We start from the raw sequence: 57,671 nt of genomic DNA on the forward strand, positions 1-57,671 counted from the left end.
TCGGCTATTGTCAAAGCCAGTAGCGGAAGCCACGAGGTCTTTCTGGGATATCGTTTGAAACTCGACCTGTCGGACAAGAACAAGAACAAACATAAAAGCATACGCATAATGTAGCCTATGAAAAAGATAATCGTGTATATCACACTCGCCATTCTCTTGGCATCGTGCTCCCCCTCGTCGCGCCACAGCGGCGAAGTAACAGGTGTGGGAGGTACGGCATGGAGTGAGCCCACCCCCTACGGCATGGTACTCATCTCCCGCGGCTCGTATAAGATGGGGCCCGCCGAGAAAGACACGGTTTGGGGAACCCAGCAGGAGCCCCGATCGGTTTCGATCGACGCCTTCTGGATGGACGAGACCGAGATTACCAACTCGAAATACAAACAGTTTGTATTCTGGGTGCGCGACTCCATCATTCGCGAGCGTCTGGCCGACCCCGCTTATGGCGGAAACGAGGTGTTCAAAATCGAGGAAGACCGCGAAGGTAATCCCATCAAGCCCCGCCTCAACTGGGACAAGGCCATCCCCTGGCGCAACCCTACCGAGGATGAGGCACGCGCCATCGAAAGCGTGTATCGCATCAACCCCATCACCGGCGAGAAACAACTCGACGCCTCGCAGATGAACTATCGGTACGAAGTGTTTGACTACACCGAGGCCTCGAAGCGGAAAAACCGCCTCGACCCGGCCATGCGCGACCTCAATACCGACCACACTCCCAACTACGACGAAGTGGTGATGATATCGAAAGACACCGCCTATATCGACGACGACGGCCGCATCATCCGCGAGACCATCACCCGTCCGCTGGGCAGCGAGTTTGACTTCCTCAACACCTACATCGTCAACATCTACCCCGACACTACGGTGTGGGTCAACGACTTTGAAAACGCCTACAATGAACCCTATGTGCGACTCTACTTCTCGCATGCCGGCTACAACGACTACCCCGTGGTGGGTGTGTCGTGGGAACAGGCCAATGCCTTCTGTGCCTGGCGCACCTCCCTGCTCAGAGGGTCGCTGGGCCGCAATGCCGTGGTCATAGAGCCCTATCGACTCCCCACCGAAGCCGAGTGGGAATATGCCGCACGCGCCGGCAAGAGCGAAAACAAATATCCCTGGGCCGGCAACTTGCCGATGGCCGAAAAGGGATGCTTCTATGCCAACTTCAAACCCGACGACGGTAACTATGTGAAAGACGGCAACCTCATCACCTCGCCCGTGGGCTCCTACTCGCCCAACGAGTTCGGTCTCTACGACATGGCCGGCAACGTATCGGAGTGGACTTCGACGGCCTACACCGAAGCCATCTCGCAAAATACCAGTGACCTCAACCCCGAGTACAAGTACAACGCGGCCAAGGAAGATCCCTACCGCATGAAACGCAAGGTTGTGCGGGGCGGTTCGTGGAAAGATGTCTCCAACTTTATCCGTTCCGATATACGCATGTGGGAATATCAGAACGAACATCGCTCCTACATCGGGTTCCGCTGCGTGCGCTCCCAAATCGGGTTTGCCAAAGCTCGCCGATAATTCAAAACCCACCTATAAAAAACCAATCAGTCAAGGATCATGGGAAAGTACAAAAGATATAAAAACAGCATTGAAAAGTTCCTGTCGAGCGACAAGGGACAACGCTTTTTCAATTTTGCATACAGCTTAGGTGCCGCAGTCGTTATCTGGGGTGCCCTGTTCAAGATTCTGCACCTCCCCGGCGGCAGCCTGCTGCTGTCGATCGGTATGGGTACCGAGGTGCTCATGTTCATCCTCTCGGCCTTCGATACCCCGCCCAAGAGCTATCATTGGGAAGAGGTATTCCCCGTGCTGAACAGCAAGGATCCCGAAGACCGCCCCGACTTCTCGGGCGGCAAAGGCACCGTCATCATTGGCGGTAGCGGTAAAGGCGGGAACGGAGGAAACGGAGGAAACGGAGGAAACGGGAGCAATGGCGACCAGGGTGGATATGCCGGCGACAGCCTGCCCGACGTATCACCCTCGGAGGCCCGTCGAGCCGTGGGTATCCCCGAAGGCCTCAACCTGAGCGAAGCCGACACCCAAAGCCTCACCGAGAGCATCCAGAAGATGTCGGCCGCTGCCGACCAGCTCTCGCGTATGGCAGAACTCACCGACGCTACCCAGCAATACCTCACCCAACTCTCGGGTATCGCCGAGCAGATGGACCGGTTGCGCCAGACGACCGAAAGCCTCACCGCCGTATCGAACACCCTGTTGCAGTCCTACCGCAACATCACCGAAAACTCCGAGGGCATCTCGGACACGTCGCAAGGCTACGTTACCGGCATGGAGACACTCAACCGCAACATCAACGGCTTGAACACCATCTACGAAATACAACTGAAGAGCATCAGCTCGCAAATCGACAACATCGACCGCGTGAACACCGGTCTGCGCAACATACGCGACATGTACGAACGCTCGGCATCAGACAGTACCCGCTACTGCCAGGAGGCCGAAAAGATGACTCAATACATACAACAACTCAACTCGGTTTACGAAAAGATGATCACCGCCATGACCATCAACATGTACCGGCCCATGGGAGGCGCTCCCGCACCCGACCTGACCGAAAAACCGAAAGACGACACCGAACAAAAGTAACAACATGGCATCGAATAACAACAGACTTTCACCCCGGCAGAAGATGATAAACCTCATGTATATCGTCCTCACTGCCATGCTGGCTCTCAACGTGTCGTCCGATGTGCTCAACGGATTCAAGCAAGTTGAAGACGGATTGGAAAGATCTACCTCGAATGCTTCGCTCCAAAACGAGGCCCTCTACCAGAAGTTGGCCGCGTTCAACAGCCAGAACCCCGAAAAGGGTGGCCAGTGGTACCAGAAATCACTGGAGGTCAGACGCCAGACTGCAGAGCTGTACAACTATATCGATTCGCTCAAGACTCTCATCGTCAAGAAAGCCGACGGCAAAGATGGCGACGTGAACAATATCGAGCGTCAGGACGACCTCGAAGCCGCCTCCTACATCATGCTGTCGCCGGCCCAACGGAACGGTGTGAAGCTGAGAGAGAAGATCGACGAATACCGCACCCTCATCTGCGAATTCATGACCGACTCGGTGAAACGAGCCACCATCGAGAACTACCTCTCGACCTCGATTCACTCGGGGAAGACCCGCATACACAACCCGTCGTTGTGGGAGACCACCATGTTTGAGAATATGCCTGTCATCGCCGCCGTCACCATCCTCACCAAAATACAGAGCGATGTGCGCTACGCCGAAAGCGAGGCCCTGCACACCCTCATCACCAACATCGACGAGGGCGATGTGCGTGTGAACCAGCTCAACGCCTTTGTCATCCCCAACTCGAAGAACATCATACGGGGCGGTAAATACAGTGCCAACATCGTGCTGGCCGCCATCGACACGACTCAACGCCCGGCCATCTATATCAACGGCAAGCGCCTGCCCGACGAGAACAAGGGACTCTACGAAACCTTCTGCGGCAGCACCGGTATATTCGACTTCCAGGGCTATCTCGAAGTTCCCCGGGGCGACGGCACCATGACCCGCCACGAATTCTCATCGTCCTACACCGTGGTAGAGCCCAGTGCCACCATATCGGCCACGCTCATGAACGTGCTGTATGCCGGTATCGGCAACCCCATCAGCATCTCGGTACCCGGCATCCCCAACCACGCCATTCAGGCCACGATGACCAACGGCTCTCTCACCCGCCAGGGCGACAACTGGATTGCCAAACCCTCCCGGGTGGGACAGAACGCCGTCATCACCGTAACGGCTACCATCGACGGCCGTTCGCAAACGGTAGCCAACACCGAGTTCAGGGTGCGCCAACTGCCCGACCCCATGCCCTATATCGCCTACAAGGACGACAAGGGATATGAGCAGAAGTACAAGGGAGGCAAACCCTTCCCCAAAACCCGGCTTCTCGCCGCTCCCGGCATACAGGCTGCCATCGACGACGACCTGCTGAATGTATCGTATCGAGTACTGAGTTTCGAAACCGTATTTTTCGACTCGATGGGAAATGCCATCCCCGAAGTTTCCGACGGGGCCAACTTCTCCCAACGACAGAAAAACTCTTTCCGACGTCTGTCGAGAGGCAAGCGGTTTTACATATCAAGAGTGCGGGCCGTGGGTCCCGACGGTATAGAACGCGACCTCTCGCCTATCGAAGTAATTGTAAACTAAGGCTAACATCATGACATACAATCCAGCACATATGAATATCCTGATAAAAAGCTGCCTGACCCTCGGCCTGCTGCTCTCGACCGTGGGCGGTCATGCACAAGTAGTTAAGAAAAGCGATACCGACGACAGCAAGAAGACCAACAGCCAGCTGAGCGTGCGGGCCCAATCGCTCTACGACACCCAGGACGCATCGGATGCCGACATCCCCTGGATGCGGGTGATCTATCGGCAAATCGATCTCACCAAAGAGAAGAACCTGCCTCTCTACTACCCCGAAGAGTCCACCGAAAATCAGGAGAACCTCTTCAGAATCATCATGAAGCTACTGGCCAACAACCAAATAGCTGCCTATGAATACCTCGACGGGCGCGAAATCTTCACCGACGAATACCGCATCAAGGTACGCGAGATGTTCGACCGCTTCCACATACTCTATTCCGAGGCTAAGGGCTACTCCGAGAAGAATCCCCGCTTTACCATCGAAGAGAGCGATATCCCCTCCAACGAGGTCCTCTCGTACTACATCCTGGAGCGCTGGAAGTTCGACCGCCGCACCTCGCAGCTGAAACCCTCGATCGAGGCCATCTGCCCCGTACTGCACCGCACCGGCGACTTTGGCGGCGAAGCGGTAAGATACCCCATGTTCTGGGTCAAATACAACGATATACGCCCCTACATTGCCCGCCAGTATATCCTGGCCAGCAACGAGAACAACATCGCGCAGTACAACTACGACGACTACTTCCAGATGCGCATGTATGACGGAGAAATCTACAAGACTCAAAACCTGCGCAACCAGTCGCTCATGCAGATGTATCCCAACGACTCCATCCGCAAACAGGCTCAAGACAGCATCGAACTGCAATTGAAAAACTTCAACGACAACCTGTGGGTGCCCACTCCCGAAGAGCTGGCTAAAGCCCGCGAGGAACAAGAGGCCAAAGAGGCCAAGGCCAATGGCGAAGAGGTAAGCGCCGACAGCAAACAGGAGAAGGCCAAAAGCTCCTCTCGCTCGTCTCGAGCCAAACGGCAAAAAGAGGCCAAAGCCAAGAAACAGAAACAACCCAAGCAGCAGAAAGCCTCCTCGGCTCCTGTGCGATCGGTTCGTCGAACTCGCTAAGACACGATTTCATATATCGAGAGTCGCCTCCACTCGGGGGCGGCTTTTTTTATGGATTTCAATTTGTTCAGAACTTTTATCAACATTCGCCCATCACCCCGGCTCAAATCGGTTGCACGGCTCGAAGAGATGCCTTATCTTTGTAGGAAATAGAGTTTTATATGCAAATCGCTCCAAAAACAATCGATGCAATGCCCGATAACCAACTCCGGCAAGAGGATATTCCCATCTCTTTCGACGAGCCCGTCGCCAACGACGATGCCAGCCTTGGCATCTCGCCCGACCAGCTCACGGTTATCCTTTGCACACAAGGGAGAAAAAGCATACAAATCAACTTCTCGGACTATAGCCTCACCCCCGGAAGCCTTACGTTTCTTTACCCCAACTCCATGTGGCGTCCGCTCAAAACAAGCGACGACTTCAAGGCCTTCTACTTTTCCATCAAGGGAACCTCGGCCAAAGAGTGGAACGCCTTTATCGATCTCGATACGGTATTCTCCATCAGCTCCTACATAGCCAAGCATCCCTATACCCTGCTCTCGCCCGACGAAACCCGGGTAATAGAACAATACCTCACTCTTTTGAAAAATCGTCACGAGGCACAGGCCAATGCTACAATCATACGCTTCATTCTGTCGGCTTTTACCCTGGAGCTCAACAAGATATTTACCCTACGGGAAAAGAGCAACCGCTCCAAGATATCGCGTCAGGAAGATATCCTGTGGCGATTTCTCACCCTGCTCAAGCAATATCACAAGGAGGAACGAAGCGTCAACTTCTATGCCGACAAAATGTGCATATCGCCCAAACATCTCTCGGTGGTCATCAAGCAGATGAGCCACAAAACGGCCCATGAACTTATTGCCGACTTTGTAACCATGACCGCCAAACGGCTACTGAAAACCACAACCCTGAGTATCCAGGAAATTGCCTACGAACTGAACTTTGCCAACCAATCTTTCTTTGGTAAATTTTTCAAGCAGAACACCGGGCAATCACCCTCGGAATACCGTCGCAAATAATTGCAACATGATTAATCATCATTCACAAAAACAGATAATTATCCACATGAAGAACATGGCTTTGCTTCTATCGGCTATCTCCCTGCTTTCAGGCTCGACCTGGGCTCAAGAGCAGCAAAACCGGTTTGCCGAACTCACCAATCCCCGGCTCCTCGACATGGGCAAACTGCCCCCTCGTGCAACCTTTACCTCATATCACAGCGCGGCTTCGGCTCTGGCTGGAGACCGCGAGCAGGGCAGCGACTACCTGTCGTTGAATGGCAGTTGGCAATTCCACTATACCGAGCGTTTCGACGAACGTCCCACCGACGTCATGCAACCCGGCTACGACGCATCGGGCTGGGGCCATATCGAAGTCCCGGGTAACTGGGAGATGCAGGGATTCGGCGACCCCATCTATGTGAACATAGGCTATGAGTTTGTGTCGCCGGGATTCCCGCCTTATCTTGAGGCCCCCAACCCGCCGCTGGTACCCGAGTCGTGGAACCCCACCGGGAGTTATCGGCGGGAGTTCGACCTTCCTGCCTCGTGGCAAGGGAAACGCATCTTCCTCTGTGCCGAAGCCGTGAAAGGGGCTGCCTACTTTTACCTCAACGGAGAGTTCATAGGCATGTCGAAATCGGGTAAGGTGCCCGTGCAGTTCGACATCACCAACCAGGCACGCCCCGGCAAAAACTGTCTGGCCGTGCAGATGCACCGATTCTCCGATGCCACCTACCTCGAGGGGCAGGACTTCTGGAGGCTCACCGGCTTCGAACGCGACGTCTATCTCTATGCCCAACCACAAACCCGGGTGACCGACTTCGAAGTGTTGTCGCCACTCGACAGCACATACACCCGAGGACTGTTCCACCTGGACATAACCTTGCAAAACGACCGGGAAACCGCACAACCGATAACCGTCACTTATCAACTGACCGACGACTCGGCCGGCACTCCCCGAATCGTGGCCCAGGGCGAGCAAGCTCTCACCCTGGCAGCTCGCAGCTCGGGCCAAATCGACTTCGACACCACCATCGCCCCGGTCAAGGCCTGGACCGCCGAGACGCCCAACCTCTACACGCTACTCATTTCGACCCGCGACAATGGCGGCGAGAACAGCGAATACATCCCCTCGCGGGTTGGGTTCCGCACCGTCGAAATCAAGGACAAACAGTTGCTCGTCAACGGCCAGCCCATTCTCGTCAAAGGGGTGAACGTGCACGAACATGACCCTCGCACCGGCCACTATGTGACCGAAGAGACCATGCTCAAGGACTTTGAGCTCTGGGAAAAATACAACGTCAACACCCTGCGCACCTGCCACTATCCGCAGCAAAAGCGCTTTTACGAACTGTGCGACGAGTATGGCTTCTATGTCATCGACGAGGCCAACATCGAGTCGCACGGCATGGGATACGACCTGCGCAAGGGAGGTACCCTGGGCAACAACCCGCTCTATCTGGCTACCCACCTCGACCGGTTGCAGGATATGGTCGAGCGCGACAAGAACCACCCCTCGGTCATCATCTGGTCGCTCGGCAACGAGGCCGGCAACGGATACTGTTTCTACCACACCTACCTGTGGCTGAAGCAGCGCGACCCCTCGCGCCCCATCCAGTACGAACGGGCTCAACGCGAATGGAACACCGACATCTATTGCCCCATGTACACCTCGCCCGAGGGCATTGAGCGATATGCCCTCGACCCGACGGCCACACGGCCCCTTATCCTGTGCGAGTATGCCCACGCCATGGGCAACAGCCTGGGCAACTTCCAGGACTACTGGGATATAATCGAGAAGTACGACCTGCTGCAAGGCGGCTGTATCTGGGACTGGGTCGATCAGGGACTGGAGAAGACCAACGCCCGGGGCGAGAAATTCTGGGCCTACGGTGGCGACTATGGGGCGACCGGAACCCCCTCCGACGGCAACTTCTGCATCAACGGCATCGTCTATCCCGACCGCCGCATCAAACCCCAAACCATCGAGATGGGCAAGGTGTACCAGAACATCAAGTTCCTCAACTTCGACCCCGAGGCCGGGACTATCGACGTGAAAAACGAATTCTTCTTCACCCCGCTCGACAAATACGACTTCGTCTATACGGTCAAGGGCAACGGCAAGACTCTGAAGACGGGACGGTTTGCCCTGTCGCTGCCACCCCGCCAGCAGAAGACCGTCGCCCTGAAGGGATTGCCCGCCATGAAAGAGACTTCGGTCGATTACCGCATCGAGTTTGAAGCCCGGCTGAAAAAGGCCGAGCCTTTCCTGCCACAAGGCTATGCCATAGCTCGCGAGCAGTTGGCCGTGAAAACGGCCGTGAAACCTGTGGCCAAACCCTCAAACGAAACAATCACTCAAAGCGAGAGTGGCAACGAAGTGCGCTTCTCGGGCAAACAGTTCGATATCACCTTCGACAAGACCACCGGTCTGATGACCTCCTACCGCTACAAGGGTTGTGAATATCTGCTCGACGGTTTCGGTCCCCGCCCCAGCTTCTGGCGAGCCCCCACCGACAACGACTACGGCTACAATTCGCCCCAACAGCTGGGCACCTGGAAAGAGGCATCGCAACAGGTTCCCGAGGCCCGGTCGTTCACCATCGAACCAGGCGACGGTAACCACCCGCGCATCATCACCCGATATGCCTATGCGCAAACCGGGGCCGAATGGACTACCACCTACACGCTGCTGGGCAACGGTGTAATCAAGGTCGATAATACCCTCACGTTTGACAATCCTCGCGCCCCCATGATTCCCCGGGTAGGCTTGCGCATGCAACTGCCATCCTCATTCACTCACCTCGAATACTACGGCCGAGGCCCGTGGGAGAACTACATCGACCGCCGCACCAGCTGTTTCGTGGGTCGCTACCAGGCCGAGATTGCCGACCTCTACGAGCCCTATGTACGGCCACAGGAGAACAACCACCGCACCGACGTGAGCTGGCTGGCCCTCTCGGGTGACCCTGGTAAACTGCTTATCGTGGCCGACTCGCTTGTCGAATTCAATGCTTCGAACTATACCCTCGAATCGCTCGACAGCGGCAACTCCCGCGACGATGGACGCCAGCGTCCCGAGAACCCGCAACAACGCCACTGCTGCGACCCCAAGCCGGCACAACTCGTCGATCTCTTCATCGACTACCGCATGATGGGCCTGGGAGGCGACGACTCGTGGGGAGCCAAACCGCACAAACGCTACCAGATAAACCCTGCCGACGGAACGATTACCTATGGGTTTACCCTCGTCCCGCTCGCCAAGAACGCTTCGATAGACCGTGCCATCAAACAATATTAAACCATACCGGTCGCACTTGGGAGAATCTGCTCCCGAGTGCGACGCCCTAAAAAGAATCAAAAAGGAATGAATCGATTGACCTATCTGCTTTTAGCACTCTCGCTCCTGCTCGTCAGCTCGTGCAGCCTGTTCAAAGAGTTAAACCTCACCTCCGACGATGTAACCCGCATGACCTCCGAATGTTTCGACGACGACTACGACCTGGTCTATTACTCGACCCTGTCGCTGCTCCAGGCCGAACAGTTTACCATTGTCGAGGCCAACAAAGAGAGCGGTATCATACGAGGCATGCAATATACCGAGCGCGACGATGTGGAGTGGAACCTGAAGGCCTTTGGCGAAGCCACCGAACGCGAATCGACCGAGGCGGTATTTCTCGTGCTGCCTCTCCCCTCGAAGCAAACCGAGGTGAAACTCTCGCTCTACCGCAACGCACTGGTCGTCACCCGCAAGAACGGTCATAACCAAAAGCAGGACTCCCGCACCATGCTACTCACCGAATCGACCTATCACAAGTGGCTCAACAAACTGAAAGCCGAAATCAAACGACGCAAACGACTTTCGTAAAAACAGCGCGCAAACAACCCTGAATATAATATCAACACAACGTTATGTCTAATCTATTTGAATTAAACAAATACGAAAGTCAAGTAGATACCCATGTCACTATCTGCTTCATCCTGTCGGCCCTGAGCGACTGGGCTTCGCCAATAGCTTGGATAGGACTGGCAGCCTGCACGGTACTGCTCTGCCAATTGGTCTATTATCCCTTCTGGTGCAAGCGAAACGACGAATCCCTGTTCGTGCCCTGGTGGATTCTCTCTCTGCTTTACTGGTGTGTATTCGTTTATTGGACAGGACATCTTTTAATTCCATAGTATGAAAAAGAAAAGTAAATCGGTTATCCGCCTGAAATATATCGAACTGATTGCATTTGTCGAGACGGGATTTGCTTGCCTCTGCCTCATCTTGGGACACTCGTGGCTCATTGCCCTGTCGATAGCTCTGTTTCTGATACCGCTGTGGGGCCTCATCACCCATCGCCGCTGGTGCCGGAAACACAACGAACCCTATTCCAACTGGGAACTGCTCTATACCGTCGTTGCCTGGGTGGTATATGTATGTATAATCCTGGTCATCTATTTCCGCTTCGTCGAATAGGAGAGAGACCCGATAAATACCCCATCACTACTTTTATCACTCAGACTTGGTGTTTCCACAAAACGACCCGAAATAGCTCTCCCATCAAATGAGGGGCAACCGGGTATAATCTCGAGTGCAAGGAGACTCCCCATGGTCATTCCTCGTTACGACGCGGAATCCAGAGATACCGACAAAGGGTCGGATAGAGTACGGAAAACAAAAATCGCCCGATAGAGGATTCTCTATCGGGCGGTTTCATCTGGAGCGGAAGACGAGGCTCAAACTCGCGACCCTCAGCTTGGAAGGCTGATGCTCTATCAACTGAGCTACTTCCGCAGGCTTTTGGTGGGCAAAGATGGATTCGAACCACCGAAGGCGAAAGCCAGCAGATTTACAGTCTGCCCCATTTGGCCACTCTGGAATTTGCCCTAAAAGCGTGTGCAAAGATAGTACGCTTTATTTTAATTTGCAAACGAAATCGTGCATTTTTATCGCTGCCACGGCAGCCTCGTCGCCCTTGTTACCCAACCGGCCACCGGCCCGGTCGCGTGCCTGCTCCATGGTATCGGTGGTGAGTACACCAAAGATGAAGGGTATCCCAAAAAGGGTATTGAGGTGGGTGATTCCCTGCGTGACGCTTTGGCACACATAGTCGAAGTGCGGGGTGTCGCCACGCACCACACAGCCAATGGCAATGACGGCATCGGGTTGATAAAACTCGGCCATCTGCTGCGAGGCAAATGTCAGCTCGATGGTTCCCGGCACACGGGCTACAAAGATATTCTCTTCTTTCACGCCGTTGCGCATGAGGGTATCGACTGCCCCTTTGAGCAGGGCATCGGTAATCTCGGCGTTCCACTCGGCGGCGGCAATAGCCACTTTCATGTCCGACGCATCGGGCATGCTGTTGGCATCATAATCCGATAAGTTGTGATAGGCAGTAGCCATAGGTAAATCTTCTTTTTTGAAAATAAGGCCGCCTTTCGTGTGGAGAGACGGCCTTATTTATAGGGTTAATAGATTGATTACTTGTTTTGGATACGCTCGATATAGCGATCGATGCTGCGGGCCTCGTTTGAGGTAGGATATTTGTCCTTAATCTCCTGGTAGAGTTTCAGGGCAGCCTCTTGGTTACCCAGCTTCTCATACACGGCAGCAGCCTTTTTGAGGTAAACGGGGCTGAACACGTCGTTGTCGGAAGCCTTGGCAGCTTTCTCGAAATAGCTTACGCTCTCTTCGTATTTGTCCATATCGACCAGGCAGTTACCGATAGCAGCTGTCATGGCAGGAGCAAGAACCGATTCGTCGGCACTGAATTTGGCGAGATATTTCTGAGCCGTTTCGTATTCGCCTTTTTCGTAATAGGCCAGACCCAGGTAGGCATTGGCCAGATTACCGGCATCCGTCGAACCGTATTGATCGGCAACGGTCAACAGGCCGTCAAATTTTTCGTTACCATTGATTGCCAGGTCGAGCGAGTCGTTTTCAAACGCCATCACAGCCTGATACATTGCGGCTTGTGCCTTGTCTTCGCGGGGCAACAGGTAGAAGTGACGCACACCCAGTATGGCACCAATCACAACCACTACAATGAGCAGGCCCCACAGCAGGGGGTTCTGATACTTTTCAACAAACTGTTCCGACATCGAGAGAGCTTCGTTCATTTTCTCAAGCTCGTCTTTTTCTTTTTCTGCCATATTTTTCTTGTCTTTTAATTATTTTTTATCCTCATGCAAACCCTTATAGGGGAATTTGAGTGACAAAAGTAACTTATTTCTTTTTATAAATAAAATTTCATCTTCATTTTTTTGTGGCTGAACCGCTAATAGCGTGCATGAAACCTGTTTTTCGACGCATATCGCCATCGGAGTCCTACTATTTCGCCATCGGTTTTGTGTGCGAAAAAGAAAAAGTTTGCGTATGTTTGTAGAAACAAAACGATAGATTCGACATGATTCTCTCCCGATTATCGATAGTCAATTTCAAAAATATTGCTCAGGCCGATTTGCACTTCTCGCCCAACGTCAACTGCTTCCTGGGCAACAACGGTATGGGGAAGAGCAATCTGCTCGATGCCATCTATTACCTCTCGTTTTGCAAAAGCTACACCCGCAACCCCGACTCGCAGAACATTCGCCACGGCGAGGATTTCTTTGTCGTGCAGGGATACTACGAGCGCAACGGCAACGACGAGGAGTTGTATTGCGGCATCAAGCGCCGGCAAAAGAAGACGTTCAAGCGCAACAAGAAGGAGTATGACCGCCTGTCGGACCACATCGGGTTTGCCCCGCTGGTGCTCTCGACCCCCTCAGACCAGGAGCTGATTCTGGGCGGGAGCGAAGAGCGGCGCAAGTTCATCGACCAGGTTATCAGCCAGTTCGACAAGCCCTACCTGGGCTCGCTCATCCGCTACAACAAGGCTCTTGAGCAACGCAATGCGCTGTTGCGGCAGGAGTGTACCGACGAGATGCTCTACGACATCTGGGAGGTGCAGATGGACAGTACCGCCGCCGAAATCTACGAAAGCCGCCGGCAGTTTCTGCAAGCCTTCATCCCCGTGTTTCGCCGCTTCTACGGTGAGATTTCGTCGCAGAACGAGGCGGCCGACCTGGTCTATACCTCGCATCTGGCCGACGGAGCACTACTGCCCCAGCTGAAAGCTTCGCGCCAGCGCGACCTCATCCTGGGCTATACTACCCGGGGCATACACCGCGACGACATGGAGATGATGCTGGGCAACTATCCCATGAAGCGCATCGGCTCGCAAGGGCAGTGCAAGACCTACCTGATAGCCCTGCGGCTGGCTCAATACGATTTCCTACGCGGACAGGGCGACACCGTCCCGCTGCTGCTGCTCGACGATATCTTCGACAAGCTCGACGCCGAGCGAGTGAAACAGATCGTCCGGCTCGTATCGTCGGAGCACTTCGGGCAGATATTCATTACCGATACCAACCGTCAGTATCTCGACGACATCATACAATCAATAGGTTCGCAATACAGCATCTTCTCGGTCAACCGAGGGGAGTTTGAAGTTTTGGAGGGAAACGCATCATGAAAAAACGAGAACCGCTCTCGATTGGAGAGATTATCGGCCAGTTCATTGCCGAGAACAAAATGGGACAAAAACTCGACGAGACCCAGGTCATGCGTCTGTGGCCCCGCATCGCCGGCGAAACGGCAAATGCCTACACCCAGTCGATGTATGTGCGCAACCGCATCCTCTATGTGCACCTCACCTCGGCCGTGCTGCGCAACGAGCTGATGTTGCTGAGGAGCGAACTGTTGCGTCGCTTCAACGACGAGTTTGGCCACCCGGTCATCGACAACATCATCTTCAGATAAAACCCATACGCGCCATGGAACAAACAGAGACTCCCATATTTCACCACACCCTCCCCCTGCAACTGCGATTCAACGACGTCGATCTGTTGGGGCACGTCAACAACTCGATCTATTTCTCGTTCTACGATCTGGGCAAATCGCGCTATTTCGAAGCCGTGAAGGCCCAAAACATCGACTGGAAAAAGGCCGACGTGGTCATCGCCAACGTCAATGCCGATTTCGTATCGCCCATCTACCCCAGCGAATCGATTGCCGTGCAGACCTGCACCACCGAAATCGGGCACCGCAGTTTCAAATTGTTACAACAGATTGTCAACACCGAGACCGGCCAGGTAAAAGGGGTGTGCCGCACGGTCATGGTAGGATTCGATGTCAAAGCCGGTACGGCCGCCGCAGTAAGCGACGAGTGGAAAGATGCCATCTGCCGTTTCGAGGGGAAAGAGCTGCGAAAAAAATAGGCCGCACGCCTCTACAATCTCATCGTGATTTATTATTTTTGTAACAATTTTATAGCTGATGTTTCACACCAATCTACTATGAATATGAATTTCAACGAAAAAATACAGGATATCCTGCACAAAGAGGCACAGGCCATTCTCGATATCCCCGTCTCGGACCAGTTTGAAAAAGCAGTCAACCTCATTGTCGAGCAAGTTCACCAAAAGGGCGGCAAACTCGTGACCAGCGGAATGGGCAAAGCCGGACAGATTGCCATGAACATCGCCACCACCTTTTGCTCGACCGGCATACCGGCCGTATTCCTCCACCCCAGCGAGGCCCAACACGGCGACCTGGGTATTCTGCAAAAGAACGACCTGATGCTGGTCATCTCGAACTCGGGAAAAACCCGCGAAATACTCGAGCTGTTGCAACTGGCATCGACCTTGATGCCCGAGTTGAAATTCATCGTCATCACCGGCAACAACCAGAGCGAGCTCGCCCAACGGGCCGACGTATGCCTCTTCACCGGTGCTCCCGGCGAGGTGTGTCCCCTCGGGCTCACCCCCACCACCTCGACCACCCTCATGACGGTCATCGGCGACATCCTGGTAGTAGGAGCCATGGAGGCCACCCACTTCGACGTTCACCAATATGCCCTGCGTCACCACGGCGGCTATCTGGGAACCCGTTCCCGCGAGCAGAGCCAACAGAAAAAAGATTAATACAAAAACAACAACCATATGCGTAAAATCATAGGAATAGGCGAAACCATTCTCGATATCATCTTCCGCAACCAACAACCCTCACATGCGGTTCCGGGAGGCTCTACGTTCAACACACTCATCTCGTTGGGAAGACTGGGTGTCCCCACCACCTTCATCAGCGAAGTAGGACAAGACACCGTAGGCGATATCATCCTCGATTTTATGCAAAAGAACCATGTAGCCACCGAGAATCTCGACATCTTCTGCGAAGGGAAAACCCCCATCTCACTCGCCTTTCTCGACGAAAAAAACGAAGCCCGCTACATGTTCTACAACCAGTTCCCGCAAGACCGGCTCAACTTTGTATGGCCCCGCATCGACCATGACGACATCATCATCTTCGGATCCTATTTTGCCCTCAACCCCGCCCTGCGCGACAAGGTGTGCGAGTTTATCGAGTTTGCCAAAGACCGCAAGGCCATCATCTACTACGACCCCAACTTCCGCAACGCCCACGCCCATGAGGCGGTAAAACTCATGCCTGCCGTACTCGAGAACCTCGAATATGCCGATATGGTGAAGGGCTCGACCGAAGACTTCAACAACCTATTCCACGTCACCGACCCGCAAAAAATCTATACCGATCACATCCAGTTCTACTGCCCCAACTTCATCTGCACCCAAGGGGGCGCAGGTGCCGAACTCTTTTGCAACCAGGGCAACCGCCACTTCGAAGCCACGCCGGTCACTCCCGTCAGCACCATCGGGGCAGGCGACTCGTTCAACGCCGGCATCCTCTTCGGATTGTTCAAACACGACGTTACCCGCGAACGCCTATACACCCTCACCCCCGAGGAGTGGGCACCCATCATCGGGTATGGCATGGACTTCGCCTCGGCCGTGTGCCTGAGTATGGACAACTACATCGACCCCGATTTTGCCTCTCGCTACACAGGAGCCAAATAGTACAAATTCCCTATAAATATTCTAAAATAAAACAAACCCACGACACGCTAACTGTCGCATAGTCTTATCTTTGCACTAAATCTTCATCACTCGACAGATATGCGTTATCTACAATTTTGTTCTCTGCTCCTCGCATTGAGCGCTTGCGCCACGCACAGCGCCGATATCGATGTGGCTTGTGAAATCGACCAGCGAAACAACTATTTGTTGAAGTGGGAGACGACTCCGAAAATCGAAGGCGAGGTACAAATTTACCAATCGACCGACCCCGAACACTTCGATACCGATAAAAACCCGATAAAGACAACCAGCATCCAAAACGGATACATCCTCATCCCCGACACACTGCAAGCCCAACGTTCCTACTTCCTGCTGCGGTTCAACGGGAACGACGACCATGTTGTGGGAGCCCGGGCCGAACGGCTGAAATACATCGAAAACTTCAGAGACCTGGGTGGCTATACCTCCAAAAACGGCAAACAGTTGCGATGGGGAAAAATATTCCGCTCGGGCGAGTTCAACACCTTGACGGCCAGCAGTATAAACCGCATCAACAACATGGGCATCAAAACCCTCATCGATTTCAGAGACAGCGAGGATGTCATCAAGCCCAGCCCCGAGCTCAAGCTCGACAACGTCATCAACCTGCCGGGAGCCCTTCACTATCGGCAAAACCTGTTGCCTCGCCTCCAGAAAGAAGAGCTGCGACGAGGCGATGCCAACCTCTTCATGCAAGACCTGTATGTAGCCATGGTATCGGGCTCGAAACGGGCTTTCAAGTCGATGTTCAACCAGTTGCTGGTCGAAGACAACTATCCCATCGTGCTCAGTTGTGTGAATGGTAAAGACTATACCGGCTTTGCCGTGTCGCTGTTGCTAAGTGCTCTTGATATGCCCGAAGAGGTGATCATGAACGATTACCTCCTCTCCAATCGTTACTTCGACAAACGCCGCACCTCATTCGACCCCAAAGATTGTTGCGACGGTACCCAAGAGGCCCTCTCGCTCATCCAAACGGCCGACAGCCGCTTCCTCTCCTACGCCCGCGACTACATTCGCCAAGAGTATGGCTCTATCAACAACTACCTCGAGCAGGAGCTGGGCGTAACCCCCGAGAAGCGAAAACAGCTCAAAGAGTATCTGTTACGCTGATTCTGTCACAGGGAATCACCCCGCCAACTCAACACACTCCCCCGCACACATCACACCCGAGTGGAATCGAAGAGACGACCCGCCCTTCGCAATATATCGCATTTTTTTCGTACCTTTGCCGGCGTAAATCAAACTCGTAGCGTACGACAAGTTTTTATTCACCCTCTCCCCTTAGCCCTGTTTGAGGACGAAAAAGGCCTTGTGCCCCTGCGATAAAGCCCAAATTTGACAATCACACCGATGAAGACATTTCAAGAATTAGGTATCTGCGACGAGATACTGAGAGCGATTACCGAGATGGGATATGAGAATCCCATGCCCGTTCAAGAGCAGGTAATCCCCCACCTCCTGAACGAAGAGACCGACCTGGTAGCTCTGGCTCAAACCGGCACGGGCAAGACTGCTGCCTTCGGCCTGCCCGTGATACAACGCATCGACCTCGACCTGTGTCAGCCCCAGGCCCTCATCCTCTCGCCCACTCGCGAACTGTGCCTGCAAATTGCCGGCGACCTCACCGACTATTCACAATATATCGACGGACTGCGCATCTTGCCCGTATATGGAGGCTCGAGTATCGAGAGCCAGATACGCACCCTCAAGAAAGGAGTTCACATTATCGTAGCTACGCCGGGACGTTTGCTCGACCTGCTCGAGCGGAAAACCGTACGCCTTGACCACGTCTCGACCGTCATCATGGACGAGGCCGACGAAATGCTCAACATGGGATTCCTCGACAGCATCAACGCCATCCTCGCCCAAGTGCCACAAGAGCGCAAAATGCTGCTCTTCTCGGCCACCATGCCGCGCGAAATCGAACAGATCGCCCGCACCTACATGCACAACCCCCAAGAGATTGTCGTGGGCAGCCGCAACGAAGGAGCCGAGAATGTGCGTCACGTCTATTACATGGTACACGCCAAGGACAAATACCAGGCTCTCAAACGCATCGCCGACTACTACCCCAACATATACGGCATCATCTTCTGCCGCACCCGCCGCGAAACCCAGGAGATTGCCGACCAACTTATCGCCGACGGGTATAACGCCGACTCGCTGCACGGCGAACTGTCGCAGGCCCAGCGCGACGCCGTGATGCAGAAGTTCCGCCTGCGCAACCTGCAACTGCTCGTGGCTACCGACGTGGCTGCACGGGGGCTCGACGTGACCGACCTCACCCACGTCATCAACTACGGTCTGCCCGACGATATCGAAACCTACACCCACCGCAGCGGCCGTACCGGCCGGGCCGGGAAGTCGGGCGTGTCGGTGGCCATCATCCACAGCCGCGAAAAAGGCAAGATGCGAGCCATCGAGAAGATTATCGGCAAGAAATTTGAGCGAGGTATGGTACCCACCGGCGCACAAATCTGCGAGAAACAGCTCTTCAACCTGGCCGACCGTATCGAGAAGGTGAAGGTGAACGAAGAGGAGATTGCCAAATATCTGCCCAACATCTCGCGCAAACTGGGGTGGCTCAACGAACAAGACCTCATCAAACGCATCGTCTCGCTCGAGTTCAACCGACTCATCGACTACTACCGCGACACCCCCGACCTCGACCTGCCCGACGAGAACACCCGCAAGCCCAAAGAGGGGAACTCGCCCAAAGAGGGGCGCAAGACTCGCGACAAGGACAGCCGCACGGCCGAAGAGGGATTTGAGCGCATCTATATCAACCTGGGCAAAGCCCACGGTTTCTTCCCACCCAACCTCATCGAGATGATCAACTCGCTCGTGCCCGGGCGGGTAAATATCGGACGCATCGACCTGCTGCCGGCCTACTCGCTCTTCGACGTCGAAAAGGGTGCTGCCAAGAAAGTAGTAGGAGCCCTGAAAGGATGCGAATTCTACGGCCACCGCATCTATGCCGAGATTGCCACCGACAAGGACTATGCAGCCAAAGGCAAGAAGAGAGGCAAAGAAAACGACAGCCGCCGCAAGGGCGACAAGCACTATGGCCGCTCTCGCAAAGGCGGTGATGACAGCCGCTACAAACACGAGCGCCGCACAGGCAACTCCCGCAAGGAACGCCGCAAATAAACGCCACCGATACACGAGACCCGCACCCGCCACGGGTTACAAAAGCATCAGGCACCCCCGATATCCATAATCAACCATCGGGGGTGCCTCCTTTTTTCTCCCCCACATAACCGGTCGCCCTCCAACCCACGACTTTCACCCCTGGAGAAATAACAGCCCGGCCCAAAAGATAATACCCCACGAAATAACAACGGCCCCAAAATTTGTGTATATTTGCCCCAAGGAACCTTAATAAATCTATTCAATGCACATCAACCCGGTTAAAAAGGCAGCATAGACATGAAAAGAATTCTTGTAATCGGATCGACCGGCCAAATTGGGTCGGCTCTAATGACGAAACTCCGCAAGGAGTATGGCAGCGACAATGTCGTAGCCGGATATATCGAGGGCGTGCCCCTGAGCGATGAACTGAAAAACGGCGGCCCCCTCGAAGTAGCCGACGTAACCAACGCCGCCCAGATTGCAGCCATCATCGACAAATACAAAATCGACTCTATCTACAACCTGGCAGCCATACTCTCGGCTCAAGCCGAAAAGAAACCCCTGCTGGCCTGGAACATACAGATAGGCGGTGTGCTCAACCTGCTCGAAATTTCGCGCGAAAAAGGATGCTCACTCTTCACGCCCAGCTCCATAGGCGCCTTTGGCGACTCGTCGCCCAAGATGAAAACCCCGCAAGAGACCATCCAACGCCCCCGCACCATCTATGGGGTGAGCAAGGTATCGTGCGAGCTGTTGAGCGACTACTACTTCTACCGCTACGGCGTAGATACACGTTCGGTACGTTTCCCCGGGCTCATCTCCTACGAGACCCTGCCCGGCGGCGGCACCACCGACTATGCCGTAGAGATCTACTACGCCGCCGTCAAAGGCGAGAAATTTGAGATTCCCGTCAAGGCAGGCACATATATGGACATGATGTATATGCCCGATGCCCTCAAAGCCATGGTCATGCTCATGGAGGCCGACCCTTCGCGACTGAAACACCGCAACTCGTTCAACATCGCCTCGATGAGTTTCGATCCCGAAATCATCTACCACGAAATCAAAAAATTCTACCCCAACTTCGTGGCCGAATACAAAATCGATCCCGTGCGTCAGCAGATTGCCGACTCGTGGCCCGACATGCTCGACGACTCCTGTGCCCGCGCCGAATGGGATTGGAAACCCGACTACGACCTCGAGTCGATGTCGGTCGATATGATTGAACACCTCAAAAAGAAACTCCTTAAATAAACGCCTATGTTCACACAAATGAAAGAGCACCTGGCCAAACAGCTCGCCGAGATCAAGGCCGACGGATTGTACAAAGAAGAACGTACGATCATTACCCCACAAAGTTCGGCCATCAGAATTGCCGAAAAAAGCGGTACAGTACTGAACTTCTGCGCCAATAACTACTTGGGTCTCTCGGATAATCCCCGGCTCATCGCCGCTGCCAAGAAAGCGATGGACACCCACGGATTCGGCATGTCGTCGGTACGGTTCATTTGCGGCGCACAAGACCTGCACCGCGAACTCGAAAAAGCAATCGCCCGCTACTTCAAAACCGAAGATACGATTCTCTATGCCGCCTGCTTCGATGCCAACGGCGGTGTGTTCGAACCCCTCTTCACGGCCGAAGACGCCATCATCTCCGATGCCCTCAACCACGCCTCGATTATCGACGGTGTGCGCCTGTGCAAAGCCAAACGCTACCGCTATGCCAACGCCAACATGGAAGAGCTCGAGCACTGCCTGCAAGAGGCTCAGGCCCAACGCTTCCGCATCATCGTAACCGACGGCGTGTTCTCGATGGACGGCAACGTAGCTCCCATGGACAAGATATGCGCCCTGGCCGAGAAATACGATGCTCTGGTCATGGTCGATGAGTGCCACTCGGCCGGAGTCGTAGGTCCTCACGGACGCGGCGTAAGCGAACTCTTCAACCTCTACGACCGCATCGACATCCACACCGGCACACTGGGCAAAGCCTTCGGCGGAGCCATCGGCGGCTTCACCACCGGGCCCAAAGAGATTATCGACATGCTGCGCCAGCGGTCGAGACCCTATCTCTTCTCCAACTCGCTGCCCCCTGCCGTCGTAGGCGCCGGTATCGAAGTGTTCAAGATGCTCGACGAGAGCGACGAGCTCCACACCCGCCTTGTGGAAAACGTCAACTACTTCCGCGACAAGATGCTGACCGCCGGATTCGACATCAAACCCACCCAATCGGCTATCTGCGCCGTTATGCTCTACGATGCCAAACTCTCGCAGACCTTTGCCGCACAAATGCTCGACGAGGGTATCTATGTAACCGGTTTCTACTATCCCGTAGTGCCGCAAGGACAAGCCCGCATACGCGTACAGCTCTCGGCCGCACACACCCGCGAAGAGCTCGATACCTGCATCGCAGCCTTTATCAAAGTAGCCAAGAATCTGGGCGTACTCAAATAGAAATTTTATTTCCTCCATACCCACAAGACGTCTCCCTTCTCCCGAAGAGAGGCGTCTTGTTTTTTCAGACCTAACATCACATGCAAGAGAGGCGCGAGAAATCAAATCTCATCTTTAGACTGGGTAAAACAAACAAAGGCGAGACCCATCATGAGTCTCGCCTTTGTCGTTTCGTTGTGGTCCCACTTGGGCTTGAACCAAGGACCCCCTGATTATGAGTCAGATGCTCTAACCAACTGAGCTATAGGACCGGCACGGATATTTCCGTAAGCGAGTGCAAAGATAGCGGTTTTCGCAGAAAGGCACAAATATTTTGCCGTTTTTCTTCAAAATATGGCACTGGTGATGGGCTCTCGAAGAGCGCTCGACAAGGCTGTAGGGGAGTGGACCGCACGAGCTGCCGGCCCCTGATTGTACTAAAATCTCTTTACAAATACCCGATAGCTGCACAAATTTCGCTACTTTTGTACCACTTAACTGGAGATGGCATGGAAACTTCGTTGACGGGTATCCGCAATTTGTTATTCGATTTGGGTGGTGTCATTATCGACCTCGACCAACAGCGGTGTGTCGATGCTTTGGTGGCTTTGGGTGATACCCGGGCCGGCGAGATGCTGGGCCTCTATGGGCAACAGGGCGAATTCAGGAAACTGGAGGCGGGCGAGATATCGGCAGCCGACTTCCTCGGTTATATGCGTCGGCGCATCGGGCGTGACGAGGTATCGGATCGCGAAATCGTTGATGCCATCAACGCCTTTCTCATAGGGATTCCCGTCGAGCGGTTGCAATTGTTGCGCAAACTCCGCGGCCGCTTCAAGGTAATGATGCTGAGCAATACCAACCCCATCATGTACGATACGAAAATCGCCGACTTTTTTGCCCAGGAGGGGTTGACGGTCAACGATTATTTCGACGAAATCTTTCTCTCCTATCAATTAAAGGCTTGCAAGCCCGATGCCGAGATTTTCGAGAAGGTCATCGAGGCTTCGCACATCGTGCCGCAAGAGACGCTCTTCTTCGACGACTCTCAAAAGAACCTCGACGCGGCTGCCGCACTCGGATTCAAGACTCATCTTGTTACGGCCGATAGCGGCATAACCTCTTTTTTCAACGATTGCCGATGACAGCAGTTCCTCACGAAACATCGACCACTCGTCCCCTCTTTGCCGCCCTTGGCGTGTTCGACGGCGTGCACCGCGGCCACCGGGCTGTCATTGCCCGGGTCGAGGCCGAAGCGGCTGCCCGGCGACTCGATTCGGCCGTGATTTCGTTTCGCACACACCCCCAGCAGGTGCTGCATCCCGAGGTACCCTTCCGCATGCTCACTTCGCCGCAGGAACGAGAGGCCCTGCTACGCCAGACGGGTATCGACCGGGTTGTTTTCCTCGACTTCACGCGCGAGATGTCCCAGTTGTCGGCCTTCGAATTCCTCCAAATACTATCGTCGCAACTACAGGTAAAGGGGCTCATCATCGGCTACGACCACCGTTTCGGCCACAACCGGGCCGAAGGGTTCGACGATTACGTGCGATATGGGCAGCAACTGGGTATGGAGATTCTCCATGCCGACGAGCTGGTGACCGACGACGGACCTGTGAGCTCGTCGATTATCCGCAAGCTGCTGTTACAAGGCGACCTGACTACAGCCAACCGACTGCTCTCCTACCCCTACACGCTGCACGGTAAGGTGGTGAACGGGTTTCATGTGGGGCGCGAACTGGGATTCCCCACGGCCAATATCGACATGGACTATCCCGACAAACTGATTCCGGCAAACGGGGTATATGCCGTGCACATTGTCTTGGGCGATGGCCGGCGCTACGGAGGCATGCTCAACATAGGCAACCGCCCTACGCTGAACCGGCCCAACGATTACAGCATCGAGGCCAATATATTTGATTTTTCGGGCAATCTGTATGGCGAGAATCTGGCTGTCGAGTTGGTACAGTACATACGCCCCGAACGGACTTTTGCCAACACCGAGGCTCTACGCACCCAACTGGTGGCCGACGAGGCGGCTATCCGTAAAATCTTAGTGTAATCTCCCCTATAACGAAACCTGGTAGTCCTGCTTGTTCAGCTTCGGGTTGCAGCAGACAAACCCCACGTTTTTCATGTCGATGGTCACCCGCACCCGCTCGTCCTTGAGGAGAGCCTCCCACCACTCTTTCACGGCACTGTTGCGGCGAATACCGTCAATCACAAGCAACGAAGGTTTGTCGAGTACCGGGTCGAGCAATTGAGGTAAGGCCCGATATTGAGCCTTGGGCAGACGATTCACCACCACATAGAGCCCCTCTCGCTCACGCTCCAAATAGGCCGGGATAGAGAGGGCATAAGGTTCCCGCACAAAATCGACCTGCTCACCTACCCGGGTAAACAGCGTTTGCGCAAAATCGCCAATCTCGACGTTTGGTTCGATCACGGTCAATCGGGCCGACCGCTCGGCCAGCCGCAGATAGAGCGATGAGATGCCCCACGAGGAACCAATCTCGAGAATATCGTCGGGGCGGAAGAAATTGGTGAGTCGGAACAAGAGCCTGCCTCTACTCTTCGAAATGAGCTTGCGCTGCCGTTTCTGCCGCCGCTGCAGAGCATCGACCACATGGGCACGCGCTATCGTCTCTACATCGTCATAGGCATAATAGCGAGCCTTCTCGCGTATCACCTTCGTGATGAGACGAAAGGCAAAAGGCGAATGGATACCGAAGCCCCATGCCTGACGCATGCGGCTCATCGGCGAAGTATATTCTTTCCAGAACTTCTTCTGCATAGTCCCCAACGGTTTATCTTAATCTTGCGGTACCGACTTACGCCGCCTCCAATACTCGATGCCTGTAACCACAAAGGCGGCCAGGATAAGGAAAAGCGACACATAGGCAATGGCCTCGGTAGTGTGTACCGACTGCGGATCGAAACGGAATATCACCTCGTGTTCACCGGCCGGCAAATTGACAGCCCGCAATACATAGTTTACACGCGCCATATCGACCGATTTTCCATCGACAGTCACTTGCCAGCCCCAGGGGAAATAAATCTCGGAGAAGACCGCTAAACCACCTTGTTGCGAACGATAGCGATAGGTGAGCTCGTCGGGCTTGTAGGCCGTCTCGTAAATGGTGTCGCCGGCTGCGGGAGGTACCACCTTATCGCCAATCTCCCGGGCAAAGCGACGATCGGCCACCGCCGTGTGCGACGGGTCGAAGTCGGTAATGGCCGCCATCTCGGCATCGGCATTATCGACCCACTTCACCTCCGACACAAACCAGGCATTGCCCAGTGCTCCAGGATTGCGCACAACGGTCACGTTGCCATCCTCGAGTGGTTGTATGATATAGCGGGTATTGAGCATATCCAACACATTCATATTCATATGCACGAGTTGCCGTTCGATGAGGTCTTGATACCGGCGCAATTTGGCGGCATGATACCCACCTATCGACTTGTGGTAATACGAAGTGCGAGGCTCGTTGAAGCTGGCCTCTATATCTCCACCGGTAGCGATATTGAATACACGGTAGTTCATATCCTTGTCTTGCAAGATATAGCGATCGGCATCGGTCATGGGGAAGGGATTGGTCTTGCGGGCCGGTGTCACGAAATTGCCACTGTTGAGGTAACGCTTGTTTACGGGATACATATCGCCCACGAGAATCACCGCCAAGGCCACCATGGCCACGGTAGCACTCACTTTCTTCTCACGCAGCAGCCACAATACGGCAAAGCCCAAGGCTACAATAATAAACGAGCGCCAGGCGTCGGCCGTAAATATTGCCTTGCGGGCCTCGATGATATAGGCAAATATTTCGGCATAACCGGGTTCCCCAATAGCCTTCCGTTCATACTCTTTCAAGAAGGTATCAAACAAACTGGGAACAAGAGCAGCCAACAGGGCGATACCACCTACAATGGCTCCACTCACATAGAACCAGCGTTTCTCGCGCGAGAGAATCGATGGATCGTCAAATATCTTCTTCAACGCCAGCACAGCCAGCAGCGGCATACAGAACTCGGCCACCACCAGGATACTCGATACCGTGCGGAACCGGTTGTACATGGGGAAATAGTCGATAAACCAGTCGGTAAGCCACATCATGTTCTTGCCCCACGAGAGCATAATCGTCAGAATCGTGACTACCAGCAGGGCCCATTTGAGCGGTGTGCGCACAATGAAGCAACCCAGCACGAAGAGGAAGAAAATGAGGGCTCCTACATAGACCGGGCCCGACGTGCCGGGCTGGTCGCCCCAATAGCGATCGAATTGCGACAGGTAAGGCCGTATCTCGGGATTGGCAGCCTTTACCGCCCGCTCACTCTCGGAGAGACGGCCGCTGGCACCACCCTTGCTGTCGGGAATCAAGAGGGTAAGGGTCTCCATCTTGCCATAGCTCCATTGGGTGATGTAGTCTTTGTCCAGCCCTTTACCGGCCGATTTTTCAGCTTTATCGGCATCATCGGCATCGAGCGGGGTCAGCTCGGTATGGCCTCCACGCATCGATTCTTTGGAATATTCATAGGTGTGGTACAGATTCGAGGCATTGGCCCCAACTGCCAACAGAGCAGCTACCACCAGAACCCCGGTCGCCTTGAAGAAACGGGGCATCGTGTGCGCACGGTAGTGCTCCACCCCATAGGCAACGACAAAGGCACAGATAACAAAGAGGAAGTAGTAGGACATCTGTACGTGATTCGACATAATCTGCAAGGCTCCGAAGAGAGCGGCCAGCGCTCCGCCCAACAGATATTTACCCCGATAGGCCAGGATAATACCGGCTATCGTAGGCGGTATGTAGGCCAGGGTCGTAAACTTCCAGATGTGACCCGCCGCAATAATAATAAAGAAGTAGGACGAAAAGGCATAGGCTACCGCTCCGAAGGCGGCCAGATACCACCGCACATTGAGCGTGAGCAACAGAATATAGAAGCCCAGCATCATGATAAACACCAGCGACACGGGCGACACCAGCCACAGGTTATAGACCTGTTGCAATCCCTTGAGCGGGGCATTGCTCGAGTAGGCAGGCGCTATCTGGAAGGTAGGCATACCCGAGAAGAGCGAACCGGTCCAACGAGGTCTCTCGCCTGTTTGCTCGGCATAGGTTTGGGCTTCGTGACCGATAGCCAACCCTTGTTGGGTATCGTGTTGAAACAAGATCTTACCCTCAATGACATCGGGCGAGAAATAGACAAACGACAGTATGACAAACAACAGTACCGGCAACAGGGCCCAAAGGTTCTTACGACTTTTCATTGTTACGAATCTGTATTTTTTTTGCAAATGTACAAGTTTAACCGTAATTATCACGCTCTCAGACCGACAATCTGAAACAAAAACCACGATTGTCCCCTGCTTGTTTAGCCTCAGGCTCCCGCACTCGACCTTGCCGCCCGAGGCCAGGCGATGACACCTTGGCCCCACTACAAAAAAAAGAGGGCCGGGATTGACATGCAACCCCGGCCCTATGATGGTCTATTTATCTGCTAACTTATTTTACCAGCGAAGCGATATCGAATTTGGCAAATTCAAGATCGGTAGCGGCTTGTTGAGCTTTTGCAGAATCCATGCTGATGGATTTCTTCAGGTTCGAAACAACCATTTGTTCGTTGTTGGTACGAGCACCCAGAACAGCCATCAGATAGTACGTATTGGCATTGGGATTTTCAACACCGGCCAACGTAGCTTTTGCCTTGCTGTAATCTTTTACCAAGATTTGAGCCAGAGCGGCATTGTTCGATTTAACATCGCCAAATGCTTTTACAGCTGCATTGTAGTCGCCTTTCTTCATGTAGAATACACCCAGAGCTTCGTTGAGTTCCTCAACACCAGCCGATTTTCCAAAAGCTTGTTCGGCACTTGCATAATCGTTGTTGGAGAGGGCGATCAAACCTTGGTTCATAGCCACCTCGGGAGTATTGGGAGCAATGCGAGCAGCTTTCTCGAAGTTTGCTTTGGCAGCAGCGAGGTCGCCTTCTTCGTATTGAACCATACCCAAGTTGTTGTAACCACGATAGTCGTTAGGATAGATTTCTACAACTTTGGCATAGATATCGGCTTTCTCTTTGTTGGTCTTTACCAGCGTAGCGGCATAGAGCAATTCGTCAACCGAGAGAGAATCGGGATTCTCTTGAGCCAGTTTCGAGATCTCTTCGTCCGATTTACCAATTACGTTAACCGAAGCCGTGATTCTCGAATAACGCAGTTGCGGGAGGATCTCTTCGGCCAGTACTTCGAATACCGACGACATGTTCTTGATTTCACGCTCGCGTTGTTCGGGATCGGAGTACATCGAGAGTACGTTCAGGATGAGCTCTTTGTCTTGGATGTTCGATTTCGAAACCAATTCCTGGAAACCTTCCCAGTCTTGAGCCGTAAATTCGGCGGTCATGTCGGCTTCAACTTTGTCTTTCTTCAAGCTCTTCTTCATGTAGTTAACCGTATTTTTCTCACGGTTTTCGGCCAGTGTAGTATTGAGTTTAACACCACCATCGGGCGAAGCATACGAAGAAATGTTGATGTTGGTGAGTTCCTTGTTAGGAGCCTCGGCAGCAGCGTTGATCTCGTTGTGGAGAGCTTTCATCTCTTCCGATTTCAATTGCTCGGCGCGCAGGTTGGCTTGTTGGATAAGGAACATGATGTCGGCCGAATAAGTCTCTTTGATAATACGTTGGAACTTATCGGGCGTGATAGCGGGGTTCACCTCTTGAGCATTGGCGATTTCGGCCGTAGAGATAACACCTTCGGCTACCGTTACACGGGGAAGCTCATAGGTTTTGTTGCCTCTTTCAACCTTGAAAGCCAGTTGCAGTTCCGATTTCCGCATAGCGGGAATGTATTTGAAGTTTACAGGCATCGAAACAACACCACCCATTTTGTAAGAAATGGCTTGGTTGTTGCCTTCTACCTTTTCCCCTTGATAAACAAACGGAGTACCGGCAGTTTCGCCATCGGCATAAACCAGATAGGGAGTTACGGTCACTACCGATTTTTTATCGAAATACTTTTCAGGGAAAGTTCCGGTAACAGTTGCAGGAACTTGGCCACCTACTACTTCAAGAGGAGAAGGGGTCACCGTAAAATAATCGGCCGATAACGGCTTCATGTCTTTGTTACACCCTACAAATGCCAATGTCATGAGAAGCATTAGGGGAAGATAGATTTTCTTAATCATAATAATAATTGTTTGGTTACACTTATTTTTGAAATATTTCTTTTTCCTTTTGAAGAACAGAATTAGTGCATTTCATATTTAAGGCAAAAATAAACAAAAATAGAACACTCTCACTATTTTTATACAATTTTTTTTTATTCGCCCCCATTATTTGCAGGTCTTTGCTGGTTTCGGGGGTGATGTTGCAGAATTTCCTGCCTCAAGAACTGCCTGTCGAGGTGGGTGTATATCTCGGTGGTCGTGATACTTTCGTGCCCCAGCATCTGCTGGATGGCCCTCAGGTTGGCCCCTCCCTCGAGCAGGTGGGTGGCAAAGGTATGACGCAGGGTATGGGGGCTCACTTTCTTGCGGATATCGCACTGTTCGCAGGCCCGTTTCACGATATAAAACACCATGACCCGGGTCATTTTGGCGCCCCGCCGGTTCAAGAAGAGGATATCTTCACTGCCTCGCTTGATATCCAGTTCCTGCCGGTCGGCCAGGTAGAGGTTTATCTCGTGTATGGCATTCTGCGAGATGGGGACCAGCCGGCGTTTCTCGCCCTTGCCCTCTACGATAATGTAGCCATCGGTCAGGTAGAGGTCCGAGATGCGCAGCCCTACCAGCTCCGACACCCGCAAGCCACAACCATACAGAGTCTCGATGATGGCCCGGTTGCGACGATCCTCGGGTCGCGACAAATCAAACGACTCGACCATGCGATCTATCTCATCGACGGTGAGTACATCGGGCAATTTCATGCCCAGTTTGGGGGTCTCGATCAGTTCCGAGGGGTCGTCGTCGATCAGTTTCTCCATTTTCAAGAAGCCGAAAAACGACTTGACCCCCGAAATGATGCGGGCTTGTGACCGGGGGCCTATCCCCAAGTCTTGCAGTGTGCACACAAACCGGTGCAGGTCGTCGCCCGTGACTTGCCTCCAGTCAAGATTTTCGGTCTCGATAAAGCCGATAAGTTTCTCGACATCGCATTGATATCCCTCGACCGTATTGGACGAGAGACCCCGCTCGAGTTTCAAATAACGGCCAAAACGCTTCAATAAATTATCTGCATCGACTATTGACATACTCTTTTTACCCGATATCTCATTTTTTTTCTATACTTTTGCCCTATCTTGGGAATAGCGCTTGAAAACCTCCTGGGGGTAGGAGCCACAAGTATTCACACAAGAGGGGGGGGCCGATTGTCCTCGACAAACGCCCCGGGTATTGCTTTAGGGGCAAAGATAGCGAAAGTAGAAAGTAGAAAAAACTAGCTTGCTTGATTTTTATTACTGAGACGCATCCTATCTTCTGCAAAGATAGCGAGAGGTGAGAGGAAAAGAGAATGTTGAAACTTGTTTCAGATATTTTTATCTCGAGCCATATCCGGTCCACCAACTAAAGACAAATAAAAAAAACGGAGGGAATTTCGATAGGATAGATTCTCCTCACCATAAAAAAGATTGTTCATTATGAATCTACTCATCATCAACGGGCCCAACCTCAACCTTTTGGGGAGACGGGAAAAGAGCGTCTATGGAGAAAGAAGTTTCGACGACTACCTGGACGAGTTGCGCCGGCGCTACCCGAGCCACCACATCGACTACTTCCAGTCCAACATCGAGGGTGTACTCATCGACAAGATACAGGAGGCGGGATACTCTTGCGACGGTATCGTGCTCAATGCCGGAGCCTACACCCACACCTCCATCGCCCTGAGCGATGCCATACGGGCTGTGACAGCCCCCGTAGTCGAGGTACACATCTCCAACATCCACGCCCGCGAAGAGTATCGTCACCACTCCATGATAGCAGCCGCAGCCGCCGGCTCGATTATCGGATTCGGACTCGATTCATATCGGCTGGCTATCGAAGCTCTGATTGAAAAAAAACGCTAATCCACACTCACCTATGACCAAATATACCAAAATAGTAGCAACCATCTCCGACTCGCGCTGCGATGTCGATTTTATCAAGCAACTCTACGACAACGGCATGAACGTCGTGCGCATGAACTCGGCCCACTTACAGGAAGAGGGATTCCGCAAAATCATCAACAACGTGCGCGCCGTCTCCAACAAAATAGCCATCCTCATGGATACCAAAGGCCCCGAAGTACGCACTACCGCACTGGCCGACGGTAACAACCTCACATTCGCCACGGGCGATATCGTGCGCATCACCGGTCGCGAAGGGACCCTCACCGGCAACGGATACATCGGGGTAAACTATCCCTTCTTTGCCAAAGACCTGGAGGTGGGCAGCCACATCCTCATCGACGACGGCGAACTCGAGTTTGTCGTGCGCGGCAAAGAGAATGACGACCTGCTGTGCGAGTCGCTCAACAACGGTGAACTGGGCTCCCGCAAAAGCGTCAACGTGCCGGGGGTACGCATCAACCTTCCCTCGCTCACCGAGCGCGACATACGCAACATTCACTACGCCATCAAACAGGAGATAGACTTCATAGCCCACTCGTTTGTACGCAGCAAACAGGATGTGCTCGACATACAAGCCATTCTCGACGAATACAAAAGTCCAATCAAGATTATTGCCAAAATCGAGAATCAGGAGGGTGTGGACAATATCGACGAAATACTCGAGGCTGCCTATGGCGTGATGGTAGCCCGGGGCGACCTGGGTATCGAAGTACCGCAGGAGAAGATTCCCGGCATCCAGGCCCGACTCATCAAAAAGTGCATCCAGGCCAAGAAACCGGTTATCGTTGCCACCCAAATGCTCCACTCGATGATCAAGAATCCCCGTCCTACCCGGGCCGAGGTGACCGATATCGCCAATGCCATTTACCAGCACACCGATGCCCTCATGCTCAGCGGCGAAACGGCCTACGGCAAATACCCCGTCGAGGCGGTTGCCACCATGGCCCGTGTAGCCGAAGAGGCCGAGCACAACAAACTCACCGAAAGCAATATCCGGGTTATCTCGCCCGATGAGCCCGATGTGACCTCGTTCCTTGCCAAGCAGGCTGTAAAGACCTTCAACAAACTGGGCACGAAGGCCATCATCACCGACAGCTACACCGGCCGCACGGCCCGCTATGTGGCTGCATACCGGGGGCGATACCCGGTACTGGCCATCTGCTACTACGAACGCACGATACGGTTGCTGGCCCTCTCGTATGGGGTATTCCCCCTCTACCAGGAGCGCACCCGCACCTCGCGCGAATACCTGTTCAACGGGCTCAACCACCTTATGGAGCAGCACCTCATCGACCGCAACGACCTCATTGCCTATCTGGGTGGAGGATTCGGAGAAGGAAAGGGTACCACATTCCTCGAGATAAACCGCATAGGCGAGGTGCTCGACAACTTCAACCACTATACACTACCCAACATGGAAGACTCGGAAGCATGACGCTCGAACTGGAAGATTACATATTGAACCACATCGACCGCGAAGATGAGTTGCTCGCCGCGCTCGACAGGAATACTCACCTGTATCACCTGCGACCCCGCATGGTATCGGGCCATCTGCAAGGGCGTATTCTCAAGATGTTCTGTCGCATGATCAAGCCGCGGCGCATCCTCGAGTTGGGAACCTTCACGGGCTACTCGGCCCTCTGCCTGGCCGAAGGACTGTGCGAAGGCGGCGAGGTGCACACTATCGAAATCGACGACGAAATCGAGGACTTCACCCGCAGCTATCTCGACCGTTCGCCCGTAGGCGACCGCATCAAGCTCATCATCGGCGACGCCCTCGAGATTGTCCCTACCCTCACCGACACCTACGATCTCGTGTTCATCGATGCCAACAAGCGCGACTACCTCAAATACTACGAGCTCGTGTTGCCCAAGGTGCGCCCCGAGGGGTTTATCCTCGCCGACAACACCCTGTGGGACGGCAAGGTGGTGACCGACCCTCACAGCCGCGATGCCCAAACGATAGGTATCGAACGGTTCAACGACTTCATCGCCACCGACGACCGGGTAGAGAAGGTGATTCTGCCTCTGCGCGACGGACTCACCATCTTGTGGAAAAAGCCATAACCCTACCCTTGCACAATTTTGTTATATCTAAAAAAAGGAACTATATGGAAACAACACGTCAGAACAAAATAAGCCGCCTGCTGCAAAAGGAGTTGAGCGACATATTCCTGGGCGAAACCCGCAAGACCCACGGCATACTCGTCTCGGTGAGTGTGGTACGGGTAAGCCCCGACCTGAGTACGGCCAAAGCCTACCTGAGCATCTTCCCGCCCGAAAAGGGGGCCGAGATGATTGCCAACATCAACGCCAATGCCAAAACTATCCGCTACGAACTGTCGCAACGGGTGCGCTACCAACTGCGCAAGACTCCCGAGCTCTCGTTCTTCCTCGACGACTCGCTCGACTATATCGAAAACATAGACAATCTGCTCAAGAAATAGGAGGCAACGATGAGCAGGCTCTCCCGCAAAATAGCCTGGCGCTACCTCTTCTCCAAGAAGTCGCACAGCGCCATCAATGCCATATCGATTGTATCGGTATGCGGGGTAGCCATTACCACGCTGGCACTCATCTGCACCCTCTCGGTCTATAACGGTTTTACCCAGCTCATAGGCTCGCTCTACTCGCAGATAGACCCGCAGATAAAGATTACCCCTCGCGAAGGGAAGACCCTCGACACCGAGGCTCCCGAAATAAAACAGATAGCCTCGTGGCCCGAGGTGGCCGTATTCTCACCCGTTATCGAAGAGAACGCCCTGTGCCAATACAAAGACCGTCAACAACCCGTGCTGGTAAAGGGTGTACCCGACAACTACACCCAGCTGTCGCACATCGAAGAGCTTGTGTCGAGTGGCACTTTCATGCTCAACGACGGGCGCATCGACTACGTGTCGCTGGGCATCGGTATTGCCGGCCAACTGGGCATTGCCAGCAATACCCCCTATCCCGTCGAGCTCTATGCCCCCAACCGCCTGGGGCGGGTCAATCTGGCCAACCCGGCACAGTCGTTTAACAGCCGGCGACTTTTCGTGGCCTGCACCTTCTGCTCCAACCAGGCCATCTACGACGACCAGCTGGTAATACTGCCTCTGGCAACCGCCTGCGAAATGTTCAGCTACACCACCGAGGCGACCGCTATCGAACTGCGACTTACCCCCGGCCACACCGAGAAGGAGGTGGCTCAAAAGCTGAAAGAGGCCTTGGGCGACTCGTATCGCGTAGCCACCCACATCGAGCAGAACGACTGGTACAAATGGGTACAGATCGAGAAATGGATTACTTTCCTCATTCTCTCGTTTATCCTTATGATTGCCACCTTCAACGTGATAGGAGCCCTCTCGATGCTTATCATCGACAAGAAACGCGACATCGACACCCTGCAAAATCTGGGAGCCGACGACCGCCTCATCTCTCGCATCTTCCTAGCCGAAGGGTGGCTCATCTCGGCTATCGGAGCCGGCTCGGGACTTATTCTGGGCGTGATACTCTGCTATCTGCAACAGGAGTACGGACTGTTGAAACTGGGCAGTACTGAAGGGATGTTCATCACCGATGCCTACCCCGTGCGGCTCGAACTGTTCGACACGCTGGCCGTGACGGCCATCGTTCTCATTCTGGGGTTCGTCACCGCCTGGTATCCGGCCAAGTTCCTGCGCAAGCGATTGCTGGCCGAGAAATCGAACCGGGAATAACGGCAACACCTTTACTTATTAAGAATCCACCTAATATAATATAAAGAACAAGACAGGCGGCTCAAGTTTTTGAGCCGCCTGTCTTGTTTCCAATAAATGCTATATCCGTCACTTCATTTCGCGGGCAATAGCGTCGGCGATAGCCTGCATCTCGGCAGCGTCGAGCGAGAGTTTTTCGCCGAAGAAATTCATGTCGGCCTCCCGGTTGATAGGCACCAGGTGTATGTGCGTGTGAGGGACCTCGAGCCCCATCACGGCCACGCCCACCCGTTTGCAGGGCACAGCCTTCTCGAGAGCCTGAGCTACTCGCTTGGCAAAACGGGTGAGACCGGTGTAGGTCTCGTCGTCCAGATTGAAAATATAATCGACCTCCTTTTTGGGAATCACCAGCGTGTGACCCTTGGCTACGGGATTGATGTCGAGAAATGCAAAGTAATTCTCGTCTTCTGCGACTTTGTAGCACGGGATTTCACCGGCTACGATACGACTAAATAGGGTTGCCATAATCTCTTGTATTTTAGTTTCTACAAAGGTAACAAATCATTTAGAAACCTGTACCGATAGCCTATAAAAAAGAGGTTCCCCCGCTCTGCAAACTATAGGAGAGAGCGGGGGAACGCTTGTAACAAAAAAGCCGATATGCATCGTGAGCATACCGGCGTATGGGTTAAATGGAAATATCAACGATTTCGAACGACATCAGGCCCGAGGGTACCTGAATCTCAACCACATCGCCTACTTGCTTGCCCAGCAGGCCCTTGGCGATAGGAGTCGTAGCCGAGATTTTGCCTTCACGCAGATTGGCTTCCGACTCCGACACGATGGTGTATTTCATCACCGCACCGTTCTTTACGTTTTTGATAGTTACCGTGTTCAAGATCTGAACCGTATGGGTGTTCAACTTGCTCTCGTCGATGAAACGGGCATTGGCCACGAGGTCTTTCAACTGCGAGATTTTCATTTCGAGCATGCCCTGAGCCTCTTTGGCAGCATCATACTCGGCATTTTCCGAGAGGTCACCTTTATCGCGGGCTTCGCCTATGGCGCGCGAGATTTCGGGACGCTTCACATTTTCGAGATAAGCGATCTCTTCCATCAGCTTTTTATAACCTTCTTCGGTCATGTACGTAATAGCCATAATTTTACTCCTATAGTGTTTATAAATTATTATTCCTTATTAAACAAAAAAGAAATCCCGCCGTTAGCCGGGACTCCTTTTTGTGATTTCACTGTGACAAAGATACGCTCTTTTTTTGATCTTCCAAAAAAAAACGTCCAGAATCGTCAAAAGTTTGTTTTTTTGCGACTTAAAGTCGAGATTGTATAGCGCTTTCTATTTCATCGACTTTCTCGATGCGCTTCACAATACCGTCGTTCCTGTCGATTACGAAACAGGTAGGCAACTTCTGTACATTGTAGGAAGCGGCATTACGGGAATAAACGCTTTGCGGATCACGCACACATATCCACGGCAGGTTGTCGGCCGTCACTTTCCAGGCCTGCTCATCGGCATCGAGCGAAACTTGATAAATAGCCAATCCACTACCCTTGTACTTCTTGTAAAGCTCGGCCAGTTTCATGTTGTAGGCCGGCGAATAGTCGGTTTGATAAGCCGTGAAACTGAGCAACACCACTCGGTTGTTGTTTACCAGGTCGGAGAGAGTCTGTTTACGTCCCCGCAGATCGTAAAGTTCTATATCGATATACGACGTAACCTGGGCTTCGAGAGCCTCGGTGCTATTCTGGCGAGCAGCCCGCTCGGCAGCAATGGCAGCCAAAGTCATCTGTTTCAATTGCTTGGTACGGGCCGACTCGGGATAGCGCATGTCGAAACCCGTGGCTACGGCAGCTATCAGTTTGCGATCTTCGGCATCGTAGGGATCGAAAACCTTACTGCCGTTTATCTCTTGAAATACAATGTAGTATGCAGCGGCGGCCGAGGGATTTTCGAGCACCAGATTGAGCATCTTCGACTTATACTCGGCCAACGCTTGAATGGCTTGCGCACGCAACGTATCGACCTGACTGCTGTTGGCCGATACAGCTTGGTTGAGCTCGTTGATACGGCTTTTCAACTTGCCGCTCTCGTCGGTAACAATACGCATCTTGGTACACTCGTCCGAACCGGTGAGCTCGTAACCGTCGGCAAAATCGACGGCCTTGGCCAAGAAAGAGAGTGTCTCGGTCGAGTCGATGGCAAAGTGTACCACCGCATCGTTCAACCGCAACTGGTAAAACTCGGGATATTGCGGAGCCTCTTGTTTGAATTTGAAAGCACCCTTTCCGTCGAGCTGTACCGAGTCGAGAACAACGGCCTGATCGGTAGCCAACGATTCGAGGTAGAGAGTCTGTCCATCAGCATCGGCCACATTGCCCTCGATGGTAAACTGCCGCTTGTTACACGAGGTAAAGGCCACGGCTATCGCACATAAAAATATCCACTTTCTCATGATTGCAAACTTTAAGTTGAAGTCTGTTTTCTCCCAAAGGGGAAAAACAGTCACAAAGATAGCTGTTTTTTCATACAATGCAATATGCTACTCTCCCTCCGCCAAAAGCAAAATGACAGAAACGAATCGACCAGGAGTACACTTTTTCCACACCAAACTGCTATAAGTCGTTATATTTTTTCATTTTTATTTCATAATCATAGTTTTGCATCCAAACTTTCATTATCTTTGCGTGATTTTGAGATGAAAAAAATATAGAAAAATCGATTTTATGATTAAACAAGTTATTAAGAAGACCATCGATTTGGGTGATGGAAGGACCATCACCATCGAAACCGGCAAGCTTGCCAAGCAAGCCGATGGGGCCGTCGAAGTGCGCATGGGCAACACCATGCTGTTGGCCACGGTATGTTCGGCACAAGAAGCCGGTGAAGGCGTGGATTTCATGCCTCTGCAAGTAGAATACAAAGAGCGTTATTCAGCTTTCGGCCGTTTCCCCGGAGGTTTTACCAAACGTGAAGGCCGAGCTTCAGACTACGAGATACTCACCGCCCGTCTGGTGGACCGCGTATTGCGTCCCTTGTTCCCCGACAACTATCACGCCGATACCTTCGTGAACATCATGCTGTTCTCGACCGACGGTGTTGACATGCCCGATGCCCTGGCCGGTCTGGCTGCTTCGGCTGCCCTGGCCGTATCGGATATCCCCTTCAACGGACCTATTTCGGAAGTACGTGTAGCCCGCATCGACGGCAAATTCAAGATAAACCCCACCTTCGCCGAGCTCGAAAAAGCCGATATGGACCTGATGGTAGGTGCCACCTATGAGAACATCATGATGGTAGAAGGCGAAATGGACGAAGTTTCGGAGGCCGATTTGCTCGAGGCCCTCAAAGCCGCCCACGAAGCCATCAAAGTTCACTGCCTCGTTCAGAAAGAACTGGCCGAAGCCGTAGGCTCGACCGTAAAACGCGAATATTGCCACGAGACCAACGACGAAGATCTGCGCAAAGACGTATGGGACAAATGCTACGACAAGGCTTATGCCATTGCCCGCTCGGGTAATGCCGACAAGCACGCCCGTCAAAACGCCTTCGACGCTATCGTCGATGACTATCTGGCCGGCTTGAGCGAAGAGGAGCTCGCCGAAAAAGAACCTCTGGTAAGACGCTACTACCACGATGTAGAGAAAGAGGCCGTGCGCCGTTGCATCCTCGACGAAGGCATCCGTCTCGACGGTCGTACCACGACGCAGATTCGTCCCATCTGGTGCGAAGTCGATTACCTGCCGGGTCCTCACGGATCGGCCGTATTTACCCGTGGTGAGACACAAGCCCTGGCCACCGTTACGCTGGGTACCAAACTCGACGAAAAGATTCTCGACGACGTGCTCAACCAAGGTCGCGACCGCTTCCTGCTGCACTACAACTTCCCGCCCTTCTCGACCGGCGAAGCCAAAGCTCAACGTGGCGTAGGCCGTCGTGAAATCGGTCACGGCAACCTGGCCAACCGCGCCCTCAAGCGCATGATCCCGAAGGATTATCCCTATGTAATCCGTGTCGTATCGGATATTCTCGAGTCGAACGGCTCGTCGTCGATGGCTACCGTTTGCGCCGGAACACTCGCCCTCATGGACGCCGGTGTACAAATCAAGAAACCGGTATCGGGTATCGCCATGGGTTTGATTACCGATAAAGACAATGTAAAATATGCCATCCTCTCCGATATCCTCGGTGACGAAGACCACCTGGGCGATATGGACTTCAAGGTAACCGGTACACGCGACGGTATCACCGCTACGCAAATGGATATCAAGTGCGACGGTCTCTCCTATGAGGTACTCGAGAAAGCCTTGAACCAAGCTCGCGAAGGCCGCATGCACATCCTCAACATCATCACCAGCACGATTGCCGAACCGCGCGCCGACCTCAAGCCGCACGCTCCTCGCATCGAGACGATGATTATCCCCAAAGACATGATCGGTGCCGTCATTGGCCCGGGCGGGAAAATCATCCAAAGCATCCAGGAAGCCAGCGGTGCCATCGTTACCATCGACGAGATCAACAACGAGGGTCACATCGAAATCTCGGCAGCCAACCTCGACTCGATCCAGGATGCCAAACGCCGTATCAAAGCCATCACGGCTCAACCCGAAGAGGGCGAAACCTATACTGGTGTAGTGAAATCGATTCTGCCCTTCGGTGCATTCGTCGAGATTCTCCCCGGCAAAGACGGTCTGCTCCACATCTCGGAAATCAGCTGGGATCGTCTCGAATCGATGGAGACCTCGGGTATCCACGAAGGCGACGAAGTAACCGTGAAACTCATCGAAATCGACAAGAAGACCGGCAAATACCGTCTCTCGATGAAAGCCCTGTTGCCCCGTCCCGAAAGAGCTCCGCGCAACAACGACCGTCGTCGCGGTGAAAACAGAAACGAAAACAAGAACAACCAGTAAACACCTACTCGGTCTCTGAATACACGAGCTGCATATCGCCCGATATGCGGCTCTTTTTTTACCCTACTTCAAACATATATTGTAGCGGGTTAAAAATTCTCATTTTTTTACTTATTTAGCGTAAAAATCGTTACCTTCGTTTGCAAATGATTCTCGGCCTATGGCAGCACTGAAACAGCAGCTACAACAGAAGCTGCAACAAAAGCTCTCACCCCAGCAGATACAACTCATCCGGCTCCTCGAACTCACCGAAGTGGAGTTTGAAGAGCGAGTGCAGCAGGAGCTGGTCGATAACCCCGCCCTGGAAGAGGGCCGGGAAGAGAGTCTCGACAACCTGAACGACTTCAACCCCAACGCCGACGAGGACGGGAACCCCACCGAATCGGCCGAAGAGATCTCGCTGGGCGACTATCGCACCGAAGACGACATACCCGACTACCGCCTCGAGGCCGACAACTTCTCGAAAGACGACAAGAAAGACGACATTCCCTTTGTCTCGGCCTCGTCGTTCCACGACTACCTCGAGAGTCAGCTGGGCGAACAACCGCTCGACGACACCTCATACCAGATAGCCCAATACATCATCGGCAATATCGACGACAACGGCTACTTGCAACGTCCCATACAGGCTATCACCGACGACCTCATCTTCCAGGTGGGACTCGATGTACCGGTGAGTCAGGTCGAGGATATCCTGCAAATGATTCAGGAGTTCGAGCCCGCCGGAGTCGGCGCCTCGAACCTGCGCGAGTGCCTGCTGCTGCAACTCGAACGCCACGAGGGGACTCCAGCCAACCTGCTGGCCTACAAGATTATCGACCAGATGTTCGACGAGTTCTCCAAGAAACACTACGACAAAATCATGCGCCAGTGCAACGTGAGCGAAGAGGAGCTGAAACAGGCCATCCACGAAATTACCCAGCTCAACCCCAAGCCGGGCAGCGCCTGGAACAACAGCTACTCGGGGAACTCGGAACACCACATCATCCCCGACTTCTACGTCGAGGCTCAGGATGGCGAACTTTCCATCAGCCTCAACAACAGCAATATACCCGAGCTGCACGTGAGCCGCGACTACCAGGACATGCTGGAGGACTACTCGTCGAACAAGCAGAACCAAACCCGCGACAAACGCGACGCCCTGCTCTTCGTCAAGCAAAAGCTCGACGCCGCCCAGTGGTTTGTCAACGCCGTGAAACAGCGGCAAGAGACCCTGCTCAAGACCATCACGGTCATTGTCGAGCTGCAAAAGGAGTTTTTCCTCACCGGCGACGAGCGCACCCTCAAGCCCATGATTCTGAAAGATGTGGCCGAGCGCACGGGATACGACATATCGACCATCTCGCGAGCCAGCAACAGCAAATATGTGCAAACAAATTTCGGCATTTATCCGTTAAAATATTTCTTCTCCGAGTCGATGCAGAACGATGCCGGCGAGGAGGTTTCGACCCGCGAAATCAAACGGCTGCTGCAAGAGTTGGTCGAGCACGAAGACAAGCGCAAACCGCTCTCCGACGACAAGCTGTGCGAGATGCTGCAACAGAAGGGTTATCCCATTGCGCGGCGCACCATCGCCAAGTATCGGGAGCAACTCTCCATCCCTGTGGCCCGGTTGAGAAAAGAGATATGAAAACCTATTAAACTCAAACGACCGATGAAAAAAGTGGCAACCATACTGTCAACCCTGTTTCACCCGCTGCTCATGCCTACCTACGGCATAGCCATTGCGCTCTACACTTCGTATATGCGCATCTTTGGCGACCGTCTGCTGGGCATTATCGTCATCGGGGTACTGCTCACCACCTGCATACTGCCCTCGCTGGGCATCTATATCCTGTACAAGACGGGCCACGTGAGCGACTTCAGACTGCACGAACGCACCGAGCGCACCGTGCCCTACATCATCAACTTCGCCTGTTACATTGCCTGCTACCTCTATCTCTACCGATTCGGGATACCGGGCTGGATACTCGCGTTCATAGCCGGAGCCATCGTCTCGCTCATCATCGCCCTCTTCATCAACCGCTACTGGAAGATAAGCGCCCACATGGTAGCTGCCGGCTCGATGGTAACACTGGTCTTTCTCATGAGTTTCTACGGACTCATGCTCACCCCCTATATTCTCCCGCTGCAAATCGCCATTGTGCTGCTGGCCGGAGCCATAGGCTCGTCGCGCATCCTGCTCAAGCGCCACACGCTGGGACAGGTAGGCGCCGGTTTTGCCCTGGGGGTACTCTGTTGTGTGTCGATGTTCTATATCTTTGTTTAACCGATAAGTAATATATACCATTATGAAACCTGTTGTAAGTATAATCATGGGGAGCACCTCGGACCTCCCCGTTATGGAGAAAGCCGCCAAGCTGCTCGACGAGTGCGAAATACCCTTCGAGATGCTGGCCCTCTCGGCCCACCGCACTCCGGCCCAGGTCGAGGAGTTTGCCAAAGGAGCCAAAGCACGCGGCATCAAAGTCATTATCGCGGCTGCCGGTATGGCTGCTCACCTGCCTGGAGTCATTGCCTCGATGACACCGCTGCCGGTCATTGGCGTGCCCATCAAATCGGGCATGGAGGGTCTCGACGCCCTGTTGGCCATCGTGCAGATGCCTCCCGGAATTCCCGTAGCTACCGTGGGTATCAACGCCTCGCTCAATGCCGCCATCCTGGCTACCCAGATGCTGGCCCTCGGCGATGCCGCCATTGCCGAAAAGGTGGAGAAATACAAAGCCGGTCTCACCCAGAAGATTGTGGCCGCCAACGAAGCCTTGGCCGAGGTCAAATATAAATTCAAAACCAACTAATCTCCCCATCACGCCGTTCTCATTGTGACCATGGACTACTACAACTATCACCGCCGGGAAAGCAGCGTCGTACAGATAGGCGACACCCCGCTGGGGGGAGAGTACCCCATACGCATACAGTCGATGACCAACACCTCTACACTCGACACCCCGGGCAGTGTAGAGCAGTGCATCCGCATTATCGAGGCGGGTGCCGACTATGTGAGACTCACCGCCCAAGGGGTGCGCGAGGCCGAAAACCTTGCCGAAATCGAGAAGGGGCTCCATGCCCGGGGATATCACACCCCACTGGTGGCCGATATTCACTTCAACCCCAAAGCGGCCGACGCTGCGGCCTGTACCGTCGAGAAGGTGCGCATCAACCCCGGTAACTTCGTCGATAGTGCCCGCACCTTCAAGCAAATCGACTATACCGACGAGGAGTATGCCGCCGAGCTGAAACGACTCAGGGAGCGGTTTGTCGCCTTCCTCGACATCTGCAAGGAGCACCACACCGCCATACGGCTGGGTGTCAACCACGGCTCCCTCTCCGACCGCATCATGAGCCGCTACGGCGACACTCCGGCGGGGATGGTCGAGTCGTGCATGGAGTTCCTGCGCATCTGCCGCGACGAGCATTTCGACAACGTGGTCATATCGATCAAAGCCTCGAATACGGTGGTCATGGTCGAAACCGTGCGACTGCTCATCCACACGATGGATGCCGAGGGGATGCACTACCCGCTGCACCTGGGTGTGACCGAGGCGGGCGACGGTGAGGACGGCCGAATAAAATCGGCCGTGGGCATAGGCACTCTGCTGGCCGACGGCATAGGCGATACCATACGGGTCTCGCTGAGCGAAGCTCCCGAAGCCGAGGTTCCGGTGGCTCGCAAATTGGTTGCTTACATCACGGCGCGGGCCGGTCATGCGCCCATCGAGGCACCTCATCTGTCGCTCGAGCAACTGGCCGCTCGCCCCAAAGAAGATTGCGGCGGCATAGGTGCCGGCGAGCAACCGGTAGTCATTGCCGAAGGGAAACCCGGCACGGGCACGAAGGCCGACTTCTACTACACCCGCGACCAGGCCCTTGAAGGTACGCGCTCGATTGTCGATTATCGTCACTATCGTGGCGAAGCCAACACCTGCCCGCTCTTCGGTCCAGGCGACTGGCAAGCCCTCACGGACTGCCCGGCTCCCGTGCGTTTCCTGCAGGTCGATACCACCGACCTCACCGAAACCCTGCTGGCCCAACTGTCCCAAGAGAAAGGCGTGGTACTCATCCTCACATCGCACCATGCCAACCCCGTAGGCGACATACGTGCCGCTTTGGCACGGCTCACCGTTGCCGGTTGCACCAGCCCCGTAGTGCTCAAGGCCTGCTACCGCGAAAACAATCCCGAGGATCTGCAAGTGAAGGCCGGGGCCGATTTCGGGCCGTTCCTGCTCGACAACCTCATCGACGGGGTATTCCTCCACAACGAGGGAGATATCGCCACACAGAGCCTCACCGACTATATGTTCACCATTTTGCAAGCCGCCCGCAAGCGATTCAGCAAAACCGAGTACATCTCCTGTCCCAGTTGCGGACGCACCATGTTTGATCTGCAAACGACTCTGGCGCGGGTCAAAGCGGCCACTTCGCACCTGACGGGACTCAAGATAGGCGTGATGGGCTGTATCGTAAACGGCCCCGGCGAGATGGCCGATGCCGACTACGGCTACGTGGGAGCCGGACGCAACCGGGTGAGCCTGTACAAAGGAAAAACCTGTATCGAAAAGAATATACCCGAGGAGCAGGCTATCGAAAAACTCATCGCCCTCATCCAAGCCAACGGCGACTGGTGCGATCCCTCCTGACCCCTTTGCCCGACCATGAACGACAGCAGGAACAACATTCGAGCCGAACTGGCTTCGCTCCCCGTAGGAAAACTCCTGTGGCGGTACTCGGTACCGGCCATCGTGGGGACAATGGTCATGTCGCTCTACAACGTAATCGACCGCATCTTCATCGGGCAGGGTGTGGGCCCCGACGCCATATCGGGGCTGGCCCTCACCTTTCCCATCATGTCGATATCGGGAGCCATCGGTATGCTCGTCGGTCAGGGAGCCGCGGCCCGCATCTCGATTGTACTGGGGCAGGACGACAAGGAGAAGGCCGAAAAGATTCTGGCCAACAGCCTCATCCTCTCCATCACCTTTGCCCTCTGCTACCTCTCGCTCTTCGTCATCTTCATGGACGATATCCTGCGCAGTTTCGGCGGCAGCGACCGCACCATACCCTATGCCCGGGAGTTCCTGCTCTACATCATGCCCGGTATGCTCTGCACCAACCTGTGCTACAGTTTCAACAACATGATGCGTGCCTCGGGCTATCCCGGCAAGGCCATGTACACGATGCTCATCGGTGCCTTCTCCAACCTCATCCTCGCCCCCATCTTCATCTTCGGCCTCAAACTGGGTATCAAGGGGGCAGCCATCGCTACCGACATAGCCATGACCATCTCGATGATTTTCGTCATGGCCCACTTCTGCAACTCCCGCAGTAGCGTGCGATTCCACCGCCGGTATTTCAAGCTCGAGTGGATGGTACTCATCAACATCGTCTCCATAGGCATGTCGCCTTTCCTGGTCAATATTGCCAGCAGTGTCATCAACGCCATCATCAACACCTCGCTCTACCGATACGGCGGCGACGAGGCAATAGGTGCATTCGGCATCTTCAACAGCTATGCCACGCTGGTGGTGATGCTCATCGTGGGGCTGTGCCAGGGCATGCAGCCGGTCGTGGGCTACAACTACGGAGCCGGCAATTACGACCGCATGAAACGGGCCTTCAAAATCACCTGTACTGTGGCTACCATCTGCACGACCATCGGGTGGATAGGCTCCACCTTCTTCCCCTACTACATCATACGGGCCTTCACGACCGACAGCCACCTTATCGATGTGGCCATACACGGCATGCGCATTGCCATGGGGGTATTCCCCATCGTGGGCATACAGATTGTCACCACCAACCTGTTCCAGTCGCTGGGTATGGCCTCGAAATCGATTTTCATGAGTCTCACCCGCCAGGTTATCTTCCTCATCCCGCTGTTGCTCATTCTGCCCCGCCTCTTCGAACTGAACGGCGTGTGGGGTGCCATGCCGGTATCCGATACGATAGCCACAATCATCACCCTGTTGATGCTTTGGCAAACCAACAAAAAGATGCGGAACAAAAGCTCTATAACGCCAGCCGCATAGAGTATCCGTTACTCCCATGAAACTCTACTGAAACCAAACGAGGGCAACTCCTGCGCTCTGCGCCGGAATTGCCCTCGCTGCTATATTCAAACGGCCCGCCAAGCGGCCGCAAGCGTTCTCCTGCTTACTCCTTCATCACCGGTATCTCCCGGTTCATGCTCTGCTCGAGCGAGATAAGCGTCTCGGTCGAAACTACACCCTTGATGTGCTGAATCTTGTCGTTCAAGAGTTCCATCAGGTGCTCGTTATCCCGTGCATAGAGTTTGCACAACATCGTGTAGGGACCCGTGGTGAAGTGGCACTCCACAACCTCGGGAATCTTCTCGAGCTCGGGAACGACATCGCGATACATCGACCCCTTCTCCAGTTTCACCCCGATGTAGGTGCAAGTTCTAAAACCCAGTGACTTGGGGTTTACATGATACCCCGAACCGGTAATTACATGCATATCGATCATGCGCTGAATGCGCTGATGGATAGCCGCACGCGAAACACCGCACTCGGCAGCTACGTCTTTCGACGGAATGCGCGCATTGCGCATGATGATCTCGAGTATCTGGCGATCTAAGTTATCTATCTTTTCCATAAATTTTTATTTACACAAATCATTTTGCGACAAAAATATCATTTGTTTTTGAATATACAACTATATTTTAGTGTTTTTTTTGACAAAAAGATATTGCTATTACTAAAAACACTCTGTTTATCGGTTGTTCATTCGACTATTTTTTGAAGCAAAAAGACAAAAAAAGAGATTTGGGGTAACCATTTGGAAATATGATTCTGTGTTAAAATTCGATTTTTTATTGGTCGTCTCACAAGAAATAGTTATAATTGTGAATTAACAGAGCTGTTAAATAAACTATCTGCTATGAATCAAGGGAATACAAACAAACGCAAGAATACCGAGGGGGCCATTATGGCTGCGGCCGAAGAGCTGTTCCTGGAAAGAGGCTACCTGCTGGCCACGACCACCGAGATAGCCCGCCGGGCGGGTGTGACCCACGCCATGCTGCACTACTACTTCCAGACCAAAGAGCAGATATTCTTCAAAGTATTGGACAAAAACCTGCACGAACTTTTTGCCTCGATACGCAACGCCATGTCCACCGAAGAGGTGTCGTTCTGGGACAATCTGAAGGGGGGTGTAACTCGTTTGCTGGAGTTCCTCGACCAGCATCGCCAACTGGTGAGCTTCCTGTACGACGTAGCCTTGCACAACCCCGAGTTGCTGAAACGCTACCAGGAGAGCACCCTGAATCTCATCTCGGGACTTGCCGGTCATCACAAGTTGCTGCTCGACAATGAGGTGCGGGCCGGCCGATGCAATCCTGTCACATTCGAGCAACTGTTTCTCGACATCGTCACCCTGAGCTTCTCGACCTACCTCTTCCTCCCCGTCGTGAACCGGGCGGTAGAGATAGACCCGTCAGCAATGGAGCAGGCCCTGCAGCGCCGGCACGACGAGGTCATTGCCCTGCTGCACTACCGCCTTTACGGGCGAAGCACTCCCGACCGGTAACCAGTGGATGGAGAAGAAATGCCACAGCAACAGGAAAGAGGATAACCGTCAATTACAGAATAATTCAAAGGGAGATATAGAGATGAAAAAATGGGGTTTTCTTATCATGTGGGCATGCATCGCAGGCCCGGTTACCGCACAGGTGACCTTGACCGAATGTGTGGAAAAAGCCCACAACAACTATCCGCAAATCAAGGAACTCGGACTCATTCGCGAAGCCGAGAAGTATGACCTCTCGACTGCCAGCCAAAGCTGGCTGCCTCAACTCACCATCAGTGGCAAAGCCCAATACCAGTCGAAGGTGGTCGAGATGCCCTTCGAGATACCCGAGTTCAAATTCAACCTTCCCCACGACCAATACTCGCTGGTGGGTGAGTTGAGCCAAACGATTTGGGACGGAGGCTCTACCGCCAGTAAAAGGAGGCTCATCAGTGCCGATGCCGAGATACAGAGTCAACAACTGGAGGTCACGCTCTACAGCATCAGACAAAAGGTGGAGAACATTTTCCTGGGCATCCTGCTGATCGACAAACAAATCGCGCAGAACGAGATTGCCCTCAAGAGCCTCAACCGCAACCGCGAGTCGGTGCTGGCCGGTATTGAGCACGGCGTCTCCTACAAGTCCGATTTGAGTATCGTCGATGTGAACATCCTCAACTATCGGCAGACCATCTCGTCGCTGAACTCCGACCGCCGCGCCTATGTCGATATGCTGGGACGACTCACCGGCGAGGATATGTCGCAGGCTCAGTTTGCAGAACCACCTATCGATATGCAAATCGATACCGCCACCCTCTCCCGTCCCGAGCTGCAACTCTACAAGGCACAGCTGGAGCAGAACCAGGTACAGCGCCAGGATCTGCAATCGAATCTCTACCCCAAATTCAATCTATCGTTGCAGGGCGGTATCGGGCGGCCGGGACTGAATATCCTGAAAAACGAATTTGAGCCCTACTATACCGTGGGGGTAAAAATGCAGTGGAATCTGGGAGCCCTCTACTCCCGCAAGAACGATATTCGCAAAATCGCGGCCCAAAAAGAGCGCATCGAGCGCGAGCAGGAGACCTTCGTATTCAACACGATGCTCGATGTGACCGACCGTCTCAACGAAGTGAACAAAGCCCGGCAGGTGCTCGAGCAGGACCGCGAGATTATCAGGCTGCGCGAGGAGATACGCCAGGCCGGCGAAGAGCAATACAAGCAGGGGGTGATTATGCTCACCGACCTGATGGACATGATCGACGAAGAGTTCAATGCCCGGGTGGCCGAATCGCTGCATCAAGTGCAGCTCATCATGGCCATCTGCGACCTGAAGAATACACTTGGACAATAACAAATCGAGAACCATAAAAGCCAAAGGATATGAAACACACCATTTTATACGTAGCGACAGTGACAGCAGCCATGACCCTGGGCAGCTGCACAGACCACTCGCGCGACTTCGATGCCTGTGGTCAGGTCGAAGCCACCGAAGTACTCGTATCGGCCGAAGTCAACGGTCGCATCGTAGCCCTGCAGCTTGCCGAGGGCGACCAACTCAAGGCCGGCCAGGAGGTGGGCGTAATCGATTCGGTACAAACCTATCTGCAAAAGAAAGAGCTGGTGCGCAAGAGGGCCAATGCCCAGACCAAACTGGTGGACATTGACCGGCAGCTGGCTTCGCAATATGCCCAGCTCGAAAAACTGCAGGAAGACCACGAACGCTACCAGGCTCTCGAGGCCAAAGATGCCACCACCCGCAAACAGGTGGACGACCTCGTCTCGCAGATTGCCGTCGCCCGTCGTGAGATTGCCGCCAAGAAACAGACCTATGAGCGCAACAATGCCGGCATACGCGAAGAGGTGGCCCTCTACGACGTGCAAATTGCCGAGAAAGACGACCAGCTGGGCAAATGCCGCATCGTGGCCCCCATCGACGGCACGGTTCTGACCAAGTTTGCCGAAGCGGGCGAGCTGGTAACCTCGGGGAAATCGCTCTTCAAACTGGCCGACATGAATCAGATTTATGTGCGAGCCTACCTCACCACCGCACAACTGGCCGAGGTGAAACTGGGCGACACCCTGCGAGTGACCATCGAAGATGGCACCGACAAGCCCCGCCAATACAACGGCCATCTGGTGTGGATTGCCGACGAAGCTGAGTTTACCCCCAAGAACATCCAGACCAAAGACGAACGGGCCGACCTGGTCTATGCCGCCAAAATCGCAATCGAGAACGACGGCTACCTCAAACTGGGCATGTATGCCTACGTACGCTTCCACTAAACCAATGTGACCATGGGAGCCATTGAAGTAGAAAATGTAAGCAAACGCTACGGCAACTGCCAGGCGCTGGAGCAAGTCTCGCTCGACATACAGGCCGGTGAGATTTACGGGCTCATAGGCCCCGACGGTGCCGGCAAGACCACGCTGTTCCGCATCCTGGTAACCCTGCTCCTGCCCGACAACGGCAGTGCCCGCGTCGAGGGGCTCGACGTCGTGAAGGATTTCATGGCCATCAGACGGCACATCGGCTACATGCCGGGGCGGTTCTCGCTCTACCAGGATCTCACGGTGGCCGAGAATCTCGACTTCTTCGCCACCATGTTCGGCACCACGATAACCGAAAATTATGAAAACATCCGGGAGATTTATTCTCAAATAGAGCCCTTCCGTGACCGACGGGCCGGCAAGCTGTCGGGCGGCATGAAACAGAAGCTGGCCCTCTGCTGCGCCCTGGTACACCGCCCCTCGGTGCTCTTCCTCGACGAACCCACCACGGGTGTCGATGCCGTGAGCCGCAAAGACTTCTGGAACATGCTTTACCGCATCCGCGAGTCGGGGGTAACCATACTAGTATCGACCCCCTACATGGACGAGGCCTCGCTTTGCGACCGCATCTCGCTCATCCAAAAGGGGCACCTCATCGAAACGGGCACTCCGGCCGCCATTGTCGCCCAGTATCCGCATCGGCTGTTCGGGGTATCGGGCAAACCGGCATACCCCCTGTTGAAGTTCCTGCGCCGCTGTCCCGACCTGTTGCGATGTTTCTCGTTCGGGTCGGAGCACCACGTTGCCGTCGAGCCGGGGACAATAAGTCCGGAACAGTTGCAGGCCCGTATTCAGGCCGAAGGATTCAGCGACGTGGTCGTGCGGGAAATCGAGCCCAATATCGAAGATTGTTTCATGGAACTGGCAAAAGAAGAAAGGCAAGAGTCGTGAACGAAACAGAAAATATTATCATAGTCGATAAGCTCACCAAGAAATTCGGCGACTTTACGGCGGTCGATCACATCAGCTTCGAGGTGCACCGGGGCGAAATATTCGGGTTCCTCGGGGCCAATGGAGCCGGCAAGACCACCGCCATGAAGATCTTGTGCGGGCTGAGTCTGCCCACCTCGGGGGGCGGTACCGTCAACGGGTATGACCTGTGCCGCGAACAGGAGAAAATCAAACGCCACATCGGGTACATGAGTCAGAAATTCTCGCTCTATGCCGACCTGAAGGTATGGGAAAACATCCGCCTGTTCGGAGGAATTTACGGACTGAGCGGCAAGCGCATCCGTCAGAAGAGCGACGAGATGCTGCACTACCTGAACATGACCGACCTGCGGGACGAACTGGTGGGCGACCTGCCGCTGGGCTGGAAACAGAAACTGGCCTTCAGCATCGCCCTCATTCACCAGCCGGCCATCGTCTTTCTCGACGAGCCCACCGGCGGAGTCGATCCCGAAACCCGCCGCCTCTTCTGGGACCTGATTTGCGAAACGGCCGAAGGGGGAACGACGATATTTGTCACCACTCACTACATGGACGAGGCCGAGTATTGCGACCGGGTATCGATTATGGTCGATGGAGTCATTGCCGACCTGGACAGCCCCGCAGCACTCAAGCAGCACTACCAGGCGACCGATATGGACACGGTATTCCGTAAACTGGCCTACCAGGCCAAAAGAGAATAGAAAAGAGTATGAAAGAATTTTTTTCGTTCATCAGGAAAGAGTTCCGGCATATATTCCGCGACAGGCGCACCATCCTCATCGTGCTGGTGATGCCCATCGTGCAGATTATCCTGTTTGGCTTTGCCGTCAGCACCGAGGTACACGATGCCCGGGTCGATATCGTGGGCGATACGGGCGACCCCTCGGTGCGGCAGATGGTCGAGCGCATCGACCGGAATCCCTATCTGAACGTAGCCGCCGTCTATGAATCGGTGACCGAGGTTGCCGAACGGTTCCGTGCCGGGAAATCGGATGTGGCGGTCTGTTTCGAGCGCGACTTCGACGAACGACTGCACCACTACGGTAAAGCCTCGGTGCGGGTGTTGGGCGACGGGTCGGACCCTAATACGGCCCAAATGATTGTCAATTATGTCAACGGGGTACTCTCCGCCGTGCAGGGCGACTTGAGTGCGACAGGCGGCCCGCAAATGGCCTCAAGCCCGCATGTACAGTATATGTATAACCCGGCTGTGCTGTCATCCTACAATTTTGTGCCCGGGGTGATGGGACTCATCCTCATGCTCGTCTGCTCGATGATGACCGCCATCTCGATTGTGCGCGAGAAAGAGAGCGGCACCATGGAGTTGCTGCTCGTCTCGCCCATCCGTCCCATGGGAGTCATCATCAGCAAGGCCATCCCCTATCTGGCCCTGTCACTGGTCAATCTGGTCACCATCCTGCTGCTATCGCGTTTCGTGCTGGGGGTACCGCTGCGGGGCAGTCTCTTCCTGCTGTCGGTAGTCTCGGTTCTGTTCATCCTGGCTTCGCTGGGCATCGGGTTGCTCATTTCGGTCATCTCGTCCACCCAAAAGACAGCTCTGCTCATCTCGGGCATGGGACTCACGATGCCCACGATGATCTTCTCGGGCATCATCTTCCCCTGCGAGAGCATGCCGGTGATTCTGCAATACGTCTCGGACATTATCCCGGCCAAGTGGTATATCATCATGGTCAAGAAGGTGATGATCGAGGGGGTGGGCTTCGGCTACATCTACCCCGAGTTCCTCATTCTGCTATTGATGACCGTCTTTCTACTGGTCGTAAGTGTAAGGTTATTCAAACGAAGATTATAAACAGGAGGCATTTCTATGGTTCTACTCTATTTGCTGGAGAAAGAGTTCAAGCAGTTTTTCAGAGATCCCGGCTTGCCCAAGATGGCTATTGCCTTCCCGGTGCTGATGATGCTGGTATTCCCCTTTGCCGTGAGCATGGAGATACGCAACATCAATCTGGTGGTAGTCGATAGCAACCGGTCGGTCGCCTCGTCGAAGCTGATCGAGACCTGCACCGCCTCGGGCTATTTCAATCTGGTAGCCGTGAGCGACGACCCGGACTGGGCCATGCAACAGATGGACAAGAACCGGGCCGATGCCATACTCACCATCGAGTCGGACTTCGACCGCTGTCTGGAGCGTGGCGAGGCATTGCCCGTGGGGATAAAGGTCAACACGATTAACGGGACCAAAGGGAGCATCGGGGCTGGGTATCTCACCTCGTGCATCCAACGCTACCGGGCCGAGGCTTCGCCCGCCTCCACGGCCTCCCCGACGGCAGGGCCCCAACTCGACGTGTCGGCCAAATACTACTTCAACACCTATCTCGACTACAAGAAGTTCATGGTCCCGGCCCTCATCGTCATCGCCATCACGATGCTCACGGGTTTCTTCCCGGCTCTCAATATCGTGAGCGAGAAAGAGCGGGGCACCATCGAGCAGATAAACGTGACCCCCGTGAACCGAGGCGTCTTTATCCTCTGCAAACTCATTCCCTACTGGCTGGTGGCTTTCTTCGTACTCACCGCCTGCCTGCTCATAGCCCGATGGGTGTTTGACTACTCGTGTGCAGGCTCGGTGGGTCTGATGTACTTCTTCACCGCCGGCAACATACTGGTCACCGCCGGGATGGGACTGCTCATCTCCAATTACAGCGAAAATGCGCAACAGGCCATGTTTGTGACCTGGTTTTTCATGATGGTATTCATGCTGGTGAGCGGTATCTTCACCCCCATTGCCTCGATGCCCGACTGGGCCCAGGCCATTACCTACCTGAATCCCATGCGGTACTATGCCGATGCCATGCGCGGCGTCTATATCAAAGGCAGCACCCTGGCCGACGTCTGGAGCGATGCCGCAGGGCTGCTCACCATCGGTACCGTCATGGTCGCGTGGGTCATCCTGAGCTACAAAAAAACGACTTGACAACCACAACCATCCCCGACAGAGGTAAAAAAGAAGAGCCCGGTACACGATTGTACCGGGCTCTTGGCCATATGTCGTTTTAACTTTCGACACTCTTGCGAGAGAACGACTTTACTCAAAGCCTTCTCTCCGGGTTGTCACCCCCTGCTTATTTCAAGATATCCAATACCTCTACTTCGAATACGAGAGTCGAGTTGGTCGGGATTCTGTCGCCGCCGCCACGAACACCGTAGCCCAGTTCGGCCGGGATATAGAGGATATATTTGCCACCTTTTTGCATCTGCAGCAACCCTTCGCCAAAACCGGGAACAACACCCATCGGCGAGAAGATAGCGCCCGAGTTGGCATCGAATTGAGTACCATCGATCAACGAGCCTTTATAGGCCACTTTCACACGTTGGTTCTTCTGAACCTTTTCGCCCTGGCCCTCTTTAACGACTTTGTAGAGCAGGCCCGATTCGGTTTTTACCACACCCTCTTCTTTGGCTTTCTCGACCAGGAAGGCATTGCCTTTGGCCAAGTTTTCCTTAGCTTCGGGAGAAGCTGCCAAACGGTCGAGTTCGGCTTTTTCCTTAGCCTCGGCAGCAGCTCTGAAGATAGAGTCGAGAACATGATTGGCATTCATGGGCGAAATCAACAGCGTAGAGTCACCGGCCAAAGCATCTTTATAAGCCCGAATGAAGGTAGCGATATCGATATCAAGACCTGTGCCTTGCTTGATATTCTTCAGCATCTCTTTGGCATAAAGGCCCTGACCCAGACCCAATTCATAGGAACGTTGTGTAGAGTCGGTCTTCAGAGCAGCAGCAAAACCTTTCATGAACTCATCGGTTTTGATATCCTTGAGTTGCTCATACATACCCGATTTCATAGCGTCACCCAAACGAGCTCCATTCGAAACACCCAATGCATAGCTGGCACTGTCGGATGCATTCTCCAGTGTCGTAACAGTTGCACTCTTCAGTGCCGTAACAGTTTTGCTTTCGCACGACGACATTGCCGTAAAACCGGCAAGTGCTACAAAAAATAAAATACTTTTTCTCATTGTTTATGAAGTAATTAATTACAATATTTTTATAAGTTCAACTTCAAAGATAAGGGTTGCATTGGCCGGGATGCTACCACCGGCACCTTGCTCGCCATATGCCAGATCGGAGGGGATGTAGAGTTTCCAGCGAGAACCTTCGGGCATCAGTTGCAAGGCCTCTACCCAACCGGGAATCACCTGGTTGACTCCAAACACGGCGGGAGTACCCCGCTGTATCGAGCTGTCGAACACTTGCCCGTCGATCAAGGTGCCATGATAGTGGCATTGTACCTTGTCGGTAGCCTTGGGTCGGCGACCGGTTCCGGCTTTGAGTACCTCATACTGCAAACCACTGGGCAGAACTTCTACCCCGGGACGTTTGGCATTCTCTGCCAGGAATGCCTCGCCGGCACGCCGGTTCTCCTCGGCAATCTCGTTTTGCAGATTGGTGAAATACTCGTTGATGATTTTCTTGGCCTCATCGAAACTTATCTCGGGCTTCTCTTGCTTATATACGGCCTCTACACCTTTGGCAAAATCCTCGACGTTCAACGATTTAATACCCGAACCCAGGAAATTGTGCCCCATGCTGAGACCCAATGCATAACTCAATTTGTCCATTTTCTATTCTATTGTACAATTAGGCAAACCTATTCAAAATATTTGCGTGGCGAAGATAGGGCTTTTATACTTAATTCGATAAAATCTCCTTAAAAAAAAATATAATTTGCCCCCGAATACAACCATTCAATAGTTTACCAAGACTTATCTGATAACTATTATAAGATTTCTACAAAACTCTCTTCTGTTATGCCACACTCTTTGATCAAGTTTCCCTCTCAAACCAACAGAAAGATTTTGAGAGCAATTCTTGTCTAATCCGTTATTTTATTCTATTTTTACTTTATTATTCACTTCCGACATGCAAGAGAACAAACCTCTGTTCATAACCCGACGTAACAACATGGATCTTGTGAGATACTATCTTGCATTATCGGTTCTCATTGCCCATTTTAATTACTTAACCGGATTCGAGATACCCTGGCCCACAAACAGTTTTACCGGAGTAGGTGGATTTTTTGCCCTCAGCGGATTCCTTGTATTTGGAAGTTTTCTAAAAAAAAGAAGTGTAAAAATATACTTGGAGCGACGAGCCAGAAGAATTCTTCCTCCCTATTTTTTTATTGTACTACTCTGTTCCATAGGCTTAGTCGTCATATCCGACCGATCTATTCTCGATTATTTCCAATCGAGTCAATGGCTAAAGTACACACTCGCCAACCTCTCCTTTTTAAATTTTATCGAGCCCTGTTTACCCGGGGTTTTCTCGGGGAATGTGACTCAAGCCGTAAACGGTTCGTTATGGACGATGAAAATTGAATGGCTATTATATCTATCTGTTCCAATAGTTTTTTGGTGCTATACACGTTTCAAATGGAATAAGACCTTTGTTTTTATCTCTATTTACTTGTTATCGGTTATATACCGTTTAACTTTTCTATTTCTCTTTCAGTCCACCGGACAAGAAATATATAACATCTTATCTCGACAGATTTTTGGGCAATTGATGTTTTTTTACTCTGGAGTCCTCATCTATTTCCATTTCGACAAATTCATGAAATATCGCTGGCATATATTTTTCATAGCGTTCATATTAGTCGGGTTACGAGAATATATACCTTTCTACTCTTTCACAATAGGCCCCCTAATAGTAGCTTCATTAGTGCTTTTTTTCTCCATGGTAGGGAAATGGGGGCATTTTTTCAGCCGAATAGATAATGTATCGTATGATATGTACCTATTCCATTTCCCGGTCATTCAACTGGCGGTTCACTTGGGTGTATGCCACTATGGGCCAGGAGTGGCTTTTACTGTCGTACTGGTTACGACGGTTCTCCTCTCCATACTGTCATGGAGTTGTATTGGGAAAAGATTCATGTACAAACCTAAAATATCACAACAATGAAAAAGAAACTGGTTGTACTCACCGGCGCGGGCATGAGCGTAGAGAGCGGGCTCTCTACCTTCCGCGGCAGCGGCGGCCTGTGGGACCGCTATCCCGTAGAAGATGTGGCTACCCCCGAGGGGTGGGAACGGAATCCTGCTTTGGTGCAGGGGTTCTACAACAAACGGCGCAAAGAGTTGCTCACCGTAGAGCCTAACGCAGGACATAAGGGTCTTGCCGAACTCGAGAAAGACTACGACGTGACCATCATTACCCAGAATGTCGATAACCTGCACGAGCGGGCCGGCAGTACGCATGTCATTCATCTGCATGGCGAGCTCACCAAAGTCCGCTCGGTCAAGGACGAAAGCCGGGTCTATGAACTCACCCCCGACCAGTACGAACTGGCTCCCGATGCCACCGACTCGCATGGCGACCGGCTGAGGCCGCACATCGTGTGGTTTGGCGAGGCCGTTCCCATGATCGAACCGGCCATCCACATTACCGAAGAGGCCGACATCTTCGTGGTGATAGGTACCTCGCTCAACGTCTATCCCGCCGCCGGTCTGCTCGGCTATGTGCGCCCCCAAGTCCCCATCTACCTCATCGACCCCAAAGAGGTGAGGGTGCCGGGCAACCGTCACGTGCATGTGATTCAAAAGGGTGCCTCGGAGGGAGTAGCCGAGCTCATCAAACTCTTGCACCAAAAACAATAACGACCATCTGTCCCCAATTCCATAAACAGGCAGCCCGTGGAGAGTTTTCTCCACGGGCTGCCTGTTATAAATATCATCTTTTCTTTCAAGCGTGACGCTCGTGCTGCTGCTTGATGGCATCGACCACGTTGATCACATAGTCGCCCAACCGCTCGCACTCCGATATCATATCCATGTAGTAGATACCGGCCTGGTATTCATAGTGCTTGTTGTTGATATTCTCGATATTCGACTTGCGCAACTGGTTGCGGAAGTTATTAATCTCGCTCTCCTTGTTGTACGAAATCATTATCTCGCTCAAGGGCGGCTCGTTGCTCGACAAGAGGGCCACCATATTCGACAGAGCCTCGGCATTGAGTTTGAACATGGCATCGATATTGCCCACAATCTCGTCGTTGAAGACAATATGCGAGTCTTGCTTGCGCTGCAACGTGCGGGCCAGATTGTAGCAGCAATCGCCTATACTCTCGATTTCGGTCACGATACTGAGCATGCTGTTTACCCGCATCTTGCCTTCGTAGCTCAACCGACCGCCAACGACCAGATTCAGGAAACCGGCGATTTCGAGCTCCATGCGGTCGCAAATCTGTTCATACTTTTCGATGCGGTTATAGAGTTTCATATAGGCCTCGCTGCCCTCCTTCTCGTGTAACAGATCTCCAACCATGCCAAACATGCGTTGCACCCGCTCGGCATAGACGGCAATCTCCTGATGA

At 53.4% G+C, this 57,671-nt stretch carries 53 protein-coding genes and 3 tRNA genes (2 of these 56 cut by a window edge); 40 read left to right on the forward strand and 16 right to left on the reverse strand.

Annotation, left to right across the window (positions count from 1 at the left end; translation table 11 throughout):
• The 10 genes from B5G10_RS05170 to B5G10_RS05210 form a co-directional block, all read left to right on the forward strand.
• On the forward strand, positions 1–114 hold the final stretch of the coding sequence (locus B5G10_RS05170; protein WP_241147716.1) for a type IX secretion system membrane protein PorP/SprF. Its footprint begins 834 nt before the window's first position; 114 of the gene's 948 nt are visible here — the last part of the coding sequence; its start codon lies beyond the left edge, outside the window; its stop codon occupies positions 112–114.
• Between the two features lie 3 nt (positions 115–117).
• Positions 118–1,533 carry an SUMF1/EgtB/PvdO family nonheme iron enzyme gene (locus tag B5G10_RS05175; RefSeq protein WP_087423679.1) on the forward strand — a complete coding sequence of 472 codons (1,416 nt, stop codon included), beginning with the start codon at positions 118–120 and terminating at the stop codon, positions 1,531–1,533.
• A gap of 39 nt (positions 1,534–1,572) precedes the next feature.
• Complete coding sequence (gene gldL, locus B5G10_RS05180; RefSeq protein ID WP_087423680.1) at positions 1,573–2,619, forward strand: gliding motility protein GldL; 1,047 nt, start codon at positions 1,573–1,575, stop codon at positions 2,617–2,619.
• Positions 2,620–2,623: 4 nt separating this feature from the next.
• Positions 2,624–4,195 (forward strand): gliding motility protein GldM, encoded by a 1,572-nt coding sequence (gldM, locus tag B5G10_RS05185; protein ID WP_087423681.1) that lies wholly within the window; start codon positions 2,624–2,626, stop codon positions 4,193–4,195.
• A 31-nt stretch (positions 4,196–4,226) separates the two neighbouring features.
• On the forward strand, positions 4,227–5,315 hold the full coding sequence (gldN, locus tag B5G10_RS05190) for a gliding motility protein GldN (protein ID WP_241147717.1): 1,089 nt from the start codon (positions 4,227–4,229) through the stop codon (positions 5,313–5,315).
• 161 nt (positions 5,316–5,476) lie between these two features.
• Entirely contained in the window at positions 5,477–6,337 is an 861-nt protein-coding gene (locus tag B5G10_RS05195) for a helix-turn-helix domain-containing protein (RefSeq protein WP_087423683.1), read from the forward strand.
• Positions 6,338–6,383: 46 nt separating this feature from the next.
• Positions 6,384–9,620, forward strand: a complete 3,237-nt coding sequence (locus tag B5G10_RS05200) for a glycoside hydrolase family 2 TIM barrel-domain containing protein (RefSeq protein WP_087423684.1) — start codon at positions 6,384–6,386, stop codon at positions 9,618–9,620.
• A gap of 66 nt (positions 9,621–9,686) precedes the next feature.
• Positions 9,687–10,187 carry a hypothetical protein gene (locus B5G10_RS05205; RefSeq protein ID WP_143241070.1) on the forward strand — a complete coding sequence of 167 codons (501 nt, stop codon included), beginning with the start codon at positions 9,687–9,689 and terminating at the stop codon, positions 10,185–10,187.
• Between the two features lie 44 nt (positions 10,188–10,231).
• Positions 10,232–10,498 (forward strand): hypothetical protein, encoded by a 267-nt coding sequence (locus tag B5G10_RS12545; protein ID WP_143241071.1) that lies wholly within the window; start codon positions 10,232–10,234, stop codon positions 10,496–10,498.
• Position 10,499: 1 nt separating this feature from the next.
• Positions 10,500–10,781 (forward strand): hypothetical protein, encoded by a 282-nt coding sequence (locus B5G10_RS05210; RefSeq protein WP_087423686.1) that lies wholly within the window; start codon positions 10,500–10,502, stop codon positions 10,779–10,781.
• Between the two features lie 242 nt (positions 10,782–11,023).
• Here B5G10_RS05210 and B5G10_RS05215 read toward each other — a convergent pair.
• The 4 genes from B5G10_RS05215 to B5G10_RS05230 all read right to left on the reverse strand — a co-directional run bounded on the left by B5G10_RS05215 (position 11,024) and on the right by B5G10_RS05230 (position 12,460).
• Positions 11,024–11,099 (reverse strand) — tRNA-Gly (locus B5G10_RS05215).
• Positions 11,100–11,106: 7 nt separating this feature from the next.
• Positions 11,107–11,192: transfer RNA gene (locus B5G10_RS05220), tRNA-Tyr, on the reverse strand.
• Between the two features lie 27 nt (positions 11,193–11,219).
• Positions 11,220–11,711, reverse strand: coding sequence for a 6,7-dimethyl-8-ribityllumazine synthase (gene ribH, locus B5G10_RS05225; RefSeq protein ID WP_087423687.1), 492 nt, complete (start codon positions 11,709–11,711; stop codon positions 11,220–11,222).
• A 77-nt stretch (positions 11,712–11,788) separates the two neighbouring features.
• Positions 11,789–12,460: a tetratricopeptide repeat protein gene (locus B5G10_RS05230; protein ID WP_087423688.1), complete on the reverse strand. Its 672-nt coding sequence runs from the start codon at positions 12,458–12,460 to the stop codon at positions 11,789–11,791.
• 254 nt (positions 12,461–12,714) lie between these two features.
• Here B5G10_RS05230 and recF point away from each other — a divergent pair, with 254 nt between their 5' ends.
• The 9 genes from recF to kbl all read left to right on the forward strand — a co-directional run bounded on the left by recF (position 12,715) and on the right by kbl (position 21,847).
• The gene (gene recF, locus B5G10_RS05235) at positions 12,715–13,821 is read left to right on the forward strand and encodes a DNA replication and repair protein RecF (RefSeq protein WP_087423689.1); all 1,107 of its coding nucleotides are present in this window, start codon (positions 12,715–12,717) and stop codon (positions 13,819–13,821) included.
• A complete protein-coding gene (locus B5G10_RS05240; protein ID WP_087423690.1) occupies positions 13,818–14,108 on the forward strand; it encodes a DUF721 domain-containing protein in 291 nt (96 codons plus the stop codon). Before recF ends, B5G10_RS05240 begins: the two co-directional genes overlap by 4 nt.
• Before the next feature lie 14 nt (positions 14,109–14,122).
• Complete coding sequence (locus B5G10_RS05245; RefSeq protein ID WP_087423691.1) at positions 14,123–14,566, forward strand: thioesterase family protein; 444 nt, start codon at positions 14,123–14,125, stop codon at positions 14,564–14,566.
• 84 nt (positions 14,567–14,650) lie between these two features.
• Positions 14,651–15,271 carry an SIS domain-containing protein gene (locus tag B5G10_RS05250; RefSeq protein ID WP_087423764.1) on the forward strand — a complete coding sequence of 207 codons (621 nt, stop codon included), beginning with the start codon at positions 14,651–14,653 and terminating at the stop codon, positions 15,269–15,271.
• 18 nt (positions 15,272–15,289) lie between these two features.
• Positions 15,290–16,219: a carbohydrate kinase gene (locus B5G10_RS05255; protein WP_087423692.1), complete on the forward strand. Its 930-nt coding sequence runs from the start codon at positions 15,290–15,292 to the stop codon at positions 16,217–16,219.
• Positions 16,220–16,318: 99 nt separating this feature from the next.
• Entirely contained in the window at positions 16,319–17,371 is a 1,053-nt protein-coding gene (locus B5G10_RS05260) for a tyrosine-protein phosphatase (protein ID WP_087423693.1), read from the forward strand.
• Between the two features lie 240 nt (positions 17,372–17,611).
• A complete protein-coding gene (locus tag B5G10_RS05265; protein WP_087423765.1) occupies positions 17,612–19,411 on the forward strand; it encodes a DEAD/DEAH box helicase in 1,800 nt (599 codons plus the stop codon).
• 279 nt (positions 19,412–19,690) lie between these two features.
• Positions 19,691–20,647, forward strand: coding sequence for an NAD-dependent epimerase/dehydratase family protein (locus B5G10_RS05270; RefSeq protein WP_087423694.1), 957 nt, complete (start codon positions 19,691–19,693; stop codon positions 20,645–20,647).
• 6 nt (positions 20,648–20,653) lie between these two features.
• Positions 20,654–21,847, forward strand: coding sequence for a glycine C-acetyltransferase (gene kbl / locus B5G10_RS05275; RefSeq protein WP_087423695.1), 1,194 nt, complete (start codon positions 20,654–20,656; stop codon positions 21,845–21,847).
• 177 nt (positions 21,848–22,024) lie between these two features.
• Here kbl and B5G10_RS05280 read toward each other — a convergent pair.
• A tRNA-Ile gene (locus tag B5G10_RS05280) sits at positions 22,025–22,098 on the reverse strand.
• A gap of 237 nt (positions 22,099–22,335) precedes the next feature.
• Between B5G10_RS05280 and B5G10_RS05285 the strand changes: the two genes are divergently transcribed.
• A complete protein-coding gene (locus B5G10_RS05285; RefSeq protein ID WP_087423696.1) occupies positions 22,336–22,971 on the forward strand; it encodes an HAD family phosphatase in 636 nt (211 codons plus the stop codon).
• Positions 22,968–23,888 carry a riboflavin biosynthesis protein RibF gene (gene ribF / locus B5G10_RS05290; RefSeq protein WP_087423697.1) on the forward strand — a complete coding sequence of 307 codons (921 nt, stop codon included), beginning with the start codon at positions 22,968–22,970 and terminating at the stop codon, positions 23,886–23,888. Before B5G10_RS05285 ends, ribF begins: the two co-directional genes overlap by 4 nt.
• Positions 23,889–23,894: 6 nt before the next feature.
• Here ribF and B5G10_RS05295 read toward each other — a convergent pair whose 3' ends face one another.
• The 4 genes from B5G10_RS05295 to xerD all read right to left on the reverse strand — a co-directional run bounded on the left by B5G10_RS05295 (position 23,895) and on the right by xerD (position 30,080).
• Positions 23,895–24,620 carry a hypothetical protein gene (locus tag B5G10_RS05295; RefSeq protein WP_087423698.1) on the reverse strand — a complete coding sequence of 242 codons (726 nt, stop codon included), beginning with the start codon at positions 24,618–24,620 and terminating at the stop codon, positions 23,895–23,897.
• A gap of 18 nt (positions 24,621–24,638) precedes the next feature.
• Positions 24,639–27,098 carry a YfhO family protein gene (locus B5G10_RS05300; protein ID WP_087423699.1) on the reverse strand — a complete coding sequence of 820 codons (2,460 nt, stop codon included), beginning with the start codon at positions 27,096–27,098 and terminating at the stop codon, positions 24,639–24,641.
• A 235-nt stretch (positions 27,099–27,333) separates the two neighbouring features.
• Positions 27,334–29,016, reverse strand: coding sequence for a tetratricopeptide repeat protein (locus B5G10_RS05305; protein ID WP_087423700.1), 1,683 nt, complete (start codon positions 29,014–29,016; stop codon positions 27,334–27,336).
• A gap of 134 nt (positions 29,017–29,150) precedes the next feature.
• On the reverse strand, positions 29,151–30,080 hold the full coding sequence (gene xerD, locus B5G10_RS05310) for a site-specific tyrosine recombinase XerD (protein WP_087423701.1): 930 nt from the start codon (positions 30,078–30,080) through the stop codon (positions 29,151–29,153).
• Positions 30,081–30,467: 387 nt separating this feature from the next.
• Here xerD and aroQ point away from each other — a divergent pair, with 387 nt between their 5' ends.
• From aroQ to B5G10_RS05335, 5 genes are read left to right on the forward strand one after another with little or no spacing between them, the layout of a single operon-like run.
• Complete coding sequence (gene aroQ / locus B5G10_RS05315; protein WP_087423702.1) at positions 30,468–30,893, forward strand: type II 3-dehydroquinate dehydratase; 426 nt, start codon at positions 30,468–30,470, stop codon at positions 30,891–30,893.
• Positions 30,894–30,906: 13 nt separating this feature from the next.
• Complete coding sequence (pyk, locus tag B5G10_RS05320) at positions 30,907–32,370, forward strand: pyruvate kinase (RefSeq protein ID WP_087423703.1); 1,464 nt, start codon at positions 30,907–30,909, stop codon at positions 32,368–32,370.
• Positions 32,367–33,002, forward strand: a complete 636-nt coding sequence (locus B5G10_RS05325; protein ID WP_087423704.1) for an O-methyltransferase — start codon at positions 32,367–32,369, stop codon at positions 33,000–33,002. The genes pyk and B5G10_RS05325 overlap by 4 nt, the downstream gene beginning before the upstream one ends.
• A gap of 44 nt (positions 33,003–33,046) precedes the next feature.
• Positions 33,047–33,382, forward strand: coding sequence for a 30S ribosome-binding factor RbfA (rbfA, locus tag B5G10_RS05330; protein WP_087423705.1), 336 nt, complete (start codon positions 33,047–33,049; stop codon positions 33,380–33,382).
• A gap of 9 nt (positions 33,383–33,391) precedes the next feature.
• On the forward strand, positions 33,392–34,633 hold the full coding sequence (locus tag B5G10_RS05335; protein ID WP_087423706.1) for an FtsX-like permease family protein: 1,242 nt from the start codon (positions 33,392–33,394) through the stop codon (positions 34,631–34,633).
• 108 nt (positions 34,634–34,741) lie between these two features.
• Here the strand turns inward: B5G10_RS05335 and B5G10_RS05340 are convergent, their stop codons facing one another.
• The 3 genes from B5G10_RS05340 to B5G10_RS05350 form a co-directional block, all read right to left on the reverse strand.
• Entirely contained in the window at positions 34,742–35,137 is a 396-nt protein-coding gene (locus tag B5G10_RS05340) for an HIT family protein (protein ID WP_087423707.1), read from the reverse strand.
• 163 nt (positions 35,138–35,300) lie between these two features.
• Complete coding sequence (gene greA, locus B5G10_RS05345; RefSeq protein WP_025278542.1) at positions 35,301–35,771, reverse strand: transcription elongation factor GreA; 471 nt, start codon at positions 35,769–35,771, stop codon at positions 35,301–35,303.
• Between the two features lie 169 nt (positions 35,772–35,940).
• Positions 35,941–37,083 carry a redoxin domain-containing protein gene (locus B5G10_RS05350; protein WP_087423708.1) on the reverse strand — a complete coding sequence of 381 codons (1,143 nt, stop codon included), beginning with the start codon at positions 37,081–37,083 and terminating at the stop codon, positions 35,941–35,943.
• Between the two features lie 271 nt (positions 37,084–37,354).
• Here B5G10_RS05350 and pnp point away from each other — a divergent pair, with 271 nt between their 5' ends.
• From pnp to B5G10_RS05380, 6 genes are all read left to right on the forward strand, one after another.
• Positions 37,355–39,541, forward strand: coding sequence for a polyribonucleotide nucleotidyltransferase (pnp, locus tag B5G10_RS05355; RefSeq protein ID WP_087423709.1), 2,187 nt, complete (start codon positions 37,355–37,357; stop codon positions 39,539–39,541).
• Positions 39,542–39,701: 160 nt separating this feature from the next.
• Positions 39,702–41,171, forward strand: a complete 1,470-nt coding sequence (gene rpoN, locus B5G10_RS05360) for an RNA polymerase factor sigma-54 (protein ID WP_087423710.1) — start codon at positions 39,702–39,704, stop codon at positions 41,169–41,171.
• Positions 41,172–41,195: 24 nt separating this feature from the next.
• Positions 41,196–41,810 carry a hypothetical protein gene (locus tag B5G10_RS05365; protein ID WP_087423711.1) on the forward strand — a complete coding sequence of 205 codons (615 nt, stop codon included), beginning with the start codon at positions 41,196–41,198 and terminating at the stop codon, positions 41,808–41,810.
• Positions 41,811–41,832: 22 nt separating this feature from the next.
• Complete coding sequence (purE, locus tag B5G10_RS05370) at positions 41,833–42,339, forward strand: 5-(carboxyamino)imidazole ribonucleotide mutase (RefSeq protein ID WP_025278547.1); 507 nt, start codon at positions 41,833–41,835, stop codon at positions 42,337–42,339.
• Positions 42,340–42,369: 30 nt separating this feature from the next.
• On the forward strand, positions 42,370–44,178 hold the full coding sequence (locus B5G10_RS05375) for a 4-hydroxy-3-methylbut-2-en-1-yl diphosphate synthase (RefSeq protein WP_087423766.1): 1,809 nt from the start codon (positions 42,370–42,372) through the stop codon (positions 44,176–44,178).
• A 15-nt stretch (positions 44,179–44,193) separates the two neighbouring features.
• Positions 44,194–45,567, forward strand: coding sequence for an MATE family efflux transporter (locus B5G10_RS05380; RefSeq protein ID WP_087423712.1), 1,374 nt, complete (start codon positions 44,194–44,196; stop codon positions 45,565–45,567).
• A 124-nt stretch (positions 45,568–45,691) separates the two neighbouring features.
• Here the strand turns inward: B5G10_RS05380 and B5G10_RS05385 are convergent, their stop codons facing one another.
• On the reverse strand, positions 45,692–46,153 hold the full coding sequence (locus B5G10_RS05385; RefSeq protein ID WP_025278550.1) for an Lrp/AsnC ligand binding domain-containing protein: 462 nt from the start codon (positions 46,151–46,153) through the stop codon (positions 45,692–45,694).
• Positions 46,154–46,438: 285 nt separating this feature from the next.
• On the opposite strand from B5G10_RS05385, the gene B5G10_RS05390 reads away from it, so the two are divergent.
• The 7 genes from B5G10_RS05390 to B5G10_RS05420 all read left to right on the forward strand — a co-directional run bounded on the left by B5G10_RS05390 (position 46,439) and on the right by B5G10_RS05420 (position 53,267).
• Positions 46,439–47,089 carry a TetR/AcrR family transcriptional regulator gene (locus B5G10_RS05390; RefSeq protein ID WP_087423713.1) on the forward strand — a complete coding sequence of 217 codons (651 nt, stop codon included), beginning with the start codon at positions 46,439–46,441 and terminating at the stop codon, positions 47,087–47,089.
• A gap of 106 nt (positions 47,090–47,195) precedes the next feature.
• Positions 47,196–48,422 (forward strand): TolC family protein, encoded by a 1,227-nt coding sequence (locus B5G10_RS05395; protein ID WP_158098780.1) that lies wholly within the window; start codon positions 47,196–47,198, stop codon positions 48,420–48,422.
• Positions 48,423–48,451: 29 nt separating this feature from the next.
• A complete protein-coding gene (locus B5G10_RS05400) occupies positions 48,452–49,354 on the forward strand; it encodes an HlyD family efflux transporter periplasmic adaptor subunit (protein ID WP_241147718.1) in 903 nt (300 codons plus the stop codon).
• A gap of 12 nt (positions 49,355–49,366) precedes the next feature.
• Entirely contained in the window at positions 49,367–50,290 is a 924-nt protein-coding gene (locus tag B5G10_RS05405; protein ID WP_087423716.1) for an ABC transporter ATP-binding protein, read from the forward strand.
• Positions 50,287–51,030 carry an ABC transporter ATP-binding protein gene (locus tag B5G10_RS05410; protein ID WP_241147719.1) on the forward strand — a complete coding sequence of 248 codons (744 nt, stop codon included), beginning with the start codon at positions 50,287–50,289 and terminating at the stop codon, positions 51,028–51,030. The genes B5G10_RS05405 and B5G10_RS05410 overlap by 4 nt, the downstream gene beginning before the upstream one ends.
• Positions 51,031–51,038: 8 nt before the next feature.
• The gene (locus B5G10_RS05415) at positions 51,039–52,142 is read left to right on the forward strand and encodes an ABC transporter permease (protein ID WP_087423717.1); all 1,104 of its coding nucleotides are present in this window, start codon (positions 51,039–51,041) and stop codon (positions 52,140–52,142) included.
• Between the two features lie 15 nt (positions 52,143–52,157).
• Positions 52,158–53,267, forward strand: a complete 1,110-nt coding sequence (locus tag B5G10_RS05420) for an ABC transporter permease (protein WP_087423718.1) — start codon at positions 52,158–52,160, stop codon at positions 53,265–53,267.
• Between the two features lie 148 nt (positions 53,268–53,415).
• Here B5G10_RS05420 and B5G10_RS05425 read toward each other — a convergent pair whose 3' ends face one another.
• A complete protein-coding gene (locus B5G10_RS05425; RefSeq protein ID WP_087423719.1) occupies positions 53,416–54,312 on the reverse strand; it encodes an FKBP-type peptidyl-prolyl cis-trans isomerase N-terminal domain-containing protein in 897 nt (298 codons plus the stop codon).
• An 18-nt stretch (positions 54,313–54,330) separates the two neighbouring features.
• Complete coding sequence (locus B5G10_RS05430) at positions 54,331–54,915, reverse strand: FKBP-type peptidyl-prolyl cis-trans isomerase (RefSeq protein ID WP_087423720.1); 585 nt, start codon at positions 54,913–54,915, stop codon at positions 54,331–54,333.
• Between the two features lie 1,341 nt (positions 54,916–56,256).
• Here B5G10_RS05430 and B5G10_RS05440 point away from each other — a divergent pair.
• Positions 56,257–56,955 (forward strand): NAD-dependent deacylase, encoded by a 699-nt coding sequence (locus B5G10_RS05440; RefSeq protein WP_087423722.1) that lies wholly within the window; start codon positions 56,257–56,259, stop codon positions 56,953–56,955.
• Between the two features lie 85 nt (positions 56,956–57,040).
• Here B5G10_RS05440 and B5G10_RS05445 read toward each other — a convergent pair whose 3' ends face one another.
• Positions 57,041–57,671: the 3' portion of a Na/Pi cotransporter family protein gene (locus B5G10_RS05445; protein ID WP_087423723.1), read on the reverse strand. 1,193 nt of this gene lie beyond the right edge of the window; 631 of the gene's 1,824 nt are visible here — the last part of the coding sequence; its start codon lies beyond the right edge, outside the window; it ends in the stop codon at positions 57,041–57,043.

The sequence above is a fragment of the Barnesiella sp. An55 genome (genome assembly GCF_002161555.1).
Lineage (GTDB): Bacteria > Bacteroidota > Bacteroidia > Bacteroidales > Barnesiellaceae > Barnesiella > Barnesiella merdipullorum.

Bases quoted from the DNA above. Each gene is read 5' to 3' on its own strand.
- B5G10_RS05390 (WP_087423713.1), top strand. From the start codon at position 46,439: ATGAATCAAGGGAATACAAACAAACGCAAGAATACCGAGGGGGCCATT.
- B5G10_RS05205 (WP_143241070.1), top strand. From the start codon at position 9,687: ATGAATCGATTGACCTATCTGCTTTTAGCACTCTCGCTCCTGCTCGTC.
- gldN (WP_241147717.1), top strand. From the start codon at position 4,227: ATGAATATCCTGATAAAAAGCTGCCTGACCCTCGGCCTGCTGCTCTCG.
- B5G10_RS05380 (WP_087423712.1), top strand. From the start codon at position 44,194: ATGAACGACAGCAGGAACAACATTCGAGCCGAACTGGCTTCGCTCCCC.
- B5G10_RS05295 (WP_087423698.1), bottom strand. From the start codon at position 24,620: ATGCAGAAGAAGTTCTGGAAAGAATATACTTCGCCGATGAGCCGCATG.
- B5G10_RS05240 (WP_087423690.1), top strand. From the start codon at position 13,818: ATGAAAAAACGAGAACCGCTCTCGATTGGAGAGATTATCGGCCAGTTC.
- B5G10_RS05395 (WP_158098780.1), top strand. From the start codon at position 47,196: ATGTGGGCATGCATCGCAGGCCCGGTTACCGCACAGGTGACCTTGACC.
- B5G10_RS05325 (WP_087423704.1), top strand. From the start codon at position 32,367: ATGACGCTCGAACTGGAAGATTACATATTGAACCACATCGACCGCGAA.
- B5G10_RS05400 (WP_241147718.1), top strand. From the start codon at position 48,452: ATGAAACACACCATTTTATACGTAGCGACAGTGACAGCAGCCATGACC.
- B5G10_RS12545 (WP_143241071.1), top strand. From the start codon at position 10,232: ATGTCTAATCTATTTGAATTAAACAAATACGAAAGTCAAGTAGATACC.
- ribF (WP_087423697.1), top strand. From the start codon at position 22,968: ATGACAGCAGTTCCTCACGAAACATCGACCACTCGTCCCCTCTTTGCC.
- gldM (WP_087423681.1), top strand. From the start codon at position 2,624: ATGGCATCGAATAACAACAGACTTTCACCCCGGCAGAAGATGATAAAC.
- B5G10_RS05265 (WP_087423765.1), top strand. From the start codon at position 17,612: ATGAAGACATTTCAAGAATTAGGTATCTGCGACGAGATACTGAGAGCG.
- aroQ (WP_087423702.1), top strand. From the start codon at position 30,468: ATGAATCTACTCATCATCAACGGGCCCAACCTCAACCTTTTGGGGAGA.
- rbfA (WP_087423705.1), top strand. From the start codon at position 33,047: ATGGAAACAACACGTCAGAACAAAATAAGCCGCCTGCTGCAAAAGGAG.
- purE (WP_025278547.1), top strand. From the start codon at position 41,833: ATGAAACCTGTTGTAAGTATAATCATGGGGAGCACCTCGGACCTCCCC.
- xerD (WP_087423701.1), bottom strand. From the start codon at position 30,080: ATGTCAATAGTCGATGCAGATAATTTATTGAAGCGTTTTGGCCGTTAT.
- B5G10_RS05300 (WP_087423699.1), bottom strand. From the start codon at position 27,098: ATGAAAAGTCGTAAGAACCTTTGGGCCCTGTTGCCGGTACTGTTGTTT.
- B5G10_RS05365 (WP_087423711.1), top strand. From the start codon at position 41,196: ATGAAAAAAGTGGCAACCATACTGTCAACCCTGTTTCACCCGCTGCTC.
- B5G10_RS05440 (WP_087423722.1), top strand. From the start codon at position 56,257: ATGAAAAAGAAACTGGTTGTACTCACCGGCGCGGGCATGAGCGTAGAG.
- B5G10_RS05425 (WP_087423719.1), bottom strand. From the start codon at position 54,312: ATGAGAAAAAGTATTTTATTTTTTGTAGCACTTGCCGGTTTTACGGCA.
- B5G10_RS05255 (WP_087423692.1), top strand. From the start codon at position 15,290: ATGCGTAAAATCATAGGAATAGGCGAAACCATTCTCGATATCATCTTC.
- B5G10_RS05230 (WP_087423688.1), bottom strand. From the start codon at position 12,460: ATGGCAGAAAAAGAAAAAGACGAGCTTGAGAAAATGAACGAAGCTCTC.
- B5G10_RS05245 (WP_087423691.1), top strand. From the start codon at position 14,123: ATGGAACAAACAGAGACTCCCATATTTCACCACACCCTCCCCCTGCAA.
- B5G10_RS05210 (WP_087423686.1), top strand. From the start codon at position 10,500: ATGAAAAAGAAAAGTAAATCGGTTATCCGCCTGAAATATATCGAACTG.
- B5G10_RS05350 (WP_087423708.1), bottom strand. From the start codon at position 37,083: ATGAGAAAGTGGATATTTTTATGTGCGATAGCCGTGGCCTTTACCTCG.
- B5G10_RS05385 (WP_025278550.1), bottom strand. From the start codon at position 46,153: ATGGAAAAGATAGATAACTTAGATCGCCAGATACTCGAGATCATCATG.
- B5G10_RS05415 (WP_087423717.1), top strand. From the start codon at position 51,039: ATGAAAGAATTTTTTTCGTTCATCAGGAAAGAGTTCCGGCATATATTC.
- B5G10_RS05405 (WP_087423716.1), top strand. From the start codon at position 49,367: ATGGGAGCCATTGAAGTAGAAAATGTAAGCAAACGCTACGGCAACTGC.
- pnp (WP_087423709.1), top strand. From the start codon at position 37,355: ATGATTAAACAAGTTATTAAGAAGACCATCGATTTGGGTGATGGAAGG.
- gldL (WP_087423680.1), top strand. From the start codon at position 1,573: ATGGGAAAGTACAAAAGATATAAAAACAGCATTGAAAAGTTCCTGTCG.
- B5G10_RS05285 (WP_087423696.1), top strand. From the start codon at position 22,336: ATGGAAACTTCGTTGACGGGTATCCGCAATTTGTTATTCGATTTGGGT.
- B5G10_RS05270 (WP_087423694.1), top strand. From the start codon at position 19,691: ATGAAAAGAATTCTTGTAATCGGATCGACCGGCCAAATTGGGTCGGCT.
- B5G10_RS05305 (WP_087423700.1), bottom strand. From the start codon at position 29,016: ATGATTAAGAAAATCTATCTTCCCCTAATGCTTCTCATGACATTGGCA.
- B5G10_RS05250 (WP_087423764.1), top strand. From the start codon at position 14,651: ATGAATTTCAACGAAAAAATACAGGATATCCTGCACAAAGAGGCACAG.
- B5G10_RS05195 (WP_087423683.1), top strand. From the start codon at position 5,477: ATGCAAATCGCTCCAAAAACAATCGATGCAATGCCCGATAACCAACTC.
- B5G10_RS05260 (WP_087423693.1), top strand. From the start codon at position 16,319: ATGCGTTATCTACAATTTTGTTCTCTGCTCCTCGCATTGAGCGCTTGC.
- B5G10_RS05335 (WP_087423706.1), top strand. From the start codon at position 33,392: ATGAGCAGGCTCTCCCGCAAAATAGCCTGGCGCTACCTCTTCTCCAAG.
- B5G10_RS05175 (WP_087423679.1), top strand. From the start codon at position 118: ATGAAAAAGATAATCGTGTATATCACACTCGCCATTCTCTTGGCATCG.
- B5G10_RS05200 (WP_087423684.1), top strand. From the start codon at position 6,384: ATGAAGAACATGGCTTTGCTTCTATCGGCTATCTCCCTGCTTTCAGGC.
- B5G10_RS05340 (WP_087423707.1), bottom strand. From the start codon at position 35,137: ATGGCAACCCTATTTAGTCGTATCGTAGCCGGTGAAATCCCGTGCTAC.
- rpoN (WP_087423710.1), top strand. From the start codon at position 39,702: ATGGCAGCACTGAAACAGCAGCTACAACAGAAGCTGCAACAAAAGCTC.
- recF (WP_087423689.1), top strand. From the start codon at position 12,715: ATGATTCTCTCCCGATTATCGATAGTCAATTTCAAAAATATTGCTCAG.
- B5G10_RS05375 (WP_087423766.1), top strand. From the start codon at position 42,370: ATGGACTACTACAACTATCACCGCCGGGAAAGCAGCGTCGTACAGATA.
- pyk (WP_087423703.1), top strand. From the start codon at position 30,907: ATGACCAAATATACCAAAATAGTAGCAACCATCTCCGACTCGCGCTGC.
- B5G10_RS05420 (WP_087423718.1), top strand. From the start codon at position 52,158: ATGGTTCTACTCTATTTGCTGGAGAAAGAGTTCAAGCAGTTTTTCAGA.
- B5G10_RS05430 (WP_087423720.1), bottom strand. From the start codon at position 54,915: ATGGACAAATTGAGTTATGCATTGGGTCTCAGCATGGGGCACAATTTC.
- ribH (WP_087423687.1), bottom strand. From the start codon at position 11,711: ATGGCTACTGCCTATCACAACTTATCGGATTATGATGCCAACAGCATG.
- greA (WP_025278542.1), bottom strand. From the start codon at position 35,771: ATGGCTATTACGTACATGACCGAAGAAGGTTATAAAAAGCTGATGGAA.
- kbl (WP_087423695.1), top strand. From the start codon at position 20,654: ATGTTCACACAAATGAAAGAGCACCTGGCCAAACAGCTCGCCGAGATC.